The 54502-nt window shown below is 54.8% G+C and carries 46 protein-coding genes and 1 tRNA gene (1 of these 47 running past the window's edge); 9 read left to right on the top strand and 38 right to left on the bottom strand.

The features are described from left to right. Nucleotides 1-181: hypothetical protein (locus ACE6ED_RS21225; protein WP_410829414.1), on the bottom strand; the 181-nt coding region annotated here is incomplete at its 3' end. 312 nt (nt 182-493) lie between these two features. Between ACE6ED_RS21225 and ACE6ED_RS21220 the strand changes: the two genes are divergently transcribed. Next, on the top strand, nt 494-1174 hold the full coding sequence (locus tag ACE6ED_RS21220) for a hypothetical protein (protein ID WP_410829413.1): 681 nt from the start codon (nt 494-496) through the stop codon (nt 1172-1174). A 7-nt stretch (nt 1175-1181) separates the two neighbouring features. Here ACE6ED_RS21220 and ACE6ED_RS21215 read toward each other — a convergent pair whose 3' ends face one another. Next, nucleotides 1182-2129, bottom strand: a complete 948-nt coding sequence (locus ACE6ED_RS21215) for a DMT family transporter (RefSeq protein ID WP_410829416.1) — start codon at nt 2127-2129, stop codon at nt 1182-1184. 151 nt (nt 2130-2280) lie between these two features. Between ACE6ED_RS21215 and ACE6ED_RS21210 the strand changes: the two genes are divergently transcribed. Further along, nucleotides 2281-3624, top strand: coding sequence for an aminotransferase-like domain-containing protein (locus tag ACE6ED_RS21210; protein ID WP_410829412.1), 1344 nt, complete (start codon nt 2281-2283; stop codon nt 3622-3624). Nucleotides 3625-3739: 115 nt separating this feature from the next. Here ACE6ED_RS21210 and ACE6ED_RS21205 read toward each other — a convergent pair whose 3' ends face one another. After that, a complete protein-coding gene (locus tag ACE6ED_RS21205) occupies nt 3740-4879 on the bottom strand; it encodes an ATP-binding protein (RefSeq protein ID WP_410829411.1) in 1140 nt (379 codons plus the stop codon). Nucleotides 4880-5079: 200 nt separating this feature from the next. On the opposite strand from ACE6ED_RS21205, the gene ACE6ED_RS21200 reads away from it, so the two are divergent. Further along, nucleotides 5080-7059 carry a DUF2207 domain-containing protein gene (locus ACE6ED_RS21200; protein ID WP_410829410.1) on the top strand — a complete coding sequence of 660 codons (1980 nt, stop codon included), beginning with the start codon at nt 5080-5082 and terminating at the stop codon, nt 7057-7059. A 145-nt stretch (nt 7060-7204) separates the two neighbouring features. On the opposite strand, the gene ACE6ED_RS21195 is transcribed toward ACE6ED_RS21200, so the two are convergent. The 14 genes from ACE6ED_RS21195 to ACE6ED_RS21130 all read right to left on the bottom strand — a co-directional run bounded on the left by ACE6ED_RS21195 (nt 7205) and on the right by ACE6ED_RS21130 (nt 22453). Further along, nucleotides 7205-8176 (bottom strand): acetylxylan esterase, encoded by a 972-nt coding sequence (locus ACE6ED_RS21195; protein ID WP_410829409.1) that lies wholly within the window; start codon nt 8174-8176, stop codon nt 7205-7207. Between the two features lie 260 nt (nt 8177-8436). Then, nucleotides 8437-9162, bottom strand: a complete 726-nt coding sequence (locus ACE6ED_RS21190; RefSeq protein WP_410829408.1) for a LutC/YkgG family protein — start codon at nt 9160-9162, stop codon at nt 8437-8439. Further along, nucleotides 9155-10675 (bottom strand): LutB/LldF family L-lactate oxidation iron-sulfur protein, encoded by a 1521-nt coding sequence (locus tag ACE6ED_RS21185; RefSeq protein ID WP_410829407.1) that lies wholly within the window; start codon nt 10673-10675, stop codon nt 9155-9157. Before ACE6ED_RS21185 ends, ACE6ED_RS21190 begins: the two co-directional genes overlap by 8 nt. After that, nucleotides 10675-11400, bottom strand: coding sequence for a (Fe-S)-binding protein (locus ACE6ED_RS21180; RefSeq protein ID WP_410829406.1), 726 nt, complete (start codon nt 11398-11400; stop codon nt 10675-10677). Before ACE6ED_RS21180 ends, ACE6ED_RS21185 begins: the two co-directional genes overlap by 1 nt. A 29-nt stretch (nt 11401-11429) precedes the next feature. Continuing rightward, nucleotides 11430-12188, bottom strand: a complete 759-nt coding sequence (locus tag ACE6ED_RS21175; protein ID WP_410829405.1) for a DeoR/GlpR family DNA-binding transcription regulator — start codon at nt 12186-12188, stop codon at nt 11430-11432. Between the two features lie 149 nt (nt 12189-12337). Beyond that, a complete protein-coding gene (locus tag ACE6ED_RS21170) occupies nt 12338-14407 on the bottom strand; it encodes a bifunctional aldolase/short-chain dehydrogenase (protein ID WP_410829404.1) in 2070 nt (689 codons plus the stop codon). 278 nt (nt 14408-14685) lie between these two features. Further along, on the bottom strand, nt 14686-15456 hold the full coding sequence (locus ACE6ED_RS21165; protein WP_410829403.1) for an MBL fold metallo-hydrolase: 771 nt from the start codon (nt 15454-15456) through the stop codon (nt 14686-14688). A gap of 59 nt (nt 15457-15515) precedes the next feature. Continuing rightward, nucleotides 15516-15830, bottom strand: coding sequence for a hypothetical protein (locus ACE6ED_RS21160; protein ID WP_410829402.1), 315 nt, complete (start codon nt 15828-15830; stop codon nt 15516-15518). Nucleotides 15831-15954: 124 nt separating this feature from the next. Further along, on the bottom strand, nt 15955-16425 hold the full coding sequence (locus ACE6ED_RS21155) for a DUF6376 family protein (RefSeq protein WP_410829401.1): 471 nt from the start codon (nt 16423-16425) through the stop codon (nt 15955-15957). A gap of 318 nt (nt 16426-16743) precedes the next feature. Next, nucleotides 16744-18054 carry a WD40 repeat domain-containing protein gene (locus tag ACE6ED_RS21150; RefSeq protein WP_410829400.1) on the bottom strand — a complete coding sequence of 437 codons (1311 nt, stop codon included), beginning with the start codon at nt 18052-18054 and terminating at the stop codon, nt 16744-16746. Between the two features lie 176 nt (nt 18055-18230). Beyond that, nucleotides 18231-18896, bottom strand: a complete 666-nt coding sequence (locus ACE6ED_RS21145; RefSeq protein WP_410829399.1) for a hypothetical protein — start codon at nt 18894-18896, stop codon at nt 18231-18233. Between the two features lie 113 nt (nt 18897-19009). Continuing rightward, complete coding sequence (locus ACE6ED_RS21140; RefSeq protein WP_410829398.1) at nt 19010-20557, bottom strand: vWA domain-containing protein; 1548 nt, start codon at nt 20555-20557, stop codon at nt 19010-19012. 145 nt (nt 20558-20702) lie between these two features. After that, complete coding sequence (locus tag ACE6ED_RS21135; protein WP_410829397.1) at nt 20703-21305, bottom strand: 50S ribosomal protein L25; 603 nt, start codon at nt 21303-21305, stop codon at nt 20703-20705. A gap of 212 nt (nt 21306-21517) precedes the next feature. Then, complete coding sequence (locus ACE6ED_RS21130) at nt 21518-22453, bottom strand: hypothetical protein (protein WP_410829396.1); 936 nt, start codon at nt 22451-22453, stop codon at nt 21518-21520. Between the two features lie 248 nt (nt 22454-22701). Here ACE6ED_RS21130 and ACE6ED_RS21125 point away from each other — a divergent pair, with 248 nt between their 5' ends. Beyond that, complete coding sequence (locus tag ACE6ED_RS21125) at nt 22702-23028, top strand: GNAT family N-acetyltransferase (protein WP_410829395.1); 327 nt, start codon at nt 22702-22704, stop codon at nt 23026-23028. Between the two features lie 113 nt (nt 23029-23141). After that, entirely contained in the window at nt 23142-23966 is an 825-nt protein-coding gene (locus ACE6ED_RS21120; protein WP_410829394.1) for a GNAT family N-acetyltransferase, read from the top strand. Between the two features lie 286 nt (nt 23967-24252). On the opposite strand, the gene ACE6ED_RS21115 is transcribed toward ACE6ED_RS21120, so the two are convergent. The 3 genes from ACE6ED_RS21115 to ACE6ED_RS21105 all read right to left on the bottom strand — a co-directional run bounded on the left by ACE6ED_RS21115 (nt 24253) and on the right by ACE6ED_RS21105 (nt 26123). Beyond that, nucleotides 24253-25005 carry a hypothetical protein gene (locus ACE6ED_RS21115; protein WP_410829393.1) on the bottom strand — a complete coding sequence of 251 codons (753 nt, stop codon included), beginning with the start codon at nt 25003-25005 and terminating at the stop codon, nt 24253-24255. Nucleotides 25006-25019: 14 nt separating this feature from the next. Continuing rightward, nucleotides 25020-25472, bottom strand: coding sequence for a flavodoxin (locus tag ACE6ED_RS21110; protein WP_410829392.1), 453 nt, complete (start codon nt 25470-25472; stop codon nt 25020-25022). A gap of 240 nt (nt 25473-25712) precedes the next feature. Then, entirely contained in the window at nt 25713-26123 is a 411-nt protein-coding gene (locus ACE6ED_RS21105; RefSeq protein WP_410829391.1) for a sigma-70 family RNA polymerase sigma factor, read from the bottom strand. A 199-nt stretch (nt 26124-26322) separates the two neighbouring features. Between ACE6ED_RS21105 and ACE6ED_RS21100 the strand changes: the two genes are divergently transcribed. Together ACE6ED_RS21100 and ACE6ED_RS21095 are read left to right on the top strand one after the other, a co-directional pair. Beyond that, complete coding sequence (locus ACE6ED_RS21100; RefSeq protein WP_410829390.1) at nt 26323-27186, top strand: class I SAM-dependent methyltransferase; 864 nt, start codon at nt 26323-26325, stop codon at nt 27184-27186. A 4-nt stretch (nt 27187-27190) separates the two neighbouring features. Then, nucleotides 27191-27922 (top strand): RluA family pseudouridine synthase, encoded by a 732-nt coding sequence (locus tag ACE6ED_RS21095; RefSeq protein WP_410829389.1) that lies wholly within the window; start codon nt 27191-27193, stop codon nt 27920-27922. A gap of 39 nt (nt 27923-27961) precedes the next feature. On the opposite strand, the gene ACE6ED_RS21090 is transcribed toward ACE6ED_RS21095, so the two are convergent. The 6 genes from ACE6ED_RS21090 to ACE6ED_RS21065 all read right to left on the bottom strand — a co-directional run bounded on the left by ACE6ED_RS21090 (nt 27962) and on the right by ACE6ED_RS21065 (nt 36095). After that, nucleotides 27962-28387: a MarR family winged helix-turn-helix transcriptional regulator gene (locus ACE6ED_RS21090; RefSeq protein ID WP_410829388.1), complete on the bottom strand. Its 426-nt coding sequence runs from the start codon at nt 28385-28387 to the stop codon at nt 27962-27964. A 225-nt stretch (nt 28388-28612) separates the two neighbouring features. Further along, the gene (gyrA, locus tag ACE6ED_RS21085; protein ID WP_410829387.1) at nt 28613-31051 is read right to left on the bottom strand and encodes a DNA gyrase subunit A; all 2439 of its coding nucleotides are present in this window, start codon (nt 31049-31051) and stop codon (nt 28613-28615) included. Nucleotides 31052-31137: 86 nt separating this feature from the next. After that, nucleotides 31138-33120, bottom strand: a complete 1983-nt coding sequence (gene parE / locus ACE6ED_RS21080; protein WP_410829386.1) for a DNA topoisomerase IV subunit B — start codon at nt 33118-33120, stop codon at nt 31138-31140. 69 nt (nt 33121-33189) lie between these two features. Next, complete coding sequence (locus tag ACE6ED_RS21075) at nt 33190-34179, bottom strand: ABC transporter permease (protein WP_410829385.1); 990 nt, start codon at nt 34177-34179, stop codon at nt 33190-33192. Next, entirely contained in the window at nt 34172-35149 is a 978-nt protein-coding gene (locus tag ACE6ED_RS21070) for an ABC transporter ATP-binding protein (protein ID WP_410829384.1), read from the bottom strand. Before ACE6ED_RS21070 ends, ACE6ED_RS21075 begins: the two co-directional genes overlap by 8 nt. A gap of 40 nt (nt 35150-35189) precedes the next feature. Then, nucleotides 35190-36095, bottom strand: coding sequence for a GDSL-type esterase/lipase family protein (locus ACE6ED_RS21065; RefSeq protein ID WP_410829383.1), 906 nt, complete (start codon nt 36093-36095; stop codon nt 35190-35192). 422 nt (nt 36096-36517) lie between these two features. Here ACE6ED_RS21065 and ACE6ED_RS21060 point away from each other — a divergent pair. Then, a tRNA-Lys gene (locus tag ACE6ED_RS21060) sits at nt 36518-36590 on the top strand. A 138-nt stretch (nt 36591-36728) separates the two neighbouring features. Here the strand turns inward: ACE6ED_RS21060 and ACE6ED_RS21055 are convergent. Both ACE6ED_RS21055 and ACE6ED_RS21050 read right to left on the bottom strand, forming a co-directional pair. Next, nucleotides 36729-37442 (bottom strand): CAP domain-containing protein, encoded by a 714-nt coding sequence (locus ACE6ED_RS21055; RefSeq protein ID WP_410829382.1) that lies wholly within the window; start codon nt 37440-37442, stop codon nt 36729-36731. Nucleotides 37443-37773: 331 nt separating this feature from the next. Further along, nucleotides 37774-38385, bottom strand: a complete 612-nt coding sequence (locus ACE6ED_RS21050; protein WP_410829381.1) for a TetR/AcrR family transcriptional regulator — start codon at nt 38383-38385, stop codon at nt 37774-37776. A 179-nt stretch (nt 38386-38564) separates the two neighbouring features. On the opposite strand from ACE6ED_RS21050, the gene ACE6ED_RS21045 reads away from it, so the two are divergent. Next, a complete protein-coding gene (locus tag ACE6ED_RS21045) occupies nt 38565-40073 on the top strand; it encodes an MDR family MFS transporter (protein ID WP_410829380.1) in 1509 nt (502 codons plus the stop codon). Between the two features lie 244 nt (nt 40074-40317). On the opposite strand, the gene ACE6ED_RS21040 is transcribed toward ACE6ED_RS21045, so the two are convergent. The 10 genes from ACE6ED_RS21040 to ACE6ED_RS20995 form a co-directional block, all read right to left on the bottom strand. Continuing rightward, nucleotides 40318-42540, bottom strand: coding sequence for a WG repeat-containing protein (locus tag ACE6ED_RS21040; RefSeq protein WP_410829379.1), 2223 nt, complete (start codon nt 42538-42540; stop codon nt 40318-40320). A 351-nt stretch (nt 42541-42891) separates the two neighbouring features. Further along, a complete protein-coding gene (gene mglC / locus ACE6ED_RS21035) occupies nt 42892-43899 on the bottom strand; it encodes a galactose/methyl galactoside ABC transporter permease MglC (protein WP_410829378.1) in 1008 nt (335 codons plus the stop codon). Nucleotides 43900-44028: 129 nt separating this feature from the next. Continuing rightward, nucleotides 44029-45540 (bottom strand): sugar ABC transporter ATP-binding protein, encoded by a 1512-nt coding sequence (locus tag ACE6ED_RS21030; RefSeq protein WP_410829377.1) that lies wholly within the window; start codon nt 45538-45540, stop codon nt 44029-44031. Between the two features lie 194 nt (nt 45541-45734). Then, complete coding sequence (locus tag ACE6ED_RS21025) at nt 45735-46802, bottom strand: galactose ABC transporter substrate-binding protein (protein WP_410829376.1); 1068 nt, start codon at nt 46800-46802, stop codon at nt 45735-45737. Between the two features lie 350 nt (nt 46803-47152). Then, nucleotides 47153-48178, bottom strand: coding sequence for a substrate-binding domain-containing protein (locus ACE6ED_RS21020; protein ID WP_410829375.1), 1026 nt, complete (start codon nt 48176-48178; stop codon nt 47153-47155). Continuing rightward, nucleotides 48175-50046 carry a sensor histidine kinase gene (locus ACE6ED_RS21015; RefSeq protein ID WP_410829374.1) on the bottom strand — a complete coding sequence of 624 codons (1872 nt, stop codon included), beginning with the start codon at nt 50044-50046 and terminating at the stop codon, nt 48175-48177. The genes ACE6ED_RS21020 and ACE6ED_RS21015 overlap by 4 nt, the downstream gene beginning before the upstream one ends. 2 nt (nt 50047-50048) lie before the next feature. Continuing rightward, complete coding sequence (locus tag ACE6ED_RS21010; RefSeq protein ID WP_410829373.1) at nt 50049-51695, bottom strand: response regulator; 1647 nt, start codon at nt 51693-51695, stop codon at nt 50049-50051. Between the two features lie 235 nt (nt 51696-51930). Beyond that, the gene (locus tag ACE6ED_RS21005; protein WP_410829372.1) at nt 51931-52392 is read right to left on the bottom strand and encodes a GNAT family N-acetyltransferase; all 462 of its coding nucleotides are present in this window, start codon (nt 52390-52392) and stop codon (nt 51931-51933) included. After that, nucleotides 52382-53572 (bottom strand): formate-dependent phosphoribosylglycinamide formyltransferase, encoded by a 1191-nt coding sequence (gene purT / locus ACE6ED_RS21000; protein WP_410829415.1) that lies wholly within the window; start codon nt 53570-53572, stop codon nt 52382-52384. Before purT ends, ACE6ED_RS21005 begins: the two co-directional genes overlap by 11 nt. A 144-nt stretch (nt 53573-53716) precedes the next feature. Then, nucleotides 53717-54502, bottom strand: partial view of a dynamin family protein gene (locus tag ACE6ED_RS20995; protein ID WP_410829371.1) — the final stretch only. Its footprint extends 2991 nt past the window's final position; 786 of the gene's 3777 nt are visible here — the last part of the coding sequence; its start codon lies off the right edge, out of view; it ends in the stop codon at nt 53717-53719.

Below are 54502 nucleotides of genomic sequence, written 5' to 3'. Positions count from 1 at the left end.
GCAAATAAGGGAAACTGAGTCCGTCAATTTTCCAAAATACGGAATCATCAGCAAATAAACAGAGGGAGGTCTTCTGAGTCGGTGAGAAAGTCAAAGAGGAGTCAATGCAGAGCTGCTTCAAAAGGCCTCCAAAGTTTGAAAAATTGAGACGGTGTTCAGGCAGGGAATGTTGCTGTAACATAGAGTTACGCACCTTTCTTGTTGGCATGGTTGGTCGCACTGCCATGATCCCTAACAAGTGAGGTGTTTTTGTCAATACAAGTAAATCTATTGTATTTTTCTTGCTCACTCAAGGGTCTAAGCCGTTTTTCTAGCTGCGAAAGTTGAGTAAGCTTTCTGTACCGCAATTGACAGGGGCCATTTTCCCCGAAATGTACAAATAGGGTACGGAATCGTAATGGTTCCCGTACCCTTTATGAATGTGAAACGATCATGCCGCGAACAGCTTTATTCAACAAATCGGCAGGTTAGTAAAATTAAAAGGGTGAGAAATATGAAAAAAGGATTTTTGGTTGGTGTTACGTTCATGCTGATGCTAACATCGGCTTGTGGAAAGGTTGAAACAACATCAACTCCCCAAGCTTCAAGTACTTCGAATCAAAGCGTAGGACATGTAGCTGTTCCCAAAGGCACTGCTGCTCCCCAAACAAACACTAGCAGTGAGCATGAATCTGAATCTGACGAGTCCATCATTCCAAAAAATACCGCTGAATATTGTGAAGATGTATGGACAAGTTTGGATAGCGAAACGGAAAAGTCTTTTTATGGAACCTGGAAAGTTGAGAAACTATTGGGATTTGCAAATTCCTACAATGATGCGTCTGAATATCCAACAGGGCAACAGATTATTGGTGATGAATTGATAATAAATGAAGACTTCTTTTCATCAATAGGACTTAAAAACTATAGCGATTATCAACATGAACTGAAAAACCCGTCATATAGGCTTGAATTTAAATGCTATAACTCCGACTCTTTTTATCGTTTATTTAAAACTGATCCCGATACTTTAAAGATAAATATAAATGATACAGTAAAATACATAGGGATAAATGACACTTCTACAAAGCTTGGCATACCTCTAAGTTTCTTTATGGTCAATCATGGTCGACTTATTTTGTTACTAGAGGCAACATCTTTTGAACTAAAAAAAGTCACGGATAAAACGAAATGAGGCAGTCTCACGCCTCCGCCTTCCCTGGATTCAACGCTTGTTTTGCTGCTGTTGCTTGGCCTAACCGGTTTGTGCCGATTACTCCCGCTATAATGAGCACGGAGCCAATCAGATGATACACCGTAATCTCTTCCCCCAAAAACATCGCTCCGGCTGCTACGGAGACAATCGTCGAGAGATTGCTGAATACGCTCATTTTCGACGCTTCCATTTTGGACAGGATGTAGTTGGAAGTCAGCGCTGTGACTAAGGAGGATACAATCCCCAAAAAAAGGATGGAAACAACAAAGGCGCCGCTGGTAAGCGGAGCGAACAAGCTGTCCATCGTTCCAGCCGCGGCATGTCTAGTAACCGACACCGTCAGAAAAGTGACAAACCCGACCCCCTGCATCAAATACGTCATTTCCGCAGGACTGAACTGCTTCGACAGGGAACGGGCCATTACGGTATAGCCCGCGAAGACAACACAAGTCAGCAGTAATAAGGAAATACCCAGCATATTGGACAAATCGATCCGGCTGCCTTTCATCACAAAGATAAACACCACGCCGAACACCGAAAGGAAAATGGACAGCTTTTGTAAGACGGTCGTTGTTTCCTTCAAAAATATAGACGCAACGATCATCGTTACCACCGGAGTGAATGCGTACAGAATGCCCCCTTCCGCCGAAGTGGCGTGCTGCAGCCCAAACGCCTGGAGCAGGAAAAACCCAAGCGGGTACATCACGGCGAGCAGCAGGATTTTATAGACCGGTTTCCCGCGGTAATTCAGCTTAATCCAGCCGAAAGCAACCGGTACGGACATCACCAACAACGGGGTGGCAAAACGGAAGGCCAGCGTGTCGAGCGGACTGGCGTAATCCAGCGCGAGTTTGGCAAACAAAAACGATAAACCAATGATTATCGCATTAAGTACGGCTAACAAATACGGGAGCCTTAAATGGTTAGAATGAATGACGGCCTCCTCCTCTCCTCTAACGGTGACGTGTTCGCGAACTTCTCAACCGTTACTATGAAGATAGGGCAAAAAGGCAGAGCGGACAACGCCATATTCACCTAACTGTATCGATACAGTTCCGACAGGAGTGCAGACAAGGGGGACCAGCGTGAAAAAGTACTTTTCCATTTTATCCGACATGGAAAATAAAATCCGGGACAAGCTTTACCCTCCGGGGCAAAAGCTGCCATCCGTCCGCAGTGCCGCAAAAGCTTACGGCTGCAGTATCAGCACGGTTACGCGGGCCTACGCGGAGCTGGAGAAACGCCATGTCATTTATTCGGTTCCGCAAAGCGGCTTTTATGTGGTTGAAAAACCAGGCAGCTGGCGCGACAGCAGAGACAGCAGCGTAATCAACTTCGCTTCGGTATTTCCGGATTTGGATGTATTTCCGTATTTAGACTTCCAGCATTGTTTAAACAAAGCGATTGACATCTATAAGTACGACTTGTTCACCTACGGTGATCCGCAGGGCTTGGAGTCTTTCCGCCATACCCTTGTGTCCCATTTGGCAGGTGATCAGGTGTTTGCCAAAGCGGAGCGGATCATTGTCACTTCAGGCGCCCAACAGGCTCTTCATGCGTTGGCGAAAATGCCTTTTCCTAGCGGCAACACAGCTATTTTGGTTGAACAGCCAACCTATGATCTGTACCAGCGATTTTTGGAGGCGGAAGGCATTCCCGTGTCTGGCATCGCCCGCACAGCGGAGGGTATAGATATAAGCGAATTGGAGCAGAGGTTTAGAAGCGGCAAAATCAAATTTTTTTACACCATGTCCCGGTATCATAATCCGCTTGGGACGTCTTACAGCGTGGAGGAACGGAAAACGATCGCCAGATTGGCCGCTAAATATGACGTGTATATCCTAGAAGATGATTATATGGCCGATTTGGGGATAGAGCGGCAGTTTGATCCGATTTTTGCCAGCGGCGACAGCTCGCACGTTATCTACGTAAAAAGCTTCTCCAAAATTATTTTTCCGGGTTTAAGGGTGGGCTGCATCGTTCTGCCGGAACGGCTGCTTGACACCTTTCTTGCTTACAAAAATCACTCCGACACCTCCCTCCTGTCCCAGGCGGCGCTCGAAATATACATCAAAAACGGGATGTTTGAGCGGCACAAACAAAAGATTGGAACCTTATACGCGTCCCGTATGCGCGCCTTGAAGGAGTCAGTGGACCGGTACAATGAACCGGGAGTGCTGGATGTGCCGGGAAACAGCTCGGGCATCTATACGCAGTTCAAACTGAAACCGGAAGTGAATATGGAACGTCTCATTCACCGGCTGGCGGAGCGGAAGATCAGCGTCGTGTCCGGAAAAGCTTTTTATTTGCCGGATTATCTGCAGCGGGAGAAGTTTCTGCGGATCAGCATTTCGCAAGCGCAATCCGAGCAAATTGACGAAGGCGTAAAAGGGATTGTGGAGGAAGTAAAACGGGCAAGCCGGTGGTAAGGGCTATACATGTAGCTGCCTAGTCGGAAGCTTATCCTAAGTAATAAGGGCTCCTCTAAGTGAGAAACCCTTATTACTTCTCAACTTGCTGCTTTACTTGCTTGTTAGGTTTGCCTCACGACAAATGAACCGTTAGATCAGGATATTTTTCTGATAAATTAGCGGCATAGTCCTCTATAACCTTGCTGTCAAAAGGGACTCTAAAAATTTCCTGATCCGGCAGGAACGTAATACTTGTTCCCGTTTCATTGGTTATGCCGACAGTCAGCAAATCCGATTGGGGAATTCCATGCCGGTAATCCTGCCGAAACACCTTGCCTTCTCTGCGAACTTCTATGGATAGCTTGGGACAAAGCGCATTCACGACGGCTATGCTGATGCCTTTTTCTTTTCCCGGCGCCACAAAAGAATCGCTGGTGCTGTTATGGCCGAGTTCCGTAAGAACGGCCTGTACGCTGGACTTTTCTGTGTTGGGAAGAACTTGAACGGGAATTCCGCGTCCGTTGTCGGATACTGTTATGCTCCCATCCTGGTGGAGAAAAATGCCCACTTCACTGCAAAAGCCGGCCCGATGCTCCAGGATCGAGTTTTCGATTACTGCCCAAAGAAGCTGGTGCGGATCACAGCCATCCTGCGTTGTATCCAAATAGGCACTGGCATTGTTCCTTGCTTCCGTCAATTCCATATAGTCGCTTGTGTCAAGCAAATCGGAGGCCGCAGCCAGCAGCAAAAGGAGGGGCAGTACCCGGTGGGAAGGGATGGTGTACCGCCCGCCTCTTTCCTCTTGAACAAGAAGATCCGCTCCAAGCAGCGCTTTGATGTGGTGGTACAACTGTCCGGTTGTCCCCATGTTTAAGCGTTCCACGATTTCCGCACCCGTCAGCGGCTCATTCAACACAGAACGAAGAATGTCCAAACGCTGCCTGTGACCAAGCGCCGTTAACACCTTGGCAGCTTTTTCACCATCCAGGTTTAACAGCTGACTCACCTGTCTTGCCTGAGGTTCCCACCGGTACCGCCATTGTTCCCCGCGATATTCCCCGGAATAATAAACACCTCCCTTGTTGAATTCATCTGTCAGATCATGCCTTAATTGATCAAGATGAGGCCCGTTTTTCCCAGATTTTTTATCGGCAGCAGTCTGGGATTGGGTTTCTTTTGCTGTACGGTCTGCTACGAGTTGATTGACAAGCTGCTGAAGATCTCCTAACTGCTTCGATAACTGGTCTAATTCTGCGCCAAAGTCTCTAGACACGGGTAATCAGTCTCCTTTGGAATGAATTATCTAAATACGTAGTTACGTAACTAAGTAAATAATAACACACAACCGTACAACAGTAAATATTTTCTATATCAAAATACAAAAAACAAAGTGCCTATTTACCGAAACAACACTCCTCTTCTCCCGTATAAATCCATACGACGGTTCCAAGACAACAACGGAAGGGTGACTCCATGATTAAAAGCTTGAGACCTGTAATGCTTTGGACAGCGGGTTTGCTGCTGGCAGTACTGCTTGGAGGCTGCGGCGGCAAAAACGAATATACAATCGGCCAGGCGGAAATCGTAGCCGAGCTGCTGCCAGATGGAGATTTGTATGTGGAAGAGCTTTATACTTACAGCGTGAAGGGAGAATACGACAGCTTCACCCGGTTTATGGACAACTTCGGAGACGCGAACATCGAGTTTTTTGAAGCCTACGCTCCGCCGCAGGACCGGGAGCTCGGAAATTTTGGTTACAAAGAGCTGGAACGCTACCCCGTCACCTCAAGCAAAAAAAGAGGCGAATACTACGCCAAAGTCAAAGCAAAAGATGAAACCAAACAGGTATACTACCGCTACCGCCTTGACCAGGAAGCCGTAAAATATTCTGACGGCGGCGAGCTGGACTGGATCGCGCTTCAAGAAAACGATGTGGACATACATAATGTAACGGTTACCTTATATACACGGCAGGAAGCCGGAGAACCACTGGCCGCCTACGCCTACGACCGCTCGGAAGGCTCCGTGATCGAGCAGACGAACCAGCGGGTCCGCTATAAAAATGATCTGCTGCGTGAAGGCGACCAAGTAAGGCTGAAAGCATTCCTTCCGGCAGAAATACTCCCGGATATGGAGAGTGCAGAAAGCCCGGCTCCGCTTAACGAGCGGCTGGCGCAAGAAAAAGCCCTTGTCCAAAGGTACATGGACAGGGAACGCCTGCTGGAGACGGGTCTTGAGCTGAGCCTCTGGCTGACCTATATAACAGCTGCGGTTGTGGTGTTTTATGCGCTGTCGCTGCGCCGGATCTTTGCCTGGCTGCGGGGCCGACCGATTGCTCCTGAGGAGCTGGAAGAGATGGACCCGGTTAGACTGGTTTATCTTTACCGGAAAGGAAAGCTGCGGCGTCCGGATGTGCTTGCCGGTGTGATGGCGCTGCGCCGCAAAGGGAAAATGGAGGTCTTGGCCCAGCCGTCGGACTCCCGCTTCCAGCAGGATCCGGCAGCTCCCAAGCGGTTTCCGCAGTTTGTCTGGAAAGGAGGCGCTTCCGGCATCCAACCGGCGGACCGGTATGTGCAGAAGTGGCTGTTCCGCCGCAAGGGCGTGCTGAACCTGAACCATATCGCCGGCCCCACCCGAACCGAACGCAGGCGGAACGCATCAACACGGCAGTACTTGAGCCGCTTGCGGATGTTTGAAAAAAGCCTTGCAAGGTGGCAGGAGCTGGTAGACGCTGATGCGGCCCAATCCATTACGTACAGCGAATACAAGCTAAAAAAAGGGATTTTTTCCGTCCTAACATTTACACATCTCGTATTGCTCGTCTATTTGTATTATGCCGACGCCGTATCGTGGACTTGGACCGCTATATTGGCAGCAGTGTTAGCAGGCGGCGCGGTGTTGGCTTCGGTTCGCAGCCGTCATAAAGGCTTTATCACGGCCTTTTTGATCTTTTGCTTTTTCGCAGGCGCTCAAATCGGCTCACCGCCTGTCGTTGATGCCTATTTGTATTTTGTGCTTCTGTCGCTTCTGCTTGTCGCCCTCCTGCCCGGCCGGGTGGCGGACAGCCATTCGGATGCTTACAGGAGCGCCATCAAGCGGTACCGCCGCAGGCTGGCAAATGGCGGAGACGACATAAAGGGCGATCCCGTCCGGCTGGAACGGAACATGGAAGCGGCGCTGGCGCTTGGCGTGGGACGGCGTTTTTTAAAACGAGTCAAGCGAAAAAAAGCGGAATCCCTGTTTTATTCGGCGTCTCCGCTGTTCGATCCCGAAATGCTGGCCGCAATCGACTATGCGTTTAACCGCTCCTGGAAAGGGGTTGCGGACAAATCGTCCTCCAGCTCATCCGGCAGCGGTGGCGGCGGAGACAGCGGATACGACAGCAGCGACTACGGCAGTGATGGCGGCGGGGACAGCGGAGGTGGAGACGGCGGCGGCGGTGGCGGGGATTAACCCGTTACGGCTCAGCCCGGACCTACACTTTGAACTCCGTAAAAAAGGAAGCGGCAGACCAAGGCTTGTCTCAAGCTCTTGATCTGCCGCTTTTTTTATTTTAATCCCGCCGGCTAATCCCGTCAGCATCCAGTTCTAGGACACTTTATTCTGAGGTGCCGCCCAAATGGTGCAGCATGAACTCCGCGGCCCGCCGGTTGTGCAGCTCTCCGACCTCGTGTCCGGAGAACGGATAATCACAGATTTGCTTCGTCGACCGGATGCGGTGATATGCCGCGTAAATCGTTTCAGGCATGCAGACGGTGTCCTTCCAGCCCACAGACATCAGGACAGGGGCCTCAATGCGGGGAGCCAGATTTACCATATCAAAGTAGGCCAAATTCTCCAATATGGCTTCCATCCGCTCGGGATACCGCTTGATGTAATCCGCGATTTCCGTCAGAGAACTCGTGGAATTCAGCACACCGAAGTCGAGCCGGCACATATTGGGAATATCCGCGACAATTGCCGCAACACGTTTGCTCAGCGCACCGGCCAGCAGGGACAGGCCCCCGCCTTGGCTTCCGCCGTTTACGGCGATTTTATTAGGATCGACGCCAGGCAGCAGCGCAGCCGTCTCCACGGCCCGCACCGCGTCAATGGCCAACGCCATGTAATAGCTGCGTTCCTTGTCCATGATTCCCTGCGTAATCCAGCCGCGCCGGACACCCGACTCCATCGGCAGCAGGTTGCCGGTCTCTCCGCCTTGTCCCCGGATATCAACCGCAAGGACCGAGTAACCCATGATCAGCAGCGGAGCGTACCGTTCCGGGAAGCCGCGGTCCCCAGTATACCCCTGGAACTTGACGATACATGGACGCGGTACATCCGATGAATCCGCCACGGCAGGCTGGATGTGCCAGCAGTGGATCGGCGTCTCGTCAAAGCCTTTGTAGGTTACTTGGGATACTTCCATCAGCGGGTATGGAGTGGCTTCCGGCGTTCGCGTAACATCCAGCGGCCGGTTGGCATGTTGGGCCAGCATCCGCTCCCAATAGGCGTTTACCGTTTCTTCGTCCAGTGTTGGGTCCGGACGGCAGTTCTCAAGTTCCCATTTGCGTGTTTCGATGGCATTCATTACAGTTTCTCCTTCTCTCATCCTTCGGTTTCGGCTCTGTGACGCCCTTCTGCCTGCTGCAGACGTCCAAGCCATACGTGTTCTATTATCCTACCACCGCCTCCAGATGTAAACGGAAACAGTTAGGTTCTGGAATTTCAGCGCGCGCAGGGTTGCTTCCTAGCCTCAACTTCCGCCCAATCACCACCCCATCTCCACCCCAGCGCGATAAAAAAAGAAGGGACACCCGCTCCCCGGCTGCCCCTTCTCTCCTGCTGTCTCTATCCAATCAACAGCGCATAAACCACGCCTGGACCATGCACGCCAATCGTCAAGTCGTTTTCAATATCCGCCGAACGGCTAGGCCCCGAAATAAAATGGATGCCCGCGGGCAGCTGCTCGCGCCCCATCCGGTCAAATTCACAGGTGATTTCGCCGAGGGTTGTCTTCAGCCGCTCCATTGGAATCAGCACAAACAGTACGGTCGGCAGCAGGCTGACCGCACGCCCTTTGTCCGGCGAAGACAGCACCGTTACCGAGCCGGTGTAAGCGGCGGCGTAATCGGCGGCTACAACGCCGAAGTCCGCTTCCGCCGCACGCGCCTTCCAGTCCGTGGCGGGATCGCTGTTCCAGACCGCCACGGACGAGCCGGGAAGCGCCGCCTCCAGCTCCAGCGCGTCAAGCTCCGGCTGGTTCTGGCGCAGCACGATTGTTGCGCCCATCTCCTCCGCTTTCCCGGCGATAAAGGCGCGCGCCGCCTCCCAGGACGGCAGCCGCTCGGCATGCCCGCCTACGCTGCGGAAATTCGCCAGAAAACGTTCGGCTCGCTCATCCAGCTCCCAGCGGAACGTTTCCCAAAATTCGGGCGCTCCGCGGAAAGGCTGCACCGGCGCCGCCGTCTGCCGCGGACGTCCCAGCCTGCCGGCAATCCCGTCCATAAAACGCTCCTGCTTCCGGAGCGCCGCCTCCCGCTTCATCTCCAGCCACTGCGTGTACTCGTCACTCATGACCTCGTCCTCCCGCTTCCCGTCGTTGCCGCAGGATCTTCTCCATCCGGCCGCGCACCGCATCGGGCATTTCCGGCGTCCTACCGGCAAGATCCCGCTGGAGACCGTCCCAGCGGTCGCGGAACGATTCCTTCGGAATCGCCGGCGTCACCCGGTAGCGGTTCCAGCCCTTCAGCGGCCCGATCCGGGCGCGGATTACGCCTTCGCGGACAAGCAGCTTCTGCCCCCACTTGCCGGCTTTAACGGCTTTGCTGAGCCGCCCGGCGTCGCCTGCGGCAGCCGCGAAGCCCCGCATGCCGAACTTCTCGCCGGCCGCCGTGTGTCCCCCTTCCACCTTGCGGCGGCGCAGGTAGACCAGCATGTCGTGCAGCGGGATTTTGACCGGACAAGCTTCATAGCAGGCGCCGCACAGGCTTGAAGCGTTGGCGATGTCGTCCCATTCGGCGACGTTAGAGTTCAGCGCCGGCGTAAGCACCGCCCCAATCGGCCCGCTGTAGGTGCCGCCGTACGCGTGTCCGCCGATGTGCCGGTATACCGGGCAGGCGTTCAGGCAGGCGCCGCAGCGGATGCAGTTCAGCAGCTCCTGAAACTCGGGATCGCCCAGCTGATTGGACCGTCCATTGTCGAGGATGATGATGTGCATTTCCTCCGGTCCGTCGCCGTCCGCCTCCCGCTTGGGTCCGGTAATGCCGGACATATACACGGTCAGCTTTTGGCCGGTCGCCGACCGGGGCAGCAGTGTCGCCATCACCTCCAGGTCCTCCCAGGACGGGATAATCCGCTCCATGCCCATCAGGGTGATCTGCGTTTTCGGCAGCGTCGTCACCATCCGGGCATTGCCTTCATTTTCAAACAGTACCATCGAGCCGGTCTCCGCAATGGCAAAATTGCAGCCGGTCATGCCGATATCCGCGTCCAGGAACTTTTCGCGCAGCCGCTTGCGGACAAATCCGGCCAGCACCGTCGTTTCGGCAGCCAGCGTTTCGCCCGCTTCCGCAGACAGCAGCTCGGCGATTTGATACCGGTTTTTGTGGATGGCCGGAATGATGATATGCGACGGCGTTTCGCCCGCCAGCTGGATGATATATTCGCCAAGGTCGCTTTCGACCGCTTCTATGCCGATAGATTCCAGCGCATGGTTCATGTGCAGCTCTTCGGACACCATGGACTTGGATTTCACAACGGATTTGGCCGCTTTGTGCTGCGCAATCTCCAGCGCGATGGCCACCGCTTCCGCCCCCGTATCGGCAAAATGCACATGCACGCCGTTTTTCCGGGCATTGTCCGCAAACAGGTTCAAATAATAATCGAGGTGGGCGATCGTATGCAGCCGGATCTGCCGGCCGCGCTCACGCCATTCGTCCCAGTTGCCGTGTTCTTCGGAAGCGCTCCGTTTGCCCGAGCGGAGCCGCTCGGTCGTATACCGGACGGCCTGCCGGAGAAAATCGTTGTTCAGCGCAAGATCCGCACGCTTCTTTACGGTGCCTAACGGTTTGGCTTTCGTCTGGCTCATCAGGCGCCCACTCCTTCCGCAAGCAGCTCCGCCAGATGCATCACGCGCACCGGCTCGCCGCGGAACCGCAGATTACCGGCAATATTCAGCAGGCAGGCCATGTCGAGTCCGACAAGCACCTCGGCTTCCGTCTCCAGCACGTGGTCGGCTTTTTCCGTAACCATGGCTCCCGAAATATCCGCCATCTTCACCGCAAATGTCCCGCCAAAACCGCAGCAGTCCTCCGCAAACGGCAGCGGCACAAACTCCAGCCCTTTGACGCGGCCAAGCAGCTGCATCGGCTCATCCTTGACGCCAAGCAGACGGCTGCCGTGGCAGGAGGGATGGTACGTCACTTTATGCGGAAACTCCGCTCCAATGTCGGTGACCCCCATCACATGAACAAGAAACTGGGTGAATTCATAGGTTTTGGCCTGAAGCGCTTCGGCTTTTGCTTTTAAAACCGGGTCGTCCTTAAACAGCTCCGGGTAATGATGAATCATATAAGTGCATGATCCGGAAGGCGAAACCACAAAATCGCTGCTCTCAAACGCTTCCACAATTGTCTTGGCGGTCTGTCTCGCCTCGTCCCAATAACCGCTGTTGTAAGCGGGCTGTCCGCAGCACGTCTGGACCGGGGGAAAATCCAGCTTCACCCCGTAACGCGCCAGCACCCGGACCATCGCATCGCCGACGCGCGGGAACATGACGTCGCTGAGGCAGGTTATAAACAAGGATACCTTCATGGCAGCCTCCTTCCGGCCTCAGGCAGCCGTTACACCACGGCGACCTCGAGGCCCAGTTGTTGCAGCTGCTGGCGGGTTTCGGCCGGCAACCGTTCATCGGTGATAATCATCTGGGTCTCCTCCAGCGAACCGACGCGGGCGAAGGACGGGGTGCCGAATTTGCTGGCGTCGGCCAGCAGATACACCTGATCCGACATCCGCAGCATCTGCTGTTTTACCCGTGCCTGGAGCTCGCTGGATTCGCTGATGCCCCGTTCATAATGAACTCCTTTGCAGGAGAGAAAGACTTTATCGACATAATAGTTTTCCAAAAAACGTTCCGCCGCCCCGCCCACATAAGACAGCGAGCGTTTCGCAAGCTGCCCTCCGGTGGAGATGACCTCAATCTGCTCTTTGCCGCTCAGCTCGGTCGCCACTTTGATCGAATTCGTCAGCACCGTCAGCGGAATATCCGGAAGAATTGCCGCCATATACCAAGCGGTGGTGCTGGCATCCAGCACGATTTTGTCCCAGGGCTGGACATGCCGCACTGCTTCGGCGGCGATCGCCCGTTTCTGCAGCGGGTGCAAAATCTCCCGTTCAACAAAAGGAATTTCCGGCTGCTGCTCCTTGATGCTCACCGCACCGCCGTGCGAACGCCGCAGCCGTCCCTCCCGCTCCAGCCGGTCCAGGTCCCTTCGGATCGTCTCCTCCGTGACTTTACAGAGCGCGCTGAGTTCCGTCACCCGCATGCTGCCTTTTTCATTAACCAGCTGGACGATTCGTTCATATCGCTCCGGTACCAGCATCGTTTGTTCCCGTCCTTTCTGCGCGTTTATGGCAGCGGCTACAGATAACCGGCCGCCGCCTTACAAACGCGGCATCGTTTACAGTCCAGTGTATCCGAAACTGAGGGCGGGTTCCAGCCTTCCCATACCAGGAAACAAGCGGGTGCGGATCAGCGGGTAAACGCCGCCGGAACGCCGCCGTCGACCGTCAGCATGCAGCCCGTCGTTTTTTCGGAACGGGAGGAGGCAAAAAACGCAATCGATTCGGCTACATCGCTCGGATAAATATTAACCAGCAGCGTTGTCCGTTTGCGGTAATACTCCTCCAGCTGGTCCGGCTCGATGCCGTAAGCGGCCGCACGCTCGTTGCGCCAGTTGGAGTTCCAGATCGCGGAGCCCTGCAGAATCGCATCCGGCAAAATCGAATTGACCCGGATGCCGTATTGGCCGCCCTCCGCCGCGATACAGCGGGCCAAATGCGCTTCAAGCGCTTTGACGGAGCTGTAGGCGCTGGCGTTTTTGCCGGCATACACGGAATTTTTGGAGCCGATAAACACCATGCTGCCCCCGATGCCCTGCGTCTGCATTTGCTTGAACGCTTCGCGGGCGACCAGGAAATACCCTGTGCCCAGCACGTTCATATTGAGGTTCCACTCTTTAAGCGACGTTTCTTCAAAAGGACTGGAGGTGGCCAGGCCCGCATTGTTGACGATAATATCCACGCCGCCGTAAGCCAGTGCTGCCTGCGCGTAGGCTTCGGCAACTTCTTCTTCCTTTGTGACGTCCATCTTCACCGCAAGCGCGCGGCCTTCCCCGTATTGGGCGTTCAGCTCGTCGGCTACCTTTTGCGCGCCCTCCAGATTCAGATCCGCCAGCACGACATGCGCGCCTTCGGCCGTCAATCTCCGGGCGGTCGCGCTGCCGATTCCGCCCGCGCCTCCGGTAATCAAAGCGATTTTGCGGGAGAACTCCGCTTCGGCGGGAGCCAGAGACAGCTTGTAAAGCTCAAGCGGCCAATATTCCACCGCATAGGATTCGCTTTCGCTCAAAGAAACGAATTTACCCAGCGCCGTCGCGCCGCGCATCACGGCAATCGCACGGTGGTACAGCGCGCCGCTGACCTTGCTCATCGCCAGGCTTTTTCCGGTATTGATCATGCCGACGCCCGGAATCAAAATCACGCGGGGAGCCGCCTCGAACATGACATCACCTTCACTGCGGTTGCGTTCAAAATACGCTTTATATTCTTCTTTATAAGCGGCAATACCGTCTGTCAGCGCCTGCTTCAGTCCTTCCAGATCGCTTGCTTCCGGCGTCCAGTCAACGAGCAGCGGGACGCGTTTTGTGTGCACCAGATGGTCCGGGCAGGCGGCCCCTACGCGGGAGAGCGCAGCTGCATCGCGGCTGCCTACAAATTGGAGCACGTCATCCGCATCGTCAAAAGAGAGAATCATCCGCTTTTCATCGCTGACCGCGCCCCGGATGGCCGGCATTACGGCGGCGGCAAGCCGGCGCCGTGTTTCTTCCGGCAGCGGCGCATAGTTTGTGCCGCCGAACAGCTCCGGCTCGTTTACGCGGGATTCGATAAACCGTTCCGCTTCGCTGATAATTTCAATCGTTTTGGCATAACATGCCTCTGAGGTGTCGCCCCAGGTCACCAGCCCGTGTTTCTCCATCAGCACCAGTTCGGCCTGCGGATTGTCTAAGACCGCCTTAGCGATCATGCGGGACAGCGTGAAGCCCGGACGGATGTAAGGCACCCAGACGAACCTGTCGCCAAAAATCTCCTTCGCCAGTTCCCGTCCGTTATCCGCGCAGCACAGGGAGATAATGCTGTCAGGGTGCGTGTGATCCACATGCGGAAAAGGCAGGAACGCATGCAGCAGCGTTTCGATCGAAGCGCGGGGATGTTTGGGGTCGATCATGCAGTTCGCCAGGTAAGCGGTCATGTCTTCATCCGGCATTTCCTCCCGTTCAAACAGCGGGGCGATGTCGTCCAGCCGGAGCCCTGTGAAATTAAGCGCTTTCATCGTCGCCAGGTCCGAGCCGCTGCCTTTGACGAACATCACCTGGACATCCCGTCCGCGAAAATCCTGGACCGTCGTCTTCACCGACGTATTGCCGCCGCCCCAGTTGCATACCCGCCGGTCGCTGCCGAGAAGATTGGAACGGTAGACCAGCTGGTCCAACTCGTTTTTCATTTCCGCCGCTTTCGCCGTATCCCACAAACTTTGCACCATTGTTTATTACCTCCGTTTGTATATTTTGTTTTGTTTTTGTTTTTCTTTGTTTATCTATGATTTTTATCATAACATCAGTTTGTATTTTTGAAAATACCTGATTTTTTTTGTTTGTTTTTGCTTTTCGATTCAGGATAGTTGGATATAACGCAAAAAAAACCGTAGTTTCAAGCATAGACGCTTGAAACTACGGCAATCTAAATGGGCTTACGCCAATGCTTGCAGATCCGGTTCGGTCACTCAGATCCGGTCACTCCGGTCTGGTCACTCCAGTCCGATCACTCCAGACCGGCCGAATCCAGCAGCTCCCCTCCGCCCGCATCACCACGGCCAGGTACAATGCAGCGGACGTCCAGCTTGCTTACTTCCCGCAGTGCGTTCTGCCACCCGCTGGAGTTCCCATCCGCTTGAGGGTGACACTGCCCGCTGACCACAAGGCTTCCGCCAAACAAAATCCGTTCCTGCGGCAGGAAAAGCACGGTATCGCTCTGTGTGCGGGCGGGACCAAACGCGGTCAGTTCCACCATCCGGGCTGTTCCATACAGCCGGAGCGTCCGTTCAAAAGTCACTGCCGGGAGCACTAGTGACGAGTTAAGCAGGAGCTGCTGCTGCTCCTCTACTTTTTTTATCCGGCCGAGCAATCCTTCCCGGGTCAAATCGTCGTCCACAAGCGCAAGTCTCCGCTCCAGCTTCTGCCGCTCGCCATGCAGGACGGCCAGCTTGCGTTTTTTGTCCGGTATAAGCTGCTCCAGGCGGTCACCCACTGATGAAGACAGCACCGGCTTGTATAAGTTTCCGTTTGCAGCCGCACCGCGAGCAAGCGCCCCGTGACTGATTACCGTTCCGATCACCGGTTTGCCGAAAAGCTCTCCTGCGGCATGCTGAGCTTCCTCAACAGCTCCCGGAAATCCGGCAAGGTCAAATGTGAGTACGCCGTCCCCTAAATCAATCAAACCCGCATTCACCGATGCTTCACTTTCTGTTTTGACCAAAAGCGCGTAAACGCCGTCCGTCAATTTGTGATATTCATAATATTTCGATTTTTTCATAAACACTGATCCGGGCTCCTTCTTAGCAATGCGGTTTTGCTTAAACGTTATGAATCCTATCATTTTAATCTATATTCAGCCCACTCTTGGTTCATCGGATCTTGAATAAATAAACTCCTGCCATCACCATTCTTTTCTTCGAATATCTCCAGGCCGCTTTCCGTTCCATCGTCTGCATCCGTCTTCTCAGTAGTCGAAACAAGCGAGTCACCGATTGAGACGTCTGTTCTGTAAAAATCGTATTTTGCCCCTTCAAAGTTAATCCAAGACACGGGGTCATCACCATTTGGCAAGTTATTCTTAGCTGAAGTTGAACAGCCCATTAAAAGAAGGAAAAGGAAAATAACAAACAAGATACTCCGGTTATTTTTCACTATTTACACCCCTGGTTTATTATGCCACAGGTTAGACCGCACCGGCGCGGCACGATAGGGGAATTTTCACGCTGCACGCTGATATCGGCAAGTTTATGGATGAGCTAATTCGCTTCCTGGCAGTTTAGCCCCCCTCCCCTCCGCCAAGATTCTTCAGCTGATCCAGCAGTCCGTTAATGTCCCCCGCCAGCTCCGGAATTTGGGACTGCTCCAGCCACTCGGGCTTCCACTCCCCACTCTGCAGCTGGGTCAAAAGAGAGTCCACCTGTGCCCCCAAATCACTGCTGTATTCGGTAAGGTTAGTGTGCAGGCTTTCCGCATAAGCCGGGGCGTCGGTGGCGGCAAACTGCTCGATGCTGTCCTTGATTCCATTCAGTTCATTCTCCAGCTGCGTTCTTGCTTCATCGCTCAGTACTGCATCCTGCGACAGCTCGGATAGCCTGCTGCCAAAGCTGCCGACTTCCTGAATGTACGACGTGGTATCATTGACGTAGTTCAGCGTCTGATCCACCGAATTCAGCGCCCCGCATCCCGTAAGCGACAAAGTGAACACCAATGCCGCCGCAATATAAGTACTGCCTTTTTTCATCTTCATCCTGAATCAGCCTCCTGTTAGATTAATGCAGTCAAACGTTAGGCCCTGATAAGCGGGCTGCTCGACCGGATGTTGCAGGCTGGGGTAATCCGCATAAAAAAACGGAGACCCCTTGTGAGGTCTCCGCCTGGCGGATACAAAAAAGAGACCTCACCAAATAAATTTGGTAAAGGTCTCGCCAGCAGCGTCTGCTGCCGGCAAAGCCGGGGAGCGGCCTGCTCCCGTATTGACGACTTTGCCTAAATTGGGCTACTCCCCTTTAACACTTATCCCCATTATACCCGAAACAGACGTGCTTGTAACAGCCTGCCAGCGCAGTTACCATACCATCGGCGTTTCGTCCCGCCAGACCACATATCGCAGCGTTTCCCGCAGCGTACCGGTTCCGATCGAATAGTCATCCATTTCCTGTGAGGTCAGGTCCAGTAAGTGCAGCATTCCCCCGTATGTACCAACAGCCAGAGTGCGGCGGTCCGCTGACACGGCCATTCCGGAAATCGTGCTGCCCAAAAAATGCCTCCATTCCGGCTCCCCGTCCTGCCTTACCCGTCTTAAGTAACCGTAGGCGTCGCCGAGAAGCACCCCGCCGTTCCAGGCGGCGGCCGCATAAACGCGGGCTTCGTCTTCGGCCACCGGCCAGTCCTCCTTCTGCTCCGCGCCCGGCAGGACGGCTTCCTCCAAGGTTATCCGCAGCGTCGAACCATTATAAAAATGGCAGGAATTAAACCAGGCTTCCCTGCCGTCCTCCGTAAACAAGCTGTAGTGCGGATAACTGGATAGGGGGTGAAACTCGTAAGCCTTCCCGGTCTCCAAATCCAGCAGATGATGATTGCTGCCTTGATTACCGAACGCGGCCCAACGTTCGTCGGGAGATACGGCGCCGTGCTGCATATCGATTCGGCTGTCTTCCATTTCCATCTCTTTCAAGTCCTCTACGGTTGGGTGCAGCAGCTCGGCCCGTTCGGGTTCCACCCGGTAAACGCCCCATGCGCCAATCAGCAGCAGCGTTTCGCTCCCCGCCAGCGGAATCACCTGGTCGACTGCATATACAGGATGCTCCGCGTTCCCCAGTGTTTTTATCCCTTCGGCGGCAGCGCGTATCCGCTCTTGAATGGCGTCCCAGGACCAGCGGAAGCGTTCCTTGCCTTCAAGACGTTCATTCAAGCTTTCCGTTACGCGAATTCCAGTCTCGTCCACCAGCGCATACACGCCGCCTCCAGGCGAGACGCCAATCATCCGGACGGACGGGTAAGACTCGATGCCTTCCGGTCCAGCAACATGCACACAGCCATCTTCGTACGCAGAACCGGACGTAAACGCAACGGTGCGGTTATCCAAAAATACGATTTCGCGGATCGCCTGAATCTTTTTTTCAAACGCTCCGGTTAAGGGCCATGTTGCCGGAGGAAGCTCTTCTCTGAGCCGTGCGGTTTCACCCGCAGCATTGGCTTCCCGGATCATTTGCACAACTTGATCCGCTGCTGTATTTCTGGTGTCCCCTTTGGGTTCCGGCATTTCCACGGTCCAACCGGTTTCCATTCCTTTGCGCACATATTCGTTAATTTCCTGTGCGTATCGTTTTCCTTCCTTACGCCAGAAGGCTGCCGTTTCCGCGTCCAGCCAAGTCATTTTTTCACTCCTCCTCATGTTTCCCCGGTTCCTCTTATCGGCCCGCAGCCCATTTTAGCCGCAACATCCATTATGAGATTTGCTGCTTAAAACAGCTTATAGCGCTTAAACCGCTTATAGGCTGAACAAAAAATGCAGTGAACCTTCTCCGCCCTTGCGGCATGACTGATCAATGTTCAAACGAATCCGATCCGCTGGAGTTCTTCCAGCGCTTCCGCCGAATCGCGCTGCGGATTCAGTTCTTTGATGAGCGCCTCCGTTACCGCTTCGCCCGCATAGATGCGTGCAACCGCCTCAAGCGGAATTGGCCGCTCTGCTTCGTCAAAATAGGTCTGCGCCCAATCCGCGTATATCTCCGGCGTTTCGGCTAAAAAGCCAAGCAAAAAGGAAGCGCCCCCGGCAGCATCCGCTTCATTCTCCAGGCTGTCCAGCTCCCTTAGTAGACCCGTTTCCCATAACGAAGCTTCAGGGAGCCGCCATAAACAAAACGTCGTCTCTTCTTCGTCCCATTCCCCGGCTTCCATGCAGCTGCGCAGAGCTGCAGGCAGCCCGTCATACATGCCCGGCCATAACCCGTATTCTTCCCGGGCATGCGGACTAAGCGGGGATTCGTGGTCGAATCCGCGGATTAGCGTTCCGGCTTCCGCAAAAATCACATGCAGCTGATCGCCCGCTCCGTTGTCGACGGTGCCAAGCGCCGCCCCTTTTGTCCACTCGGGATCGTACCGGTGAACCCGCAGCCAATCCTCCTCGCATAAAATGATATCCAAACCGGCAAGCACCTTCATTCTCCGTTCCAGCTCTGCCGGTTCCGGTACGGATGTATACTGCCACAACGCCATTGCGCATCTCTCCTGTGTTGGTCTGATTCCGCCGCCGCACACTAATCGGCCTTATTCAATGTTATATTCTACCTGCGAGCTATACAGCTGCAATGAATACGTGAACGTTACATTTACGAACGTACGATTCCCATCCGGCGGGCTTCGTTCAGCCATTTCGGGTATTCATCGAACAGCCGGTCGTAAAGCTCTTCGTCGCTAACCCGGTCCATATCGTCTAGCGCAAAAAAATCGGCATTATCCAAAACGCGTCCTCTTAGATCATCAAGCTGCCGCAAAACGCCGTAATCGGCGTTTCCGATCCCGACGAACTGCCAGAACAAATTGCTGCCTGAACTGTCCACCAGCAGTTTGGAGATCTTTTTCGTCTCGTAAATGCCCCCGTCACTGAAAAAGATAATATACGTAGGCAGCGCCGACGGCGACTCCTTCGTGTACTTCTTGATGACGTCCGCCATCACCACCGGCTCGTTGTTCCCAACGCCCAGCCCGCCGAACATTTTGGGACCCGGATAGGTGCGCTTGACATAGTCTTCGTATTGATGCTCGTTTACGCTGGGCGCCCGTTTGCTTTTTGTGGCAAAAAACCAGACATCCATCACCCCGTCGTCATCCAGACAGGCGGCAACGGCCAGCACCCGTTCAAAAGCACGCTGCACCACGCCTTTGTTGTACAGCATGCTCATGGACCCGGACGCGTCAAAAACAACGGCTACACGCGCCTTTTCGTGCTCAATGTTCTTTTTCCGCAGCGAAATTGCCACCTTTGATTTGAGCAGATCAATTTTCGTCAGGTTCAGCTTGGGCGGCTGCGGGTCCTGCCCGGCACCGCTTCCGGCAGGTCCACCTGCCAGCGGCGCTGCGGACGATGCTCCGTTGGGACCGCCCGCCTGCGCTGGCGGAACATTGGCCTGCATCGGCGTGTAACCCCCGGCCGGGGAGCCGCCGGCAACGCTGCCGCTAGCTAAGCTGCCGCCAACCGGGTCTTCTCCTGCAGATGGCCGAGTGCCACCGGCAAATTGGCCGGTGTCTCCAGCCGGCTGCTGGCCGGTTGCTCCCGCTGTTGCAGACCCCGTATCCGCTACTGGCGGGACAGACGGTGAACTTGCAGCTCCGTCAGACGCTTCGTCCTCCGAATCTTCCACTTCGACGCCGTGCGCCTCTGCAAGCGGTTTTAATCCGCCGTGGAAACCTCTGCCGATAGCCCGCAGCTTATAATCTTCTTTATGCTTATACAGCTCTGCCAGCACAAGCGAGGTTTCGGCTCCGCCGTCCTTGACCTCGTAGACGACTTCGCTGCCTCCTGCGGCGGCGGTAACCTTGCAGCCGGATACGCCGGCGAATGAGCCGGGCCCGTCCAGCGTTGCGGCGAACACGCAGCGCTCTATCCCCGCTGTGCTCAAATCCGCCAGCCGGATTTCAAAAACAGCGCGGTTTGCGCCCTCCTGCCTGAACTGTACGCTGCGGAGCGGATCGGCCGGCTGGTTATAAAATACAAAATAGTCGTCCGACGGCACCTTGCCGTCTCCCCCGACCATAAAACAGCTGACATCGAGCTCAGCTGGCGCATGCTCCCAGGTCACGGTTACAAACGCGGACTGCGCTCCTTTGGCCAGCGGGGCGTTGGCGCCTGCCACTAACCGAACAGTTGATTGGTCCACAAACTCATCCTCCCGCCTTATTCAATTGTCAATCTATGTATATCCATCTCTGCAAAAAAAGACGGACACCTCAATCGGACGGTGTCCGTCTCCCGCTGCAATACAATGATAGCAAAGCGGCAATGTGAGCCGCTTATGCGCTTACTTAAGCCTCCTCCGAACCCTCGGCAGCTTCTTCCGCACCGGCATCCGCGTCATCCGCGGCTTCCGAAACTACCGGCGGCGCAATCTTGACCACCAGCGTCTCCGGATCGTTCAAAATCTCCCAGCCCTGCTTCGGCTGCAGATCCGAAACGAGCAGCTGATCCCCGATTTCGAGGCCGCTGATATCCACCTCAAGCGTCGGCTCCAGCTTATCCGGCATCGTCCGGATATCCAGCTCGTACAGCTCTGTTTGGAGCACGCCGCCGCTGCGTACACCGGCAGCGTCGCCTGCAAAGCTCAGCGTCACCTTGGTATCAATCTCAGCTTTCATATCAATTTGTAAAAAGTCCACATGCAGCAGCGCCCGGCTGAGCGGCTGACGCTGTACTTCCTGAATCATGACATGCTTCGTCCCGGCGCCCGGCAGATCCGCCTTCAAAATGGCGTGCGGATTGTAGCTGAGAATCCGGTCGATTGTTTTTGCTTCGGCCTTTAAGGAAATGGAACTCAAACCCGCGCCATAGACAACCGCCGGTACGTATCCCTGTTTACGCTGAGACGACGTGGAGCCGGATCTTTCGGTCAATTGCACTGTTTCATTCATTGCCTATCCCTCCTAAGCAGTAGATGAATATCCAACCGATTAGATATGTATTTCTAATCAGTCTCTTATTAACCATATTAGCCTCTATTGGAACCACAGTCAAAAATGGTAGACTTCCCCGTTTCCGGACTCCCTTTCCACAGAAATCTCCGTCTCCCGGATCAGCAAACCGCATAACGGCAGCATTCAAAGGCATGAAGCCTATCCGGCTGTCAGCCCAGCTCCACCTTTTGCCGGTATACATTCAAAGAGCGGTCCCGCTCCTGTTCCAGGCGTTTGCGGCGTAAATCCAGCTTGCCGACAATTTCCAGAACCTGCTCGCTGCGCCGCTTCACTTCCTGCAGCGTATCGGCGATTTTGCCCTGCACCATCCAGTCCGTAATGAAGTTATCGAAAAAATAATCCGTAAACCGCAAAAACCGTTTGGCGTCCATTCCCTGCTCCAGCGCGCCGCCGACATCCGCCAGCTCCCGGCTGAACGTGGCCATGCTGCGCTCCGCCTGATGAATGTAATCAGCGGCTTCGTCAATATGCCCGCGTTTGATATGCGTCGAAATCATTCCGCCGCCGAGCATATCGTAGGTGCCCCAGCTTTTGGCCGACTGCAGCTTCGCTTCCGCCTGACGCAGATGGGACGCGACGGTTTCCCCCGCCAACTGGGCTTCATCCAGCTCCTTAATTTGTCCGTTCAGCTCTGCAATGGTCCCGGCCAGCTCGCGCAGCTCCGCATCTTCTTCCAGCAGCGCGTGTTCCTTCTCGCGGTACAGACGCTCATACTCGTATTTCCAGGAGGCCAGTTCCTGGAGATCCGCCTCTGCCCGCCCAAGCTGCTCCTTAACGCCGGCCAATTCGGCAATGACGCCGTCGTACCGCAGCTTTGCTTCCAGCACTTCCACCTGCTCCGCTTCCAGGCGTTCTTCTTTTTGACCGGTCAGGCTGTAAAACAGGGACGCAAACGACACGCCCTTCAGCCTGTCCACGTCCTTCTGCTCCCGTTCAAGCCGCTGCCGCCAGCGCTCCGCCTCCGCTTCCAGACGGGTTTGCTCCTCAAGCAGCTCCGCGCGCCTCACTTCATATTTGCGGTGCAGCCGTCCCTGCTCTTTCAGCTCCGCCAGCCGTTCATTCCATTGCCGGATCGACTCATTCATCCCTGCTCATCCTTTCTCTAACGCTGTCCAAGCTAATGTTGTCCTTGATCATTGTAACGTTGTAAACCGTTTGAGGTTTCATGAAACGTTACTTGCAAAGCGGTGCTCCAAACCGTCCAGAGTTGGTGCAGTAGTCGTCTGCGGAGAACGAGCGGAGCGAGATCTGAAGGAAATTCAGTTGCACGCCCAGAGGAAACTGCCGGCTGGACGGCGGCAAAGGTTCGCTTTTTCCGGTGCAGGATAGTAAAATGTGGGTACTACGAACAGATGGAGTGATGACAATGGTGACGATCAAAGAAGGAGAAGGCAAATTATACATCCCGGGCGATGAAGACGGGAAAAACCTGGGCGAAATTACTTTTTATCAGCCGGCCGATGAACCCGGCACATTGGTGGTTGACCATACCCGGGTATCCGAAGCGCTGCGCGGCCAAGGAGCCGGCGAGAAGCTGGTGCGCGCCGTCGTCGATAAGGCCAGAGAAGAAGGGCTACACATTATTCCGGAATGCTCGTACGCCGCGCATCAGTTTGCAAAGCACCCGGAGTACAGCGATGTGTTAAAGCAGGATTCATAAAATAAGATCAGGACGCGTGGAGGGTTCCAGGCGTGAAAGCGGCGTTTTACGCAGTGTCAAGGCTAAGGGCTGCCTTGGCGTGACCGCGTACCGGAAATGGAGCGTAAAGACGGATGAAAGATTGGACGGAAATTGAGGAGCTGCAGCGGTATTGCGAGCAGTATGAAGGCATTACGCTGAAGCTGAATTGGGATATGCTTCGCTCGGAAGATGCCTGGTGGGCAACGCATCAGGAAGACGGACTCACTGCCGGGTTTATCGGCGTGTACGGGTTTGGGCCGCAGGCGGAAGTATGCGGGATGGTGCGGCCGGGGTACAGACGGCGGGGAATTTTTACATCGCTGTGGACACAAGCGCTGGTTCGTATCCGCGAAGCCGGCCACCGGGAGGTGCTGCTGAATACGCCGGCGAACTCGGCATCGGGCCAGGCGCTGCTGCAGCGGATGAACTGCGAGTTTCAGCATTCGGAATATCAGATGAAGTGGAACGGGCAGCAGCTGCCTGGCGCGGATGCGGATACAATTCCTTCGGGACGGGTGAACCTGCGTCCGGCACTGCCGGAAGAAGCCGGCGTTATGGTCCGGATGGACGCTGAAGGCTTCGGGATGGAACCCGAAGAAGCTTCCGAGATGTATGACCGCCTGATCCGCAAACAGGATGAATACATCATGATTGAACTGAACGGCGATCCTGTCGGCAAGCTGCGGTTGTGGACGGACGAAGGCGATACTTGGATTTACGGTTTTACTGTCATGCCCGAAGGCCGGGGCAAAGGTATCGGACGGAGCGCCCTGCTCCAGACGATTGACCGGGAACGGCGTCTCGGCAACGGAGTCTGCCTGGAGGTGGCGCTTGATAATCCGCAGGCGCTGAAGCTGTATCAATCCTGCGGATTTGAAACGACCGGACAGCAGGATTATTTCCGGTATAACGGATAACACTTCACTACTAAGCATACGCAAAAACAGCCTAAGAACCCGGATGGACTTGTTCCGGTTCTTGGGCTGTTTTTTTAGGGAGGCGCTGTATTGAGCGGCAGCCGCCTCTTATTGAAATCCGGCTTCACCTGCTTTCCCGCCCTGCAGCTGCCCGCCTTTCTGACAGCTGTAAGCGGCTGGCGGCCACTTGCAGATACTGGCTGTGCACGGCAAGCGGTTGGCGGCAATTTGCGCCTGTAACGCCTGTAAGCGCCTGTAAGCTGCACCAGCTACCTGCCCTGCGCCATCAGCAAAGCAGGCTGCGGGTAGTGTCCTCCGCCCCGCCAGCCGAGCAGGCCGGCTGAGGCTCAGGTTGTTCCTCCTGCATATAAGCGGCCAGAAGCCGCACGTAATCCAGCGAATTTTCCAGCGGCAGCTTTGCCCCTGTAGCGACATGCTTCATCCCGTCCAAGAGGGAATGGACCTCAATCCGTTCCGGCGGTACGCCGTACGCCATCCGGCAGAACACATTGGCCATATGTATAAAAGCCTTAATCACCTCATCGTCGCCTTGAACCATAAATTTTTGCAGGATCAGTCCTTTTCCTTCTCCGGGAGCCTGCCATCCAAGCTGCACGATCAGCGACAGGTCAATCGAGAGCTGCGGGACGGGAACCGACCACTGCTCATACCGCATTACCGGGTAATCCGCCGGGTCTTCCGCACAAGCGAACCGGGTCAGTTCATCCGCCAGCTTGGTCTTCACATCCCAATAATCGAGCAGCGACGGGAACGCCCGGCTGTTCGGGGGCCAAACCCGTTCCAATACAAATTGGATGGGGGTCTCCATTCGCACCTGCGGGGACAAGCTGTAGTAATCACAAAGCGCCCGCCCGAGGGCATACTGCGCCTGCTGCTTCCATCTGGGCAGCGCTCCGGCTTCACTCAGCAGGGTATATTCCACCCGGTAATCATGCAGCTCCGTCAACTGCCGGGAGTTCTGTGTTCCCGGGACGTTTGTCATGGCGCGGACCCGGCCGCCTGATTCGCGGCGTTCCATTTCGCGGCGTCCCATCAGGTCACCGGTTGGCAGGCTTCGGAGAAGCGCCGGCCGAAGGCGCGGCAGTCCTCTTTTTCCTGCGCATTAGGGCCATATTCGATTCGCAGTCCCGGCTGCACGAGCTCCGCACCGCGTTCACTCAATTTTGCTTCGAGCAGATCGACGGCTCCGCAGTATTTATCATAGCCCGTATCCCCGCTGCCGAAAGCAGCCGAACGCATGCCATTCAGGTCAATTCCGTCCAATTCTTCATACAGATCAAGGATTTCGTCCGCCAGTTCGCCGTCCCCCCACGTATAGGAACCAATTAATACCCCGTCATAGTCCAGCAGTTCCTCCGCCGAGCAGGCTTCCGCCGTCTTAAGCACAGCTCCGCCGCCTGACTGAACGATTCCCTCTGCAATCAGCTCCGCCATCTCTTCGGTGTTTCCCGTCAAACTTGCATATACAATCAGCACATTGGCCATGGTATCTCCTCCTGTATGGACTGAACTCCACTTTATTTATCCGGCCTCAAACGATATTCATCCGTCTTCGTTCATCCGTTTCGTTCATCTGTCTTCGAAAACAGACCGGAAGGATGCTTGCTTCTTCTTCATTCTATTTGATAATGATTCTCATTGTCAATTAATTCATAACAAAAAAGCGCCGCTCTCTCTTCCGCTGAGCTGACGCTTGTACCCGGGCTGACCGGAAATCCCTGCATTTTATACCCTCTCCGCTTCCTGTTTCTCTTCCGGACTCAACAATGCAACGCATTCATACACATAAGCTCCGCTGGAGGCTACTTTCAGGCGCATAAGTCCTTTGGACCGCAGCCGCTCCAGGCACTGCTCCGACTCCTCGACCGTCAGCCGGGAATGGACAGCCACCTCGCCCGCCGTCAAATGGCCGCCGAGCTCGGCCGACAGCTGAAGCACTTCTTTCTCCATCCACTGTTTGCGGGTTGAACGCGCCCTGCGGTTCAGTTCGGTTCCCGCAGCCGACGGCAGCAAGCCGAAGACGGTCCAGCCAAGCCAATCGCCGACGCCATACCATAAAGAGCCGGCCGCATACGCAGCCGTGGCAAACATGCCGAATCCCAGCAGCAGCCACCCAATTGTTTTGGTGCCGTTCATGCACTCACCACCCTTTGATTAGAATCCGAAAAACCGCTCATCTTTATTACATACGTAGAAACGGGCAAAAGGTGGCAGACTAAATCAAATGGACCGCCTGTCGTCCCTTGCCGCTAGTCACAGCGGACAGGCTTGGTGAATGGCTGGAAATGAGGTACAATAAAGGCTAAATGAATTTTTTTGAAGGATGGATCGAATCATGTATATCGCTAGCGAATGGAAAGACTACGAGGTTATCGATACAGGCGGCGGGGAAAAGCTGGAGCGCTGGGGCGACATTATCTTGCGCCGGCCCGATCCGCAGATCATTTGGCCGATCGCCAACGAAACGGGCAAATGGCGGGATGTGCACGGCCATTACCACCGCAGCTCCTCCGGCGGCGGGCAGTGGGAAATGAAAAAGCCGGTTCCCGAGCGCTGGAGCGTCGGATTCCGGAACCTGAAGTTCCACATCCGTCCGACCAATTTTAAGCATACCGGATTGTTCCCCGAGCAGGCGGCCAACTGGAGCTGGATGATGGACAAAATCGCTGCGGAAAAACGCCCGATTTCCGTCCTGAACCTGTTCGCCTACACCGGCGGAGCCACTGTCGCTGCAGCCAGCGCGGGCGCGTCGGTTGTGCATGTGGATGCGGCCAAAGGGATGGTACAGTGGGCCAAAGAAAACCTGCAGCTGTCCGGGCTCGGCGAACGCCCCGTCCGCTTCATCACCGATGACGTATTCAAATTTGTCCAGCGGGAACGCCGCCGGGGCAGCAAATACGACGCCATCATTATGGACCCTCCGTCCTATGGCCGGGGACCAAGCGGAGAGACGTGGAAGCTTGAATCCAGCTTGTATCCGTTTTTGGAAAGCTGCTTGGAGATATTGAGCGACCGTCCGCTATTCCTGCTGATCAACTCTTATACGACGGGCATTTCGCCTACTGTACTGCGCAACATGCTGTCAATGACGATGACCAAGCGGTACGGCGGCAAAATTTCAGCGGGAGAAATCGGTCTGCCAATCACCGCCTCCGGCTTGAATCTGCCGTGCGGCATCCTCGGACGCTGGGAGTCCTAAGGCGATGGGCAATCATGACCATTCATCCCGCTTGTTTGATCCTTCTGCAATCCTGTTCGAGGACAATCACCTGCTGGGTGTTGTGAAGCCGGTGAACGTGCCGGTTCAGGAGGATTCCACAGGCGACCCGGACATGCTTACGCTGCTGAAAGAGGATTTGAAGGAGCGCTACCAGAAGCCAGGCAATGTGTTTCTGGGACTGGTTCACCGGCTGGACCGGCCAGTCGGGGGAGCCATGATTTTTGCCAAAACATCCAAAGCCGCCTCCCGTCTGTCCGAAAGCATCAGAAACCGCAGCTTCCGCAAAGTGTATTTGACGGTTGTGCACGGCAAACCTCCGGCGCTGTCGGGACGGCTGCAGGATACGCTGCTGAAGGACCCGGGCACCAATACCGTCACGGTCGTGCGTCCGGGTACGCCCGGTGCGAAAGACGCGATTCTCGACTATGCGGTGCTGGGATCGGCAGACGGACTCAGCCTGCTGAAGGTCGAGCTGCTGACCGGCCGGCCGCATCAAATCCGCGTTCAGCTGAGCCATGCGGGCTGCCCGCTCTACGGCGACCAGAAATACGGCGCCCGGGTGAACCGCCCGGGCTGGCAGATCGCGCTCTGGTCCGCGGTTGTCGGTTTTCCGCATCCGGTCAGCCGCAGCGAAGTGGTGCTCACCTCACTGCCGCCTTCCGCTCATCCATGGAATTTATGGACCCAAGAGATACAGAAACAGGCCTTCCATTAGGAGGCCTGTTTCTGTTTATTTGCTATCCATATGCAGTGGTCATGTACCTGCCGGTTCGGGCACGGCCACCAGTTTCCCCATTAAGTACAGCAGCAGCTGCTGATTATGTGCGGAGATATGATCCAGCGCGCCGGCAAAAAATTCATTCCGTATCCGCAGTCCCCGTTCGGTCTCCTGCCGGCCGGTATCCGTAATGCTGACCCAGACGAGCCGGCGGTCGGCGCTGTCCCGCTCGCGGCTGATCAGTCCGTTTTTCTCCATCCGGTCGAGCAGCATCGTAACGGCCGCCGCGCTGGTGGATAAATAAGGAATGAGCTCCGACGGCTTCATTGCTTCGCGCTCCGTCAGCACTTCAAGCACCGTCAGCTGCGCATCCGTCAGCGTCGGCGCCAACCGGTTGTCCATATGCTGCTTATATTCTTTCAGCAGCTTAAGCCAGATTTTGCCGAATTCCGAGGAATACACGACTGTTTCATCCTTTCTGTGCGTAACTAAGGCGGTCCTGCCAAAACTTTGTTATATCTACAATTCGCTTTGGTCGACCGTTTTTCCTGCAAAAGGGAAAAATTTTTACGTTCATCAACTGAACTTACGCAGGACAGATTATAAAGGCTAAAAGCGAAAACGCCCGGACCAGGGAGATACTCCCCTGTCCGGGCGCTGTGCTGCCGAACCTATCGTGTCCGGAAGTTATTTTATAGCAAGGAACAGCTGATCAATCTCGTCTTTCTTCTCAACAGGAATCAGCAGTTTGCCAATTGAACGGCGTTCTCCAAGCGGAGCCTGCTCCGAGGTAAGCTGGTGTACGGTTCCTTCACGAGTCACAGCGGTTAACTCCAGCGGTTCTCTGCAGTAGAATGCGCCGGACAGACGGGAGCCGTTTGGTTTTACCCGTTTCCCTTCCTTAAACTCAAACGTCGGCATGCCTTTGCCGCCGCGGCTTTGTGCCGGGTAATCGGCCAGCAGCGACCGTTTGCCGTATCCAATTTCGGTAAAGGTGAGAATCTCCCCTTCGTCTTCCCGCACCCACAGCGCGGAAATCACCTCATCATCCTCCCGCAGCTGAATGCCGCGGACACCGGCGGCGACGCGGCCCATCGGGTTCACTTCACTTTCGGCAAAACGGATGCTTAAGCCGTCGCGGGTAATCAAGACGAGATCTTCTCCGCCTTCGCTAAGCGTAACGGACAGCACTTCATCGCCGGCCCCCAGCTTGCAGGCGGCTACGGCACCGGAGCGGCTGGTGAAATACTCTTTCAGATCGGTTCGTTTCACCTGGCCTTTGCGGGTAACGAACACCAGCGTTTTCCCGGGCTGCTCGAAGCTGGACACCGGAATGACAGATGCGACGGTATCTCCCTTCGCCAGTCCCACAACGTTGACAATGGCCGTCCCCGGCTCTTTCCATTTGAACTCCGGAATTTGATGAACGGGGAGCAGGAAATATTGGCCTTTTCGCGTAAACACAAGCAGATTGTCGCGGGTGTTCACATCAAGCAGCGTCAGCACGTGATCGCCGTCTTTGACGCCGGAAGCGCTCCGCTCGCCGCCCGAACGGGTGAAGGACAACATGCCCGTCCGTTTGATGTAGCCATCGGCCGATAGCGTAACCAGCACATCCTCGGCGTTGACCAGCACATCCATGCTGACCTTGATCTCTTCAACTTCCTCTTGAATCGCAGAGCGGCGTTCGATGCCGTATTTATCCCGGATTTCCAGCAGCTCTTTGCGGATGACACTGACCAGCTTTTTGTCGCTCTCCAGAATGCCGCGCAGCGTGGCAATCTTGGCTTCGGTCTCTTTATGTTCCTTTTCCAGCTGGTTAATCTCCAGATTGGTCAGCCGGTACAGCTGCAGGGTAAGTATGGAGTCCGCCTGCCGTTCGCTGAACCCAAACATCCACACCAGGTTGTTCTGCGCATCCTGGCGGTTTTTGGAGGCTTTGATCGCCGCAATCACCTCATCCAGGATGTTCAGCGCCTTCACGAGGCCTTCCAGCACATGCGCGCGGTCTTCGGCCTTCTCCAGGTCGAACTGCGTGCGGCGGGTAACGACTTCACGCTGATGCGCAATGTAAGCTTCGATGATCGCTTTCAGTCCAAGCTGCTGCGGCGCTTTGTTGACGATTGCCACCATGTTGAAATTGTAGGCGATCTGCAGATCGGTTTTCTTCAGCAGGTATGCGAGGATGCCCTGCGCGTCCGCTTCTTTTTTCAGCTCGACTACAATCCGCAGACCTTCGCGGCCGCTTTCGTCACGGACTTCGGCAATTCCGTCGATTTTTTTCTCCAGCCGGATATTCTCCATTGCGGTAACGAGACGCGATTTGACAACCTGGAACGGAATTTCCGTGACTACAATCTGCTGCTTGCCGCCGCGCAAGTTCTCAATCTCCGTCTTCGACCGCAGGTAAATGCGCCCTTTGCCCGTCCGGTAAGCGTCCAGAATTCCGTCCCCGCTCATAATCAGGCCGCCGGTCGGGAAGTCCGGACCTTTGATAAATGTCATGATCTCTTCCAGCTCAATTGACGGCTTCTGCATCACGGCGATGCAGGCGTCAATGACCTCACGCAGGTTATGCGGAGGGATTTCGGTAGCAAATCCCGCCGAAATGCCGCTTGTGCCGTTAACCAGCAGATTCGGGTAGCGGGAAGGCAGCACAACCGGCTCCTTGGCCGTGTTGTCGAAATTGTCTTTGAACTGCACGGTCCGCTTCTCGATATCGCGCAGCATCTCCAGCGCAATCGGCGACAAGCGGGCTTCGGTGTACCGCATCGCGGCCGCCGGATCGTCGTCCATCGAACCCCAGTTGCCGTGTCCGTCAACAAGAACATGCCCCATTTTCCAAGGCTGGGCCATCCGCACCATTCCCTCATAAATCGAGGAGTCACCGTGAGGATGGTAGTTGCCCATTACATCGCCGACCGTTTTCGCCGATTTGCGGTACGGCTTGTCCGGCGTATTGCCCGAGTCGTACATCGCGTACAAAATCCGGCGCTGTACCGGCTTCAGCCCGTCGCGCACGTCGGGAATCGCCCGGTCCTGGATAATATATTTGGAATACCGTCCGAAGCGGTCGCCGACGACCTCCTCCAGAAATGCCGGCATAAATTGTTCCGATAAACTCATCGCTTCACCTTCTGTTCCTCATACTTCGTCCTTCAAACACCTGGCCCATTACTTTCGCTTAAAAGCGAAAAAAAGCGGCAGCACCGCTATTCTTCGATTTCAGTAAAATCGACATTCTCCACAATCCAGCGCTTGCGCGGGTCAACCTTGTCGCCCATAAGCGTCGAGACGCGCCGTTCCGCCTTGGCAGCGTCTTCGATTTGAACCTGAAGCAGCGTGCGGCTGTCCGGATTCATCGTCGTTTCCCACAGCTGTTCGGGATTCATCTCGCCGAGTCCTTTGTAACGCTGCAGTTCAAAGTTTTTGCCGAATTCCTTCAGATAGTTCTGCAGCTGCTCGTCCGTCCACGCATAACGCACCTGCTCCAGCTTCCCGGATTTACGGGTCAGTTTGTAGAGCGGCGGCTGGGCGATATAGACCCGGCCGGCGTCGATCAGCGGCTTCATGTAGCGGTAGAAGAACGTAAGGAGCAGCACCTGGATGTGGGCGCCGTCGGTATCGGCATCAGTCATGATGATAATCTTGGAATAATTGCTGTCCTCAACGGCAAACTCCGTACCAATGCCGGCGCCAATCGCATTGATGATCGCCCGGTATTCGTCGTTCTTGAGAATTTCCAGCAGCTTTGCCTTCTCCGGGTTCATCGGTTTGCCTTTAAGCGGCAGGATCGCCTGAATTTTGGAGTCGCGGCCCTGTTTGGCGGAGCCGCCGGCAGAATCACCTTCCACAATAAACAGCTCGGTCCGGGAATAGTCCTTCGACTGGGCTGGAGACAGCTTGCCGCCCAGATTGGAGCTTTCGCTCCGCTTTTTGCCGGTGCGGATTTCGTCACGCGCTTTGCGGGCCGCCTCACGCGCCTTCGATGCCTGGATCGCTTTACGCAGCAGACTTTGCGCCACCTGCGGGTTTTCCTCCAGGAAGGTCTGCATATTCTCGGTGACCACGGCGTCAACCGCCCCGCGCGCCGAAGCGCTGCCAAGCTGGTCTTTCGTCTGGCCGACGAACTCGACCTCGGACATTTTTACGCTGATGACCGCCATCATGCCTTCACGCAGATCGCTGCCGTCCAGGTTCTTGTCCTTCTCCTTCAGCATCTGCATCCGCCGTGCGTATTCGTTCATCACCCGCGTGTAGGCAGTCTTGAAGCCCGTCTCGTGCGTGCCGCCGCTGCGTGTCGGAATCGAGTTGACGAATGAAGCCAGCGTTTCCGTATAACCGCCGTTATACTGCAGGGCGATCTCCACTTCAATATCGTCTTTCTCGGAGCTGAAGTGAATTACATCATGCAGCACATCTTTGCCTTCATTCAAAAACTGGACGAATTGGCTTGCTCCGCCTTCATAATAATATTCGTCCGAACGCCCCGCCCGTTCGTCGGTCAGCGTAATCCGCAGTCCCGAATTCAAAAAGGCGATTTCCTGCAGGCGCTCGGCCAGCGTCTCGTAGTTCAGGTTGATGCCGCTCTGGAACACGCGGATATCCGGCTTGAACGTTATTTTCGAGCCGGTTTTATTGGTATTGCCAAGCACTTCCAGTCCAGTCACCGGCTCGCCTACATGCTCCTTGCCGGATTCGTCCACCCAGTATTCGAACCGCTGGCGGTGAATTTTGCCCTCACGGTAAATCTCCACTTCCAGCCACTCGGACAGCGCGTTCGTCACGGAGGCGCCTACCCCATGCAGGCCGCCGGATTTCTTGTATCCGGATCCGCCAAACTTGCCTCCGGCGTGCAGAATTGTAAAGACGACCTGGGGCGTCGGAACACCGGTTTTATGCATGCCTGTCGGAATGCCGCGCCCGTTGTCAATGACGGTAACTGAACCGTCTTTCCGCAGCGTAATGTCAATTTTGGTGGCGAACTTCGCCAAGTGTTCGTCAACGGCATTGTCGACGATTTCCCATACCAGATGGTGCAGGCCCGATGCACTTGTGCTGCCGATATACATGCCCGGCCGTTTGCGGACCGCTACCAGACCTTCGAGCACCTGAATGTCGTCAGCATCGTATCCCGACCGGCTTGTACCGCCGTTCTTCGAAGCCTCAGAAAACATGTCGATCTGTTCGAGCATTCATGCTCCTCCTTCTTTATCTTCCCAAAAGCTCAAATGCAAACAAATGTTTTGGTTGCTCTGTACATTCTAATTCAAAATATCCCTTTTCGTAAAGACGGCGAATGAAACGATTACTGCCGCCAGCCCCCAAACCGTAAGCACGGCAAGGGAAAACGGCAGCGACATGCCTTCGATCGGAGCCGGCGTTCCGGCCAAATAGGAGGTCAAATCCAGGTTCACCATAAAGAGGTATTTTGCCGATGTCCAGGCCGATGCCATGTTGGTCAATATGCTGCCGGCAATCAGCGCGGCCATCATGACGACGATACTCGCCGCGGTGCTCCGCACAAGGACCGAAATCATAAAGGCCAGCAGGCCGACGATCACACCGACAAACCAAACGAGACCGCTCTGCATCAACAGATATTTCCACTGCGGCACGGCGTGCACCGCCGACATATCGACCGTATCCCCGCTGATCTGAAAACCGGTAAAAACCGGGACATTAAATCCACCATAGCCGAACACTAGACCCGAAATTAAATAACAAATGAGCACGGTCGCCAGCACGGTCAGCGAGATGAACATCAGCAGGGCCACCAGTTTGCTGAACAGGATTTTCCAGCGTTTGACCGGGCGGGTGAGCAGCATTTTGATCGTTCCCGTTGTCCGTTCCCCTGATACAAGATCCGAGGCGACCGCCATAATGAGCAGCGGCACAAACAGCGCGATGGAGTTGTCCAAAAATTCCCGGGTAAAGGTCACGCCGCTCGGCTCGTTCGGATTCACGTCATGCTCGAGGTAATACTGGAGCTGCTGTATAAAAATACGCCGGTACGTCTTCCACTCCTCCGGGATGCGGTCGCTGCCAAGCGAATTTTCATTGTCCGTGATCCGCTGCTGGATTTCCAGCCGCCAGTCGGACTTGAAATTGTCCCGGCTCCGCTCGGCGATCCGCATCTGAGCGTAAGTGAACATGGGAATCAGCACGGCCAGAATGAGCAGAATAACATAAAAGCGCTTTTTCTTGATGATCTTGATCGTCTCGTTCCGAATCAGCGGCAGCAGACTAGTCAATGCTCTCACCTTCCGTCAGTTTCAAGAATAGCTGTTCCAGAGTCGGATTGATTTTATGCACGCCTTTAACCTGGACGCCGGAAGCGACCAGTTCCGCTACTGCCGCAGGAATTCCCGCGTCATCCATAATGGTGACCGCCGCATGCTCGTCCATCCCTGCAGTAACCGTGTCGTCCAGCACCACCTCGCTCCGGTTTTCGGTGCGAATGCCCAGACGTGTCAGCACTTCAGCGCCCCGTTCGTGCGGTTCCAGCTCCCAGACGACGTATGGCGAATTGCGGGAGACCAGCTCCTGCACACCCCCGACAGCCAGCACCCGTCCCCTGCTGATAATCGCAACCCGGTCGCAGAGCAGTTGAATTTCGCTCAACAGGTGGCTGGAGACAAATACGGCGAGCCCTTCGTCCGCCAGCTTCCGGATGAACTCCCGCAGCTCCTTGATGCCTTTGGGGTCCAAGCCGTTGGTCGGCTCGTCCAAAATGAGCAGCCGGGGACGGCCAAGGAGCGCTTGGGCAATGCCCAAACGCTGCCGCATCCCAAGCGAATAGGTTCTTACTTTATCGTGAATCCGCTGGTCAAGCCGGACGATATCGACTACCTCGGCGATCCGCCGTTCATCAATGCCGGGCTGCATCCGGGCAAAATGCTGCAGGTTCTCCCAGCCGGTCAGATACGTATACACTTCCGGATTCTCGACGATCGACCCGACGTAGGCAAGCGCTTTTTCCGGATTCCGGTTGACATTGTATCCGCACACGGTGATGGTGCCTGCGCTGGGGCGGATCAAATCGACAAGCATGCGGATTGTCGTTGTTTTGCCCGCTCCGTTGGGACCCAGAAAGCCAAACACTTCGCCTTCTCTGACATCAAAGGTAACGTCATCTATAATCCATTTGCGTCCGATTTTTTTGCGGACATGGTCGACGGACAGGACGATGTCCTTGCCTTCTTCCGCTGCGGGGATGCTCATGCGTTTCACTCCTCTGTACGGTTTCGCGGGTCAGGATGAATCAAGGGAGAATCACCGCTTGGGTAATGCGGTCGGCAATGCGCTGATATCCTTCACCGCTCGGGTGGAAATGATCCGACGACAAATAGCGGTCATATTGGCTGCGGAACAGATCGAGTGTCGGAACAAGCGCCATCCGCGGATGCTGATTAATGATATCGAGCGCGGCATTATTCCAGGCGGTAACCGCCTGGTTGCCGGGAATCAGCAGATCGGGCACGTCGCCAAACGGGTTATACAGTCCGATATAGTACACCTGCGCATCGGGATTCAGCTTCGCAATTCGCTGCAAAATCGTCTGCAGCCGTCCGGAAGCCTCCGGCAGCGCCTGAAGCAGCTCCTCCGGGTCGATCTCCTCGCCCGCCGGCTCTTGTCCGGTGCCGGGTGCAGCCTGTCCGTCGGCCGCGGACGCCGCTTCATCCGCCCGCTCCGCCCCTGCAGGTTGACCAGCCCCCGCAGCACCGCTTAAAATGCCGGTGCCTCGGAACAGGTCGTTCCCGCCAATGGAGAGGATAATAACGTTCGCCCGCTTGAGCGCATACTGCACGCCCGTATCATCCAGCGTCTCCAGCAACCCGGCTGTTGTCAGGCCGTTTACAGCCAGGTTGCCGAGCAATTCAACTTCGGCGCCCTGCTTCTGCAGTCCGGCGAGGGCACGCCGGACAAATCCGCTGCCTGTGTTGTCGCCAGTCCCTTTTGCCAGCGAATCGCCAAGCGCAACAACCCGCAGCGTTCCGTCCTGAACCGGCTGCTGCTGCTGTGTCTCGTCTTTTGCCGCCAGACCGGAAGCTTCTGCCGCTGGATTCACAATGTCGTTTACGGCATATCCAAACCCGAAAACCAGCAGCAGTGTGGTTAATCCAGCGACCAGGCTGACAATACGCCACGTCCATCTGGAATCTTTCATTGTCATCCCTCCGGTGCTGTCATCATGCATATTGTTAATGCTCAATCCTAGGGTATCGCACGGATTCAGCGTATCTCCCCTCAACCTAGATCAAAAGGCGGATAGTCATGCCGGGGTCCCCGGATTCAATCTTTGGAGTAAAAACGCAAGTTTATGCAAAACACTGATGTAAATAACCTTAATTGTTCTTCCGTTATTTTGCAAATGGACAAAATCAAAAAAATTTGCCACTGAATAAGCCACAATATGCAGTGCGGCCGAAGTTCTAACGTTAATGAAATCTCCGCTAGTCTCTACTTTTTTTGAACTATAATGTCCATTTTAGCAGGATGTCAAACGGCCGTTGCCTCTAACAATAAATTTAAAAAAAGCACTAGACAAGCCCGGTTATCTGCTGTATAATCTTCAATGTTAGTTGTTTCGGGTTATTAGCTTAGTTGGTAGAGCAGCCGACTCTTAATCGGCAGGTCGCAGGTTCGACCCCTGCATAACCCATTGACACAAGAACCTTTCCGGGATGCCGGAAAGGTTCTTTTTTTATCTGCTGACCACCGCAAACACGGCTTTCAGGCGGCAAAAAAAAATAAAAAACGGCGTCCCGCCTATTCGCGGAAACGCCGTGCTGGCTGCTGCTTATTTACCAACAAACATTTGAACCCAATAGTTATTATCGAATCCTACGCCGATGTGCGTGAAGTTGGCGCTCAAAATGTTGCTGCGGTGGCCCGGGCTCTCCATCCAAGCCTTCATTACTTCTTGCGGTGTCCGCTGACCCATGGCAATGTTTTCGCCAGCGGCCTTATATGTTACACCAAAGCTCTTCATCATATCGAACGGCGAGCCGTACGTTGGAGAAGTGTGCGAAAAATATCCGTTTGTCCGCATATCCGCAGCTTTGGCTTCCGCCACGCGGTTGATGCTGTCCAGTGCGGTCAGCGGTTTCAGTCCCGCTTTGGCCCGCTCCTGGTTAACCAGCGACACAACCTGCTTCACATAGCTCGAGGAATCTCCTGCTGCCACTTGATCTGCCGCAGGCTTGGAGCTTACCGGCGCTGGCTGAGCTGCCGGTTGCTGTACCGGTTGCTGTACCGGTTGCTGTACCGGTTGCTGTACCGGCTGCTGCACTGGTGCCTGGACCGGCTTCGTTACAACAGGAGCTGGTGCAGGTGTTGCGGGTGTCTGCACCTGCTGACTGCCCGGAAACATGGTCTGAATATATTTATAAATGTACGAATAATCCACCTGATTTGAAGTTGCCGCTTCCGCCGCCGACGGCATCATAATCCCCACTGCCATCACTGCTGCTGCGCTTCCCCCAACTACCGCTCTCCACCATCTGTTCTTCAAGCTGTCATCTCCCTTGGTATAAGTAGTAGAAATGCTTGTCCAATAAAGCTGAATGGTTACAAAAATGTAATAACCCTTCGCTATTGTAACATAGAAAATTGACTTGTGGGCTACTAATTTATAGAAATTCTGTTTTGTTCGACAAAAAAATGGGTAATTCTTAAGTTTTGCGTACGCGAAATAGCACCTCTCCTGAGAGGAAAGGTGCGGGTTGATGCTGCTGATCAGCGGTTTGCGGAGAAGTACTACCCATCTGAATGCCGAAATAAAGAATTCAACAGAAACCGGCCTTCTTACAAATTCTCCAAACCGTAAAACGATATTTAAATGGTTAACCCTTCACACATTCCACGGACCCGAGCGAATGTAGACGGATCAACTGAGCAGCCATGTACTGGGGCGAAAAGTTCATATCCATTTCCAGCCAGTATACGATGATACCAAGATGGGCGGCGGTAACATAACGAACGATGATTTCCCGAGGCATCTTCATTTTGTTGTCGCTGGGTTCGGCAATAATCGACCGATGGTATAACGACTTACTGATTATGCTGTCCAGCCTTGCCGCAAATCCCGGCAGTCCGTGAGGTCCCAGCATCACTTTATAAAATCGTGCATTTTCAGCAATATGCTCAAATTGACGTATAAAGGATTCCGGCGGCGTATTCGGGTCGGAGATAAAATCCTCTACCCCAAATCCCTCCGGCAACTGGAAAATGGCCTCAAACTCAATTAGCATTTCTTCTACGATTTGATTCAGCAGTTCATATTTGTCCTGGTAGTGCAGATAAAAAGTCGCCCGATTGATCTCCGCGCGCGCGGCGATGTCGCGAACGGTAATCTGTTCGAATCTTTTTTCCTGCATCAAAGAAAGAAAGGCGTCTCGAATAAGCTGATGGGTTCTCTTGATTCTTGGATCCAGCGTCTCGTTAGGAGTCGACATCTTTATCCCCCTTTGTCAATTTGATGCCCGGTTATTCTACATCCGCAGCCCGTCTGTCGAATATGCGGCATTCCCGGAAAATTTGCTGGTTGTTCGGCTTTCTTCTTTCTTTTATTATAAACAACGCACCGACGCAAAAGCAACACGGTGTCGAATTAAAAAGAGAGGAAGGCAATCTAATGAAAAACCGGGAAAACGCATCAAAATGGACGGTATGGGGACTGCTGCTCGGACTGTTCCTGTCCAGCTTGGATCAAACCATTGTATCCACAGCCATGCCATCCGTTGTAAGTCAACTGGGGGGATTCTCCTATTACAGCTGGGTGTTTACGGTTTACATGCTGGCATCCACTACGACTATGCCGGTTTACGGCAAGCTGGCCGATCTATGGGGACGCAAAAAAATGATGATAATTGGCCTGTCCCTATTCCTCGCAGGCTCAGCCCTTTGCGGGTTTGCTTCCGGAATGACGGAACTTATAGTGTTCAGAGGAATTCAGGGCTTAGGTGCAGGTGCATTAATGCCCATCTCCATGACGATCGTCGCGGATTTGTATCCCCCCGAACAACGCGGCAAATTCATGGGATTGTTCGGAGCGGTTGTGGCGGTATCCAGCATTTTCGGGCCTTCCCTCGGTGGAGTCATCGTTGATTATTGGCATTGGGGCTGGATTTTCTTCATCAATATTCCACTTGGCCTTTTTGCTCTGGTCATCGTTACAGTCACCTTCAAGGAATCCGGTCTTCGCGAGCGGCGGCCTGTCGATTGGCCAGGCGCCCTTACATTAAGTGCGGGGATCGTTAGCTTGCTGCTTGCGATGGTGCTCGGCGGTGATAATAGTACAGGGGGGGCGACGTATGATTGGACTTCCCCGGTAATTCTAAGTTTGTTCATGGGCGGAGGCATTCTCCTTGCCGCATTTCTGTGGATCGAAACACGCGTCGCCGAGCCGATCCTTCCGCTGGGTTTGTTTAAAGTAAGGGCGATCGGTGTAGGAAATGCGGTTGGCTTCTTCGTAAGTGCCGGAATGTTCGGAGCGATCGTCTATATTCCCTTATTCGTACAGGGTGTGATCGGCGTGTCATCGTCTATCTCCGGTTATATTTTGACTCCGCTTATGCTGTCCGTAATCGTCACTTCCATCGCAGCAGGCAAACTCATGATTCATTTCTCGTACCGCTCCATTCTTATTGCTTCTTTAATTTTGATGAGTATCGGGTTTCTTCTTCTTACCGGAATATCGCCGGAGACAACCAAGACAAGAATTATAGTGGATATGATCATAGTAGGACTGGGGATGGGGGCCGTCTATCCAACCGTCGGCACGGCCGCCCAAAATGCGGTAGACAGCTCCCGGATGGGGGTTGCGACAGCCTCCTCCCAATTTTTCAGATCAATTGGCGGGACAATCGGCGTCAGTGTGTTCGGCAGCTTTATGTCTACACAGCTGAATTCGGGAATGACTGGTCTTCTAGGAAAGCTGGACTCCCCGGCAAATCCGCAGATGCTGCTGGACAGCAACGTTCGGAATACCCTGCCAATGGATGTGGTAAACGAACTTGAGATTGTGTTCTCCGGAGCGATTCAGCACGTCTTCTGGGGGGCTGTGATCTGTGTGGCGGCCGGACTGATCGCTAGTATGATGCTCGGGAACGCCCGGCTACCTTCCGCCAAGCTTAAGAGATAGAAAGACATGCAGGACGGCGGATGGAGCCTAACCGATTGTACACGGCGGCCAAGGATCGAACGTTACGCAAATGCGTTCGCGGCTCCCCGCTCTCTATTTTTTTCCCCTGGTCTCACCGGCTCAGCATTTACGCTGTAAACCTGTCGGGACGGATACTGACAGTTACTGCCGCAGCACCGCCCCTCTTTGCGCCGCGGGAGGTGCGCCGCAGCATTTCCGGTTAGCAAGGGCAATTCCGCTCTGCCTAGTGATACGACTGCCAGAACGCGCCTTCTGTCCGGATTAATCCCATAATTTCCGCGTAAGGGATCCGGAAAGAAGGAAAGCCCGCGGCGTAAGGGGCAATTTCATACGGCGCGAAATACAGAGTTAGCGCTTCCTCGTCAACATAAAACGGCTGATCCGGCGCAATGCCTTTATAGCTGCCCGGGAAAACATAGCTGTACTGCGGGTCATTTTTGATTCGTTCGCCTACGATTGCACTGAGTTTTTTTACATAATCGCTCCCGGGCTTAAACAAGTCTTCGAGCCGGTAAAATTCGCCGGTTTTGAGATCGATATGCGCAAAATCCCGTGTCGGCATGCCGTGAGCCGCCCCAAACGGATAAGTGTATCCCTCCAGTTCAAGCACTAGCAGCTGCTTGCGGAAAAAATGGACCGAAAAATCGCCGTTATAACTAGCTTCACCCGGTTCAGGTATAGTAGCTTCGCCGGCAAGCGCCATCTCCCGCAATTTTTTGTTTACTGTTTGGGCCACTGCGGGATCGCGGATACCCCGAACCTCCGGATAATAAATCAGCACATCGGGATTCGGCTTGTATTTGCGTTCCTCCACCAAATAAGGCGGGCGCAGGGGAATCACCGTATTTTGCTTCCAGACCAGGCGTCCTGCACGGTTGTAGTAAGACGTCCGGCGGTCCACATCCGCCCGGATTAAGCCGTCTTCCAGCGTCAAGGTTCCCGAGCCCGCCAGGCGGGGCGGCTGTGCTGCCGGTTGACCGCTCCGGTCGATAAAAAAGGTCCAGCCTGCGTCGGAAACGGACGCCAAACCTTGCTCGTAACGGTTCACCGCCAGGTACGGTCCGGGATTCAGCTGCGTTCCAGTCTCCGCATCGTAGATCGCGTAACGGCTGCCAAGATACGGTTTCTCCGGGTCCAGGGCCGTTCCGGCCGCTACCCGTTTTTCCCCAAGCTGCTGGATGTCGCTGAACCGTGGCGGGATCACAAACCGTCCTGAGGAGTCGATTAATCCGTACTGGCTGCCGTAATCCGCCGCTGTATTCACTACCGCACGCCCGTCTTCAAATGGAAGAGCCTGCGTGTATCGTGGAGAAATAAGGACGGTCCCGTCTTCATGCAAATAACCGTAAGGTCCGTTCTCTTTGGCCTGAAACGCCAAGTAGCCGTCACCGCGGCTTCCGACAAAAGGATAACGGTAGGTTTGCAGCCGCTTACCGTTTCGGTCAATGAGCGCAAACTCCGCCTGCCCTGTCTGGACAAGCGCTTTTCCGTCCATAAAGTCGCCGCCGTCCAAATAGACAGCGGGCAGCGCGACGGCGCCGTCCGATCCCAGGTATCCGTACCGGACAGGGCCGTCCCCGGCAGTTTCATTGAACAAAGCCCTGCCTTCTTTTACAGGGTTTAAATAAGAGTAACGCTTTCGGGTCAGGGGCCGGCCCTGTTCGTCCAGGAGAAAATATCCTTTGTCATCGGATACCACAGTTCTGCCTTCTGTCGTGGGTCCGATATAGGAATACACCGGCTTCAGTGTTTCTCTGCCGTAGACATCGATTCTCCCGCTGTGTCCGCCCAACTGGATAACAGCCTGACCGTCTTTTTGAAACGGCTCCGCATAGTCGTAAATCGGATCAATTGCGGTGCGTCCCGTGCGGTCAATATATCCCCAGCGGACGCCGCTGGCCGTGGAGAACGGCGCCGGATATCGTCCCAGCCCGGCAGCGGATTCTTGGGTTTCCAAGCTTGATTCCGGCCGGATAGTGAAACCCGTGTCCTTGTCCGTCTCCGCCTCTCTCCTGTTCTGCACGCCAGAGTTTATCTCTGGCTCCGGCCAATTTTGCACGCCGGCATTCGTCTCGTTCCCGACCTTCACGCCGGCGCTGGGTTCTGTCTCTGTACCATCCTGCTCGCCGGTATCCGCCACTGTCTCATCCTGCCCATCAGTATCCTCTATCCCGTCCTGCTCGCCAGTATCCACCTCTGTCCAGACAATCGCTTCTGCAGGCAGATCCGTAGCCGCCATGCTTGTCAGCTTATAACCGGCGTTATAAACAGGCCAGTAATCTATGCGGTAAAACCCTGGCACAGCGGGAAGCCGCACTGCTTGTGTTGCTCGGACTTCCGCAGCCCCCGCCGGAGTCCACACGCCATCCTCCCACTTCCAGACTTCCGTTTCGTACACGATAGACGTTTTGTCGTCTGCTTGGTTCCGTCTCTTCCCGTCCAGCATATCTACGCTCTCCTTCCCGCCCGCCCCCGCTCCCTCCGCTGCTGCAGCCAGCCGGGCAGGGCATTTGCCTATATCATATGAAGCGGAGTCCCATCCGGTTACCGGAAGAGGTATAGCAACCAGAAGCAGTCAATTGGGGTTACTCGGCGTTGGCTAGTTAGCGGGTAGTAGTTCAGCTGGGTACCCCGGCCTTGGCGGGTTAGCGGGAAAAAGCAATTCAATTCATTGGCACAGGGCTGTTGAGACAACATGGAACAGAAACTGGAACGGGGATTGGAACGGAAACGGCAAACAGCCGTCCCCAGTCTCCGGGTTTCCGGAAACAAGGGACGGCTGGAAGCGGAAAAGAGCTTACCGTTTGGCGGAGTATTTCCGCATATCGAAAGCAACCGCCGCAACGATGATCAGACCTTTGATGATCAGCTGCCAATAAGGGCTGATGCCGATAAAGGTCAAACCGTAGTTGATGATGGTGAAAATGATAACGCCGACCAGAACGCCGGGGACAGTACCGATTCCGCCTGTAGTCGAGACGCCGCCGACAACGCAGGCCGCGATGGCGTCGAGTTCGTACATATTACCATAGTTGTTGGTGGCACCGCCGGTTCTTGCTGCTTCAAGGACGCCGGCCAGACCATACAACGAGCCGGCAATGGCGTAAATATAAATCAGGTTTTTGGAGACGTTGATGCCGGATACTTTGGCTGCCTGAATGTTGCCGCCGATTGCGTACATGTTTTTGCCGAGCTTGGTTTTGTTAAAGACCACCCATACGATAGCCGCCACACCAAGCGCGATCAATACGATATAAGGTATGGAATATTGGCCGCTGCCGATGAATCCGGAACCAAGGTCGGTGAAGTCTTTGCGCAATCCGCCGATCGGCTGCGACTGGTTTGGCTCCATATCGAAGTACAGGGAGTTAACGCCATAGACGATAACCATCGTACCCAGTGTTGCGATAAACGGCGGCACATTGAGCTTGGAAACGATTAGACCGTTGATTAAACCGCAGATTAAACCTGCCAGGATGGCGAGGACGATCGGCACGATCAGCCACATTTGCGGAAGATCCGGGAAGAAACGCCGCGAATAGTCAGGAATTTGCAGCATGGATGCGGAGATAACCGCTGTCAGGCCGACAACGCGTCCTGCGGACAAGTCTGTACCTGCTGTAATCAGGATGAAGGCAACGCCAAGCGCGATGATGATCCGGGTCGAAGATTGGATCAGGATATCCCGCAGCGTGCTGACGGCGATAAAATTCGGATCGTAAACAGCGATTCCGAGGATCAGTATCACAAGTACGATATAAATGGCGTTATTGGAAATAAAGCTTTGCGCTTTTTTAACGTTCATATGGGGTTCCTCCTAGGAGCTTATGGATGAAAATGGCGGCTGGTGCTGCCTTGGTGAACGGCTGGCGAAAACCGCAAACTGCGGTCCTTGTCCTGCAGGCTGCCGCATGATAAAAAATGGAGCTGAATCCTAATGCTGCGCAGCCAGTCGCATGACTTCCGTCTCCGTTGCCTGCGCGCCCTCCAGAATGCCGGTCAGACGCCCTTCCGACATAACCATCACGCGGTCGGACATGCCAAGCAGCTCGGGCATCTCGGACGAGATCATAATGATGCTTTTGCCTTGTTTGGCGAGATCCGCAATGATGGTATAAATTTCGAATTTAGCTCCGACGTCGATGCCGCGGGTCGGTTCATCCAGCAGCAAAATGTCGGGATCGGTAAGCAGCCACCGGGCCAGCAGCACCTTCTGCTGGTTGCCGCCCGACAAGTTCATGATCAGCGTTTTGGTGGTCGGCGTCTTTGTCCGCAGCTTTTCGACCATCTGGTCGACCTCCACCTTTTTGCGTTTGCTGTCAAGCAGGCCAAAAGGCGTCTTGTAGCGGTCCAGATTGGCAATCGCCCCATTTTCATGCACCGACAGCACCGGAAAAATACCGGTCACCCGCCGCTCCTCCGTCAGCAGGGCCATGCCGTGCTTTTTTGCGTCTTCCGGTGAATTGATCCGGACCGGTTTACCGTCGATGGAGATGGTCCCCGAGGAGACCGCCCGGAGTCCAAACAGCGCTTCAATGATCTCTGTCCGCTGGGCCCCAACCAATCCGCCGACGCCAAGAATTTCGCCGCGCCGCAGCTCAAAGGAAACCTCTTTAAACGATTTCGGATCCGGCGAAGTCAGCTTATCAACCTTCAGAATGACGTTACCCGGCACATTGTGCCGCTCCGGGAACCGGCTTGTCAGATCACGGCCAACCATCCGGGAAATAATCAGATCGGTGGTCATTTCCGCTGCCGGCCAGGTGCCGATTTTTTTGCCGTCCCGCATAATGGTAACCTCATCGGAGATCGTCAGAATTTCTTCCATTTTGTGAGAAATATATATGATGGACACGCCTCTTTGTTTCAAATCCCGGATAATCCGGAACAGATGCTCCACTTCCACGCCCGTTAGCGACGAGGTTGGCTCATCCATCACGATGATGCGGGAGTGAAACGAGACGGCTTTTGCAATTTCAATGGACTGCACCTTCGACACGGACAGTTTGCCTACCAGCGTTTCGGGATCAAGATCGATATCCAGATCTTTGAATAACGCTTTCGTGTCGTGGTACATTTTTTTATGGTCAATAAATTGTATAGGCCCGATTCCTTTAGTTGGAAAACGTCCCAGCCATACATTCTCCATCACGTTCCGGAAAGGCACCGGATGAAGCTCTTGATGGATCATCGAAATGCCGTTCGCCAATGCGTCATTGGAATTGGAGATGCCAACTTTTTGTCCATCAATCAGAATTTCGCCCCCGTCCGGGGAATAAATGCCGAACAGGCATTTCATCAGCGTCGATTTGCCGGCGCCGTTTTCGCCCATGAGTGCGTGAACAGATCCGGGTCTGACCTGCAGAGTAACTCCGTCCAGCGCTTTGACGCCGGGGAACTCTTTGGTGATATTGGTCATTTCCAGCAAAAATTCATTTTGTGCCATATGTGTTACGCCCCCTACGCTATTTTTCTTTTCCATGAGAGGCACAGCGGTTTGGTCCTGGTTCCTATCCCACTTGAAGGAAGGAGGGGGAGCGGAATTCCACTCCCCGCCCGTCTAGCTGCTGCGATACCTGATTCCTTGGATGCTGCGCATGTACAGGACATGCCCTATTTCGTTACAAGCCGGAGGCTGGATTACTTCACGTCAGCCACGTTTTCTTTGGTGATTTTTTTGTAGGAAATCCATACATATTGGTTGTCGGTGATGTCGAACCCGCCGATGTTTTCTTTGCTTGGCGTTTCGCCTTTAGCCAGTACGGAAGCCAATGTGATTGCGGCTTTACCTTGGTTGTTGGCGTCGTTCAGAACCGTTCCGAGCATGGTGCCTTCTTCCAGCGCCTGCACGGCTGGTGCGGTAGCGTCTACACCTACGACCGGCATATATTTGTCGCCGGTGAAGTAACCGGAAGCTTTCAGCGCTTCAATCGCGCCGAGGGCCATGTCGTCGTTGTTGGCCAATACGGCTTCAATTTTGTCGCCGTGCGAGCCGAGGAAGGCTGCCATTTTTTCCTGCCCTTTTACGCGGTCCCACATCGCCGTGTCTTCAGCGAGCTTCTCGACCTTGATGCCGGCGTCTTCAATAGCCTGGATGGAGAAGGTAGTGCGCAGCTCGGCGTCCTGGTGTCCCGGTTCGCCTTTCAGCATTACGTATTGGAGTACGCCGTCGCCGTTTTTGTCAGCTTCAGGATGGGCTTTCCAGTAGTCGACGACGATTTGGCCGGACAGGGTGCCGGACTCTTCCGCTTTGGCGCCGACGTAGTACACTTTATCCCACTTTTTCATGTCTTCCGGAAGCGGTTCGCGGTTCAGGAACACGACCGGTGTGTTGGCGGTTTTGGCTTTGTCGATGATCACGCCTGCCGCAGTGCGGTCAACCGGGTTAATCAGCATGCCGTTGTATTTTTTGGTGATAAAGAGGTCGACTTTGTCATTTTGGGTCGGCTGGGAGTTTTGGCTGTCCACGATATCCACTTCGGCGATGCCCTCGGATGCGGTCTGGATCGCGTTGCGGACGCCGGTCATAAACGTGTCGTCAAATTTGTAAATGGCCACGCCGACTTTTGGCGCTTTAGCCGAATCGCCCGCAGCCGGGGTGTTGCCGCCGCTGTTTGCGGAGTTCGCTGCGTTGTTGCCGCCGCCGCAGCCGGTCAGAGCCGCGCCCAGCAGTGCGCTTGCAATAAATACGGAAGTGATCTTTTTCATAGGTAATGACCTCCTGGTAATTGAATAATAGGTTTCTATTGATTTGCCCCTTGCGCTTCACCCGCTTTTTTCTTTCTCCCGGGCACAACTTTATTATGCTGTAGATGAAAGCGATTTCGAATAGAATATCCTCCTCTGTTGTATTAAAATTCTCATCTCCTTAGCAGTAGAATTCTCCGGTTTCTGGTTCAGGTATACGGCTGCGCGGCGGCGGAACGAGGAACCAGGTAGAAGGTGTGCGGGAAATTGGGCTGATTATCCGGTTGATACCGCCCCGTCACACGCAAAAAAAGCCGACTCCCCCAGCGGCCGGAGGAATCGGCTTGATGCATGGCATCTTCGTATGGATTTTATTTTACAAACGGAAACAAAAGTTTCTGGTTTTCAGGCCACAGCATGTTGTCCAGATCAATCAGTTTGGTGCCCGTATCCACCCGTTCGGAAATGTCTTTGCCCTGCAGTGCCTCCACCGCCTGGCGGACCGCTAGGTAGCCGTTGCTGAACGGGTTCTGGATGACGGTTGCCTGAACTGTGCCCGCCTGCAGCATTTCCATCGTGGTTGCCGAGCTGTCGAATGCGACCATCTGGATATCCGTCTGGCCTAGCTCCTCCAGCATCTGGCCCGCCCCTTGCGACGCCGTTTCGTTCAACGTGGCCAGCCCGTCCAGCGATGGATGCTTCCGCAGCAGTTCGCGCGTTAACTGCCTGGCGTTTTCAATATCCGAGGTGGTGTACAGAATTTCGACAACCCGCACATTCGGATAGCGGGCGACATAGTTCAGGAACCCTTTTTCCCGCTCATCCGCATCCCTTGCCCCATAGTCAATCACGCTTCCGGACCGTTTTCCTTCGGATTGCTCAACCACGCTGGTAAAATTGAGGATGCCAATTTCGCCGCGCCCGCCCAGCAGCTTGATCAGCCGCTCCGCCGATTTCTGCCCGGCCTCGTATCCATTGGAGCCGACATAGGACACCACCCGCGCCGAAGCAACCTCGGCATCGACAGAGATCACAGGGATTTTGGAATACGACGCCTGATCAACGGCTTGCGCTAATCCCATATAGCTGCTGGCGGCAAGGATGATGGCATCCGCTTTGCTCGCAACCGATTCTTCCACCATCCGGATCTGCCCGTCGATATCCGTTTCGGCGTCCGGCGCTTTGAAGGTCAAGTCGACGTTGAACTCCCGCGCAGCCGCTTCAGCCCCAAGCTTGACGGTGTTCCAATAGTCGCCCCGGTTCATTTTGACGATCATATGAATGCTGCGGGACTGCCCTGTATCAATGAAATCCCCCTGGCGGGAACAAGAGGCTAGCAGACCGGCCGCCGCCATCGCCAAAACCAGGGCAGCCGCATAACGAAAATACCGGTTCAAGACGTTCCGCCTCCCTTCTGCCCCTCAGCAGGTTTCGCCGGTCCTGACGGTCCTGCCCGTTCCGCCAAATTCGCCATTTCCGCAGGCTCCGCCATTTCCGCCGGGAAGGTGATCGTCACCGTGGTTCCTTCCTCCAGCTCGCTTTCAAAAGCCAGTCCGTACTCTCGGCCATAATACAGGCCGATCCGCTCATGCACGTTTTTGACGCCGACACCGGAGCCTTTGTCGCTCCTTATACTGCCGCTCAGAATGCCGTTCATCACTTCAGGGCTCATCCCGAGACCGTTGTCGCTAACCCGGATGACCACGTTGCCCCCCTCCAGTTTGGCATCAATAGAGATGAAGCCTTCATCCGGCATCATTTCAATCCCATGGTACAGCGCGTTCTCCACAATCGGCTGCAAAATCAGCTTCAGCGTCCGAAGGCCAAGCACCTGCTCCTCCGCGGTGATTTCATACGTAAATTTGCCGCGGAAACGGATGCTTTGAATAACCAGGTAATGCCGAATGTGATCCAGCTCCTCCTCCATCCGGATGAAGGCTTTGCCTTTGCTGAGGCTGATCCGGAAAAACTTCGATAACGATTGAATCATCCGCACCACCTCGTCCGTTTTGCCCCGTTCGGCAAGCCGGATGACCGAATTCAGCGTGTTATACAGAAAATGCGGGTTAATCTGGGCCTGCAGCACTTCAAGCTCGCCTTTCCGCTTGGCTTCCTGTTCAAAAATAATCTGGTCCATCAGCTGGCGGATGCGCTGCAGCATCTGATTAAACCGTTTGGAGAGCTGCTCCACCTCATAGGCTCCGCTGACGTTGATCGGTGTATACAAATCGCCTTCGCCCACCTGCTTGACGGTGCGTTCCAGTCTGCGGATCGGCCGGGCGATGCGGGCGGACAGCAGGATCGACACAACAATTACGCACAGGATGACAACCGCCAAAAACACGCTCAAAAAACGGTTTAGATCTCTTTTGGTCGTCACGATCTCGTCATAGTAGGCGACGCCGACAATTTTCCAGCCCGTTTGGGGCAGCGTCCGGACTGTAATAAACCGCTTTTCACCCGTGGATTCGTCCAGATAGCTGCGGAACGAATATTCCAGCACCGGCTCAACGTTTTCGTATTTTAGTCCCGCATAAATCAGCTGCTGCTGGGGGTGGTACACAATGTTCCCAAGGTTGTCCAAAATGTAGGCATACCCCCGTTTGCCAAGCTGGACCTGCTTGCTGAGCTCGTCGATGGTACGAAAGTTGAAGTCGATCAGCAAAATGCCGGTTTTGGATACGCCGCCTTCCCGGTAGGTAATCCGCTTGCTCATAGAAACCACCCAGTTGTACTTGTACTCGAACAAATTTTGGATATGCGGCGGAGAAAAGAAAATATCCTGGGTTTTGGAAGGCTCGGTAAACCAGCTTTGTTCTGTAAGTTTGGTATTCCGCCGCATAGCTGACTGAGGCTGATTCAGCACCAGCTCGCCCTGCGGAGTAAACACGGCCACCGAAAACAGGTCTTCCCGCGTCTGCATCATCGTGGACAGCCGTTCCTGCAGCACCGGCGAATCAATGGAACCAACGTTCGCAATCTGCCGCTCGGCCATCTCGTAAATATTGCGCATCCCCTCCACATACAGGTCCAGATTGTACGTCACCTGCTCCACAATTTGCTGCATATTCAGATTGGCATTGTCTTCGGCCGTGCTCGCAAATTTATCATACAGCAGCAGGCTGACGATTATAGCGACAAGCACGGCTACTCCGGTAAAAGTCAGCGTAATGATGAACTGAATGCTGCGCAGCTTCGAAGACAGCTTGGCCGTTCCGTTCATCCGCCGCTGGGTCCGGACCTGGATTTTCTTCTGTTTCGGCAAGCTTACCCTCCTCTAGCGCTGTTCTTATATTCCTTTGGTGACTGGCCGTATTTCTTGCGGAAACAGAAGCTGAAATAGTTCGGATCGGCGAATCCGATGCGCTCGGCAATTTCAAATGCCTTCAGCTCGGTCGAACGCAGCAGGTCTTTGGCCGCCTCCAGCCGGATTTGCATCAGATAGTTGACGAAGGTCATTTTCATTTCTTTTTTAAAAATGCTGCTGAAATAGCCGGTGCTGATGTGCAAATGCTTGCACACTTTGCCGATCGAAATATCGGGTTCACCGTAATGCTCACGGATATAGGCTTTCGCCTGCTCCACCAGCTGGTTGTAGCCCGACTGGCGTTCACTTGCAATGGATTCCATCAGCCGGGTGCAGACGCCGACGATCCACTGCTTAGCTTCGCCCAAATTGTTAAACCGGTTGATCTCAGCCAGCAGGCCGAGGCCTCCACCGGCCAATTCCTCCAGTTCTGCGCCCGCTTCCTTGGCGACACGGAGAATCGACGTAACAATCTCAAGCAGGAAGATCTGATAATCGCTTGCGGACACCTGGCCAAGATCCAGTCCGGCGAACAGCTCGTCCAGCTCGCGGGTTAATTCCTGCACCGTGCCCAGCTTGAGCGTACGGATCAAAGACTGCTGCGCCAGCTCATCAAACGGAAGCGCCGCGGCGGATCGCGTCTCCACATCTTCAATCCAGATCACCCGGTTATTGCCCAAAATCACGCGGTAATCCAGCGCAGACGAAGCGTCCGCAAACGAGTTGTACAGCATGGCGGGCGATTCGCATACCGTGCCGGAACCAGCGGTAACCGTCAGCTTCAAATACCGCTGCACATGCTGCAAAATCTCCTCCAGTACGGCAGTTGTCCGCTGAACCAACCCTTCCCGGTCCTCATCCTGCGCCGAGGTGAGCAGCACCAGATCGTCCCGGTGGACAAACACGCGGCCGAATCCGTGCCTTCCGCAGATTTCCTCCGCAATGTTCAGGCAGGCGAACAGCTGAAGGCGGATGTCGCCCGTATCCCGGAGGGACTGGACCGTTCCCGGCTTGCCGCCGGCCTCCCCGCCGCGGATGTAATCCACACTGAGCACGGACGCTTGAAATAACCGGCCGGACAGGTCGATGCCGTATTCCCTGCTTTTGTCCGCAATTTCGGCCTGGCGCAAACGGCGCGAGATAAGCGAAGACAAAAACTGCTCCCTAAGCACAGGCAGGCTTTTCCGGTAATGCTCACTCAGCACGTGAATATTCTCTTTTGCGGCAATTTCCGTTTCAATCTGGCTCTTCACCTTCAGGATAACGTCAATCAGCTCCTGGGTGGAGAACGGTTTCAAAATATATTCGTCGATCTGCAGTTTGATCGCTTTCTGCGCGTATTCAAATTCGTCGTATCCGGTCAAAATAATGATTTTGGTGTCCGGATGCTTGCTCCGGATCCACTCCGCCAGCTGCAGCCCGTTCATAAACGGCATTTGAATATCGGTCACGACGACGTCTGGCAGCAGACGGTCGATCATCTCGGCGGCTTCCCGGCCGTTCTCCGCATGCTCCGGAACTTCAAAGCCATAAGCAGCCCAGTCGATCTGCTGCACGATTCCTTCTCTGACTTCCTCTTCATCCTCCGCCAGAATCAGCTTGTACATCGCTCATCCCTCTTTATCTGAATTCCCCCCGCAGCTTGCGGGAGCGCTGACGTAACGTCATGTTCCCATTGTAATCATGGGCGCGCAAAAAGCAATGGGAGAAGACCGTTCTGCCAAAGATTGTATGGTTCAAGGCAATCGGACCCAGGGTAATAAAAAAGGGCGAAAAAAAACCACCCCGCCGCAAGCGGGATGGATCCGTAGTATGATGGATGAGTTCGATTGGATAAATGGACTATACCAGCGATTTGACGAAACGGTAGCCCGATTTCTCAAAACCGATCCGGCGGTAGAACGCATGGGCCGGAGCACGCTCCACCCGGTTGCCGCTTTTCAGGAAGATCTGGCTGCAGCCTTGAACACGGGCCCACTCTTCGGCGGACAACACCAGCCGTCTGCCGAGTCCCTGGCCTCTAAGACGTTCGTCCACGATCAATGCGGTAATCTCCGCGATACATTCGTCCTGCTTGCAGTAAGAAGTGACCTGGCGAAAATCCACCATACCGACGACCTGATTGTTTATTTCGGCGACGAATACGCTGTGCAGCGGGTCCTGCTCCATGGCTTCCATCCGCTCTTTCATGACGCTGAGCGTTGTCGGGTAGCCAACCTCCCGCAGCATTGCCGTAATCCGATCCAGATCCTCCATGCTGAACTTTCGAATTTGCAGTACCGGTGACGCCACACTACTGTTCATCCTCGAATACCTCCACTTTTAGCAGAGACGCCGCCTGTCGGGCTGCCGTCCGTGCCGTTTCCACATGATCCGCCGTGCTTAATGCTACCGCCATCCGTCGGCCTGGACGAATCTCCGGTTTGCCGAACACCCTCACCTGGGTGCGGGGCAGCCGCAGCGCCTCGCCAAGACCTTGAATCCGAAACTTGCTTCCCTGCTCCTGTGCTTTAAGTGTCGCCGATGCGCCTGGCGCAACCAACTCCACCTGCCCGATTGGCAATCCCAGAATAGCTCTGACATGAAGCGCAAACTCCGATAAATCCTGTGTCACCATCGTAACCATTCCCGTATCGTGCGGACGGGGGGATACTTCACTAAACAGTACGCCCTGCTCCGTCAAAAACAGTTCGACCCCAAACAGACCCAGCCCGCCCAGTTCGTCCGTAACAGCCTTGGCGATCTTGTGGGCTTCTTCCAATTGGGCCGCACTCATCGGATGCGGCTGCCACGATTCCACATAGTCGCCGTCCTTCTGGATGTGGCCAATCGGCGGGCAAAAAATCGTGCCTTCCTTCGTCCGGACCGTAAGCAGGGTAATCTCGCTGTCAAAACGGACAAAAGCTTCCACGATCACCCGCGTGCCTTTGGCCCGGGCGCCCTCATGCGCCGCCCGCCAGCAGGACTCGGCGTCTTCCGGCTGCCTGCATATGCTTTGCCCTTTGCCTGATGAACTCATAATCGGCTTCACCACGCATGGCGTTCCCAGCTCGGCAACCGCCGCCTTCAGCTCGTCCAGACTGTCTGCGAACCGGTAATCGGCCGTAGGCACGTTCAGCTGCTCCGCCGCCAGGCGGCGAATGCCTTCACGGTCCATAGTCAGCTTGGCTGCTCTAGCGGTGGGAACGACCTGAAAGCCTTCCTCCTCCAGCTCCAGCAGCGCGTCTGTCGCAATGGCTTCGATCTCGGGAACGATACAATCGGGTTTCTCCTGACGAATAATTTCTTTCAGCGCCGCCGCATCCAGCATATTCGTTACATGGCTGCGGTGAGCAACGCCCATCGCCGGCGCTCCAGGATAAGCGTCGATAACGACCGTCTCCACGCCGAGACGCTGCGCCTCAATGATTACTTCTTTGCCCAATTCGCCGCCGCCCAAGAGCAGCAGCTTGAAGCTGTGAGCCGACAAAGGCGCTCCCCACATGTCAAGTTTCAACCCTCTTCGCGAAATTTCGCCCCGGCTCTGAAACCGGTTGACGATCCCCATGAAATTTCATGTATTCTACCATCTTATTTTCATTCATCACGCACAAGATTGCAAGCATTCCTCGACAATTTCCAACAACCTTCACAGTTGAATGCGGTTTACATCCGCTGGTCCGGCTTCCGCAGGCCGAATCTGGTCTTCCAAATTCCGCAGGGTATCCGCGATTTCAAGCCAGTAAGCGGGGGCAACACCTCCTTTACGCGAGGCGTTCAGCGCTTCATCCCGTTCGTTTAGTTCCTCGGCAAGCCGCTCTGCCGAATGACGGAGCGAAGCGGTAACGCAGGATTCATAGTGTGCAATCAGCGCTTCACCGGCTTCAGCCGCGGCCGCGGCGAAATGGGTCTTGTAGACGGGCTCTAGCTCCGCCCGGAGCGCGGTTCGTCCCTGCCCTTCAAAGAAATGGCGCGGGGATTTGAACGCTCCCCAATAAACGCCGAGGTCCGGCGTTTCCAGCCGGATGAGCAGATCTTCGGGTGCGGTCCAGTCCTCGTCCGCGAGTGGAATCCCTTCCGGGTGCGGCTCGGACCCAATGTCCGCCGCCGCTAGTTCTGCGGCTTTTTGCGTAAAGCGCCTGCCCGCGGCTTCCAGCCGGAGTGTAGTCGCCCACAGCTCCTGTTCCAGCTCCCGCCGGGCCGTCGACCACAAATCCCGGCCGCAGGCGGCGAACCGTTCCTTGAGTCCGGAGGCTTCCGCCCGCAGCACTGAAGGGTGGAACGCCTCCTGGTAAAACCGCCCAAAGGCGAACTCCAGACGCTGTCTGACATGGTACAGCAGCTCTTCGCCTTCCCGGCGCAGCTCCCGCTTAGCTCCGCTGTCTTCCGCAAGCGCAGCTAACCGCTGCTCCGCTCTCGCCCGGTCTTCGGTCCA

It is taken from the genome of Paenibacillus nanchangensis, assembly GCF_046543445.1.
GTDB lineage: Bacteria > Bacillota > Bacilli > Paenibacillales > Paenibacillaceae > Paenibacillus_AQ > Paenibacillus_AQ nanchangensis.
The sequence above is the reverse complement of the archived record's forward strand: the minus strand, read 5'-3'. Positions and strand labels throughout refer to the sequence as shown.

Bases quoted from the DNA above. Each gene is read 5' to 3' on its own strand.
- ACE6ED_RS21220 (WP_410829413.1), top strand. From the start codon at position 494: ATGAAAAAAGGATTTTTGGTTGGTGTTACGTTCATGCTGATGCTAACA.
- ACE6ED_RS21200 (WP_410829410.1), top strand. From the start codon at position 5,080: ATGATTAAAAGCTTGAGACCTGTAATGCTTTGGACAGCGGGTTTGCTG.
- ACE6ED_RS21195 (WP_410829409.1), bottom strand. From the start codon at position 8,176: ATGAATGCCATCGAAACACGCAAATGGGAACTTGAGAACTGCCGTCCG.
- ACE6ED_RS21190 (WP_410829408.1), bottom strand. From the start codon at position 9,162: ATGAGTGACGAGTACACGCAGTGGCTGGAGATGAAGCGGGAGGCGGCG.
- ACE6ED_RS21185 (WP_410829407.1), bottom strand. From the start codon at position 10,675: ATGAGCCAGACGAAAGCCAAACCGTTAGGCACCGTAAAGAAGCGTGCG.
- ACE6ED_RS21180 (WP_410829406.1), bottom strand. From the start codon at position 11,400: ATGAAGGTATCCTTGTTTATAACCTGCCTCAGCGACGTCATGTTCCCG.
- ACE6ED_RS21175 (WP_410829405.1), bottom strand. From the start codon at position 12,188: ATGCTGGTACCGGAGCGATATGAACGAATCGTCCAGCTGGTTAATGAA.
- ACE6ED_RS21170 (WP_410829404.1), bottom strand. From the start codon at position 14,407: ATGGTGCAAAGTTTGTGGGATACGGCGAAAGCGGCGGAAATGAAAAAC.
- ACE6ED_RS21165 (WP_410829403.1), bottom strand. From the start codon at position 15,456: ATGAAAAAATCGAAATATTATGAATATCACAAATTGACGGACGGCGTT.
- ACE6ED_RS21155 (WP_410829401.1), bottom strand. From the start codon at position 16,425: ATGAAGATGAAAAAAGGCAGTACTTATATTGCGGCGGCATTGGTGTTC.
- ACE6ED_RS21150 (WP_410829400.1), bottom strand. From the start codon at position 18,054: ATGACTTGGCTGGACGCGGAAACGGCAGCCTTCTGGCGTAAGGAAGGA.
- ACE6ED_RS21145 (WP_410829399.1), bottom strand. From the start codon at position 18,896: ATGGCGTTGTGGCAGTATACATCCGTACCGGAACCGGCAGAGCTGGAA.
- ACE6ED_RS21135 (WP_410829397.1), bottom strand. From the start codon at position 21,305: ATGAATGAAACAGTGCAATTGACCGAAAGATCCGGCTCCACGTCGTCT.
- ACE6ED_RS21130 (WP_410829396.1), bottom strand. From the start codon at position 22,453: ATGAATGAGTCGATCCGGCAATGGAATGAACGGCTGGCGGAGCTGAAA.
- ACE6ED_RS21125 (WP_410829395.1), top strand. From the start codon at position 22,702: ATGTGGGTACTACGAACAGATGGAGTGATGACAATGGTGACGATCAAA.
- ACE6ED_RS21120 (WP_410829394.1), top strand. From the start codon at position 23,142: ATGAAAGATTGGACGGAAATTGAGGAGCTGCAGCGGTATTGCGAGCAG.
- ACE6ED_RS21115 (WP_410829393.1), bottom strand. From the start codon at position 25,005: ATGGAACGCCGCGAATCAGGCGGCCGGGTCCGCGCCATGACAAACGTC.
- ACE6ED_RS21110 (WP_410829392.1), bottom strand. From the start codon at position 25,472: ATGGCCAATGTGCTGATTGTATATGCAAGTTTGACGGGAAACACCGAA.
- ACE6ED_RS21105 (WP_410829391.1), bottom strand. From the start codon at position 26,123: ATGAACGGCACCAAAACAATTGGGTGGCTGCTGCTGGGATTCGGCATG.
- ACE6ED_RS21100 (WP_410829390.1), top strand. From the start codon at position 26,323: ATGTATATCGCTAGCGAATGGAAAGACTACGAGGTTATCGATACAGGC.
- ACE6ED_RS21095 (WP_410829389.1), top strand. From the start codon at position 27,191: ATGGGCAATCATGACCATTCATCCCGCTTGTTTGATCCTTCTGCAATC.
- gyrA (WP_410829387.1), bottom strand. From the start codon at position 31,051: ATGAGTTTATCGGAACAATTTATGCCGGCATTTCTGGAGGAGGTCGTC.
- parE (WP_410829386.1), bottom strand. From the start codon at position 33,120: ATGCTCGAACAGATCGACATGTTTTCTGAGGCTTCGAAGAACGGCGGT.
- ACE6ED_RS21070 (WP_410829384.1), bottom strand. From the start codon at position 35,149: ATGAGCATCCCCGCAGCGGAAGAAGGCAAGGACATCGTCCTGTCCGTC.
- ACE6ED_RS21065 (WP_410829383.1), bottom strand. From the start codon at position 36,095: ATGAAAGATTCCAGATGGACGTGGCGTATTGTCAGCCTGGTCGCTGGA.
- ACE6ED_RS21050 (WP_410829381.1), bottom strand. From the start codon at position 38,385: ATGTCGACTCCTAACGAGACGCTGGATCCAAGAATCAAGAGAACCCAT.
- ACE6ED_RS21045 (WP_410829380.1), top strand. From the start codon at position 38,565: ATGAAAAACCGGGAAAACGCATCAAAATGGACGGTATGGGGACTGCTG.
- ACE6ED_RS21040 (WP_410829379.1), bottom strand. From the start codon at position 42,540: ATGCTGGACGGGAAGAGACGGAACCAAGCAGACGACAAAACGTCTATC.
- mglC (WP_410829378.1), bottom strand. From the start codon at position 43,899: ATGAACGTTAAAAAAGCGCAAAGCTTTATTTCCAATAACGCCATTTAT.
- ACE6ED_RS21030 (WP_410829377.1), bottom strand. From the start codon at position 45,540: ATGGCACAAAATGAATTTTTGCTGGAAATGACCAATATCACCAAAGAG.
- ACE6ED_RS21025 (WP_410829376.1), bottom strand. From the start codon at position 46,802: ATGAAAAAGATCACTTCCGTATTTATTGCAAGCGCACTGCTGGGCGCG.
- ACE6ED_RS21010 (WP_410829373.1), bottom strand. From the start codon at position 51,695: ATGTACAAGCTGATTCTGGCGGAGGATGAAGAGGAAGTCAGAGAAGGA.
- ACE6ED_RS21005 (WP_410829372.1), bottom strand. From the start codon at position 52,392: ATGAACAGTAGTGTGGCGTCACCGGTACTGCAAATTCGAAAGTTCAGC.
- purT (WP_410829415.1), bottom strand. From the start codon at position 53,572: ATGTGGGGAGCGCCTTTGTCGGCTCACAGCTTCAAGCTGCTGCTCTTG.